Here is a 46,366-nt window from a genome sequence, read left to right as displayed (position 1 = left end):
CTGACGCGAAGGGGCCCCTCCGCGCGAGGGGCCCCTTCGCGTCAGCCGGACAGGGCGTCCAGCAGACGGTCCACGTCGGCGGCCGTGTTGTACAGGTGGAAGGAGGCGCGCAGGTTGCCCGCCCGGTCGGAGACCTCGATGCCCGCCTCGCTCAACTCCGGCTGCCGGGAGCCGAGTCCGGGCACCGAGACGATCGCCGAGCCGGGGGCGGGCACCGGCTCGTGGCCCAGGGCGGCGAGCCCGGTGCGAAACCGTTCGGCCAGCGCCAGGTCGTGGGCGTGCACGGCGGCCACGCCGAGCTCCTCGACCAGTTCGAGCGAGCGGCGCAGCCCGGCGTACGTGAACAGGGCGTGGGTGAGGTCGAACCGCCGCGCGGAGTGCGCGAGTTCGGCGACCGGGCCGTAGCAGCTGCGCCAGGGTTCCTCGGCCGCGACCCAGCCCGCGAGCACCGGGGTGAGCCCGCCGAAGTCCTCGGGGACCGTGAGGAAGACCGCCCCGTTCGGGCCGAGCAGCCACTTGTAGCAGGCCGCGGCGGTGAAGTCGTACGCGTCCGCGTCCACCGGCAGCCAGCCGGCGGCCTGGGAGAAGTCGACGTAGGTGCGCGCGCCGTGCTCGCGGGCCGCCTCGCGCAGGGCGGGCAGGTCGGCGATCCGTCCGTCGGCGGACTGGACGGCGCTGACCGCGACGAGCGCGGTGCCCGGGCGGACGGACTCGGGGATCCGCTCCAGCTCAACGGCCCGGACCTTGAGGTCGCCGCGGACGTGGAACGGGTTGAGCACGGAGGTGAAGTCGTCCTCGGCGGTGAGGATCTCGGCCCCGGCGGGCAGCGAGGCGGCGATCACGCCGGTGTGCGCGGCGACCGAGGCGCCCGCCGCCACCCGGGTGGGCGGGACGCCGACGAGCCGGGCATAGAGGGCCCGGCAGACCTCCACGTCCTCGTACAGCGGGGTCAGTGGCCGGCCCTCGGCCCGCAGCCGCGCCGCCTCGTGCAGGGCGGCGACGGTGCGGGCCGGCAGCAGGCCGTTGCTGGCGGTGTTGAGGTAGGTGCTCTTCGGGGTGAACTCGGCGCGGACGAGGCTGTCGAACGTCTCCCTGGTCTCCATGGGTCCACTCTGCGGCCCGGGAAGGTCGCAGTCCATCGCGGATTTCTGCGCGGTTCCCCTCAGGAATCCTTATACATCCACGCCGGCCTGCGGTTTCCCAGTGCCGCGGCACCATACCCGTTCTCAGCGCCGCGGCACCGCGCACCCGCCCGGGCCGCAGGTCTCGGCGTCCCCCCGGCCGGCCGGCTCCAGCGGCGGCCGCTCGCCCCAGGCCCGGGCCAGCGCCCGGCTGAAGACCTCGGTGGGCTGGGCGCCGGAGACGCCGAACTTCCGGTCGAGGACGAAGAACGGCACCCCGGTGACGCCGAGCCGGGCGGCCTCGCGCTCGTCGGCGCGCACCGCGTCGGCGTACGCGCCGGGGTCGGCGAGCACCTTCCGGGCGGCGCCGGCGTCGAGGCCGGCGGCGACGGCGAGTTCCACCAGCCGCTCGTCGTCGCCGAACACGCTGCGTTCCTCGGCGAAGTTGGCCCGGTACAGCACGTCCAGCAGCGCCTCCCGCCGGCCCTGCTCCCCGGCGAGGTGCAGCAGGCGGTGCATGTCGAAGGTGCTGCCGTGGTCCCGGCCGCGGGTGCGGTAGGGAAGTCCCTCGGCGGCGGCCAGCCGGCCCAGGTGGTCCTCACCGGCCTCCGCCTGCGCCTCGCTCATGCCGTACTTCCTGGTGAGCATGGCGATCACGGGCTCGACGTCGCCCTTGGCCCGGCCGGGGTCCAGCTCGAAGGACCGGTGCACCACCTCGACCCCGTCACGGTGCGGAAAGGCCGCGAGCGCCTTGTCGAAGCGGGCTTTGCCCACGTAGCACCAGGGACATGCGAGGTCGCTCCAGATCTCGACGCGCATGGTGTCGGCTGTCTCCCGTCGTACGGCCGCGGAGGCTCTCTCCGCCGACCTGCGTGAACGTTCAAGCAGCCGGTCGCATTCCCGGCTCCGCGGCCGGCCGGTCCGCGAGGCGGCTGAACTGGGCGCGGTAGGCGCTGGGGGTGAGGCCGGTGCGGCGCACCAGGTGGGCGCGCAGGGAGTCGGCGGTGCCCAGGCCGCAGGCACGGGCGACCCGGTCCATGGGGAGGGTGGTGGTCTCCAAAAGTTCCTTGGCGCGCTCGATGCGCTGGTGGAGCAGCCACTGCAGGGGGCTGACGCCGCTCTCGGTGTGGAAGCGGCGGGTGAGGGTGCGCACGCTGACGCCCGCCCGCCGGGCCAGGTCGGCGAGGGTGATCGGCTGGTCCAGGTGGCGCATGGCCCAGCCGCGCACGTCGGCGCAGGCGGTGCCGCGCTCGGGCGGCAGCGGGGTCTGGGTGAACTGGGTCTGCCCGCCCGGCCGGACGGGCGCGACGAGTGCGAGCCGGGCCACCCGGTTGGCGACGGCGGCGCCGTAGTCGGTGCGGATGATGTGCAGGCACAGGTCGATGCCGGCCGCGTATCCGGAGGAGGTGACGACCCGGCCGTCCTGGACGTACAGCACGTCGCCCTCCAGCAGCACGTCCGGGCAGCGCCGGCGTAGCTCCCCGGCGTGCGCCCAGTACGTCGTCGCGCGGCGGCCGTGCAGCAGTCCGGCCTCGGCGAGCGTGAAGACGCCGGTGCACAGGGACGCGACGCGCGCGCCCGCGCCGGCCGCCTCGCGGACGGCGGCCACGATCCGCGGGTCGGGCGTGTACGGCGCTCCGGCTCCGGCGACGAGCACGGTGTCCGCGCTCCGCAGCACCTCCAGACCGTGCCGTACGTGCAGGTCGAGGCCGCCGGTGGTGGGCAGCGGGCCCGGTTCGGCGGCGCACACCACGACCTCGTACCCCGGCCGCCCGTCCGTTTCGACCTTGGAGAACAGCATGTCGGGGATGGCGAGGTTGAACATCGACACGGGCGTCGGCGCGATCACGGCGACCCGGTGGACGCGCTGCGCAGCACTCATGGCCAGAACCTCCGGATGCATGGCATTCGGGCCACTACTGTAGGCCACCGGAGCCCGACAGCATGGGGGCATGTCGACCCAACAGACGCCATCCACTGCTCAACTCACCCAGGAGAAAGGAGAGTTGTCCTGGAACCGGGACCGCGGCGGTGCGGTTCCCACCCTCGCCGCCGCCCTGCTGGGCTTCGCCCTCATCACCCTCGACGCGTCCGTCGTGAACGTCGCCCTGCCGTCCATCGGCTCCGCGCTGGGCGGCGGGATGTCCGGCCTGCAGTGGGTGGTGGACGCCTACACCCTGGCCTTCGCCGCGCTGATGCTGTCCACCGGCGCCTTCGCCGACCGGGCGGGGGCGAGCCGGGCGTACGGCGTCGGCGTCGCGGTGTTCACGCTGGCGTCCGCGGGGTGCGGGCTGGCGCCGACCTTGGCGGTGCTGGTCGCGGCGCGCGCGGTGCAGGGCGTGGCGGCGGCCGTCGTCCTGCCCGCCTCACTGGCGCTGGTGCGGCAGGCGTACGGCGATCCGGCGCGCCGGGCGCGAGCGGTGGCGGCGTGGGCGGCCGGGGGCTCGGTGGCGGTGGCGCTGGGCCCGGTCGCGGGCGGCGCGCTGACCACGGCCTGGGACTGGCGCGGGATCTTCTTCGTCAACCTGCCGCTGGGCGCCGTCGCCCTGGCGCTGCTGGTGCGGGCGCCCCGGTCGCGGCGCCGGCCGGCGCCGCTGGACCTGCCGGGTCAGGTCACGGCCGTCCTGGCGCTGACCGCGCTGACGTTCGCCGTGATCGAGGGCGGGGCGGCCGGGATCGCGGCACTGGCGGTGGCCGCGGCCGCGGCGGCGGCGTTCGTCCGGATCGAGACCCGGCGGCCGCATCCCCTCGTTCCGCTCGGCCTGTTCCGCGACCGGGCGGTGTCCGTGGCGGTGGCGGCGGGCGCCGCGTGCAGCGTCGCCTTCTACGGCGTGGTCTTCGTCTTCTCCCTCTTCTTCCAGCAGGAGCAGGGCCGTTCGGCGCTGTACGCCGGGCTGATGTTCCTGCCGATGACCGGGCTGATCCCGGTGACGAACGTGGTGGCCGGCAAGCTGGCGGGCCGCCACGGGCCGCGGCTGCTGATGCTGCTGGGGCAGGGCCTGGCCGCGGCCGGTCTGCTCGTCCTGCTGGTGGTGGACACCGCGACGCCCCCGGCGCTGGTGGCCGCGCTCCTCGTCCCGCCGGCCCTGGGCTGCGCGCTGACCGTGCCCCCGTTGACCGCCGTGATGATGGACGCGGTGCCCGCCGAACGGGCGGGCCTGGCCGCGGGTGTCCTGAACGCCGCGCGCCAGGTCGCCGGCGGCCTGGGCATCGCCGTCTTCGGCGCGCTCGTCTCCGGCGGCTTCGTCACCGGCCTGCGGGCGAGCCTGGCGGTGGGCGCGGTGCTGTTCGGGCTGACGTTCCTGGCGACCCTGCGGCTCGGAACGCGCCGGTAGGGGCGGGGCGCGGGCCCGCGGCCACAGGGCCCGCGCCCCGCCCCCGTCCTCCGGGTGCTACCTCTCCAGCCGGCCGTCCACCCGGCGGGGCAGGCCCAGGGGGTTGTCGTCCCGCAGTTCCGGCGGCAGCAGGGCCTCCGGGGCGTTCTGGTACGTCACCGGCCGCAGCCACCGCTCGATCGCGGTGCCGCCCACCGAGGTGTGCGGGGAGGTGGTCGCCGGGTAGGGGCCGCCGTGGTGCTGGGCGTGGCAGACGGCCACCCCGGTCGGCCAGCCGTTGACGAGGATGCGCCCGGCCAGCGGGGTGAGCGCGGCGAGCAGTTCGGCGCCGCCGTCCTCGCCGGCGGCCTCCTCGGCGGACAGGTGCACGGTGGCGGTGAGGTTGCCGGGGAGGCGGGACAGCACCGCCTCGGCCTCCGCGCGGTCCTCGTAGCGGGCGAGGACGGTGACCGGGCCGAAGCACTCCTCGATCAGCAGGTCGTGCTCGCCGCCGGCCAGCAGCCGGCGCGCGGACACGGTGAGGAAGCCGGCGCTGACGGTGTGCTCGCCGCCCGCGCCCGGGGTGACCGGGGACTCCACGCCGTCCAGGGCGGTGCGCTCGGTGACGCCCTTGAGGAAGTTGTCGCGCATGCGGTGGTCGAGCATGACGCCGGGGTCGGTGTTGCTGACCGCGTCGGTCAGGGACTTGACCAGCCGGTCGCCGGCCGCGCCCGCGGGTACCAGGACGAGGCCGGGCTTGGTGCAGAACTGGCCGACGCCCAGCGTCATCGAGCCGGCCAGCCCGGCGCCGATGGCCTCCGCGCGCTCGGCGGCCGCGGCCCGGGTGACGAGGACGGGGTTGAGCGAGCCCAGCTCGCCGTGGAACGGGATGGGCACGGGCCGGGCCGCGGCCGCGTCGAACAGGGCCCGGCCGCCCCGCACCGACCCGGTGAAGCCGGCGGCCGCGACGAGCGGGTGCGTGACCAGTTCGACGCCGGCCTCGAAGCCGTGCACGAGGCCGAGGACGCCGGCCGGGATGCCGTGCGCGGCGGCGGCGCGGCGCAGCACCTTGGCGACCAGCTCGGACAGGGCCGGGTGGCCGGGGTGGGACTTGACGACGACGGGGCAGCCGGCCGCGAGGGCGCTGGCGGTGTCGCCGCCGGCGACGGAGAAGGCGAAGGGGAAGTTGGAGGCGGCGTAGACGGCGACGACGCCCAGCGGCACCTTGAGGCGGCGCAGGTCGGGGATGGGCGGGGTGGCGGTCGCGTCCGGGTGGTTGATGACGACGTCGAGGAAGGCGCCCTCCTCGACGATGTCCGCGAAGGCGCGCAGCTGGAAGCAGGTGCGGGCGAGTTCGCCGGTCAGCCGGACCGGGCCGAGCGCGGTCTCGGCGTCGGCGGTCTCGACGAGGCCGTCCCGGGCCGCCTCGAGCTGTTCGGCGGCGGTGCGCAGGAAGGCGGCGCGGACGGTGCGGTCGGCCAGGCTCGCGCGGGCGGCGTGTGCGGCGCGGACGACCTCGTCCACCTCCTGGGCTGTGGCCTCCACCGCAACCTGTTCCCGCTGCTTCCCGGTACGGGGATCGACGCTCCAGACTGGTGCTGCTGCCACCGCGGGTTCCCTCCCGTCAGCAATCGGGTCGCCCACCAGGGACGTTCGATATACTGAACGCTGTCTCTGATACTGAATGCGCTCGTCGGAGACTATATATCGGGGTTCCCGTGTCACGAAGGGGTCTGGGGCGATGTCGGCTGGCGAGGCAGGCGGGGCACAGGTCAAGTCCGCGGTACGGACGGTGGAACTGCTGGAGTTCTTCGCCGGCCGGCCCGGCATGCACTCCCTGGCGGCGGTCCAGGAGGCCGTCGGCTACCCCAAGTCCAGCCTGTACATGCTGCTGCGCACGCTCGTCGACCTCGGCTGGGTGGAGACGGACGCCACCGGCACGCGCTACGGCATCGGGGTGCGCGCGCTGCTCGTCGGCACGTCCTACATCGACGGCGACGAGGTGGTCGCGGCCGCCCGCCCGACGCTGGACCGCCTCTCGGACGACACCACGGAGACCATCCACCTCGCCCGCCTGGACGGCACGAACGTCGTCTACCTCGCCACCCGCCAGTCCCAGCACTACCTGCGCCCCTTCACCCGGGTCGGCCGCCGGCTGCCCGCCCACTCCACCTCCCTGGGCAAGGCGATCCTGGCCACCTACACCGACGAGCAGGTCCGCAAGATGCTGCCGGAGACGCTGCCGGCGCTGACCGAGCACACGATCACGGACCGCGAGCGGCTCATCGAGGAGCTGCACCAGGTGCGCGAGCGGGGCTTCGCCGTGGACCGCGAGGAGAACACGCTGGGCCTGCGCTGCTTCGGCGTGGCGATCCCGTACCGCACCCCGGCGCGGGACGCGATCAGCTGCTCGGTGCCGGTGGCCCGGCTCACCCCCGCCCACGAGCAGACCATCAAGGACGCGCTGTTCGACGCCCGCGAGCGGCTCACCCTCGCCACGCGCCGGCTGTGACGGTGACGGCGCGGGAAACCGGTACCGCCGGGGACTCAACCTTCCACGTCCGCAGGCCGTCTGTCAGGTGGGGCCGCCCCTCCTCCCCCCCAGGGGCGGCCCCTCACTCCCCCGGCCCGGCTACTTCACGCCGAGGAGCTGCTCGATCGGATCGATCGCGAAGTACACGACGAACAGCGCCGACACGCCCCACAGCAGCCAGTGCACCTCCCTCGCCCGGCCCAGGACCGTCTTGATCAGGACGTAGGAGAGGAAGCCGACGCCGATGCCGTTGGTGATCGAGTACGTGAACGGCATGGCGGTGATGGTGAGGAAGGCCGGGATCGCGATGTCGTAGCGGTCCCAGTCGATGTGCCGGACGTGGGTCATCATCAGGAAGCCGACCGCGATCAGCGCGGGGGCGGCCGCCTGCAGCGGGACGATGGTCAGCAGCGGGGAGAGGAAGAGGGCGAGGGCGAACAGGCCGCCGGTGACCAGGTTGGCGAAGCCGGTGCGGGCGCCCTCGCCGACACCGGCCGCGGACTCGATGTAGGCGGTGTTGGAGGAGGCGGAGGCCGCTCCGCCGGCGATGGCGGCGGCGCCGTCGATGAACAGCACCCGCCCGATGCCGGGCACCCGGCCCTGCTCGTCGAGCAGTCCGGCCTCGGCGCTGATGCCGACGATGGTGCCCATCGCGTCGAAGAAGTCCGACAGGATCAGCGTGAACACCAGCAGCACGACGGTGAGCGCGCCCGTCTCGCCGAACGCCCCGAACAGGCTGAAGTGGCCGACCAGTCCGAAGTCGGGGGCGGCGACCAGCTCGTCCGGCACCTTGGGGGTGGTCAGGCCCCAGCTTTCGACGTCGGCGACGGCGTCGACGACGATCGCGACGGCCGTCATCACCACGATGCTGATCAGGATCGCGCCCTTGACCCGCCGTGCCAGCAGGCCGATCGTCAGCAGCACGCCGAGGCAGAACACGAGCACCGGCCACCCGCTCAGCGTGCCGGAGGCGCCCAGTTGCACCGGCACCGTGGTGTGCGCCGCGTCCGGGATGCGGCTGACGAACCCGGCGTCGACGAAGCCGATGAACGCGATGAACAGGCCGATGCCCACGCCGATGGCCTGCTTCAGCGCCTGCGGGATGGCGTTCATGACGGCCTCGCGCAGACCGGTGACCACCAGCACGCAGATCACCACGCCCTCGATCACCACCAGGCCCATGGCGTCGGCCCAGCTCATCAGCGGCGCCAGCTGGAAGGCGACGACGGCGTTGAGGCCGAGGCCGGCGGCGATGGCCAGCGGCAGGTTGCCGCCCACGCCCATCGCGACCGTCATCACACACGCCACCAAAGCGGTGGCGGTGACGAGTTGGCCGGTGTCGAGCTGATGGCCGAACTTGTCCTTCGCGCCGCCGAGGATGATGGGGTTCAGGACGAGGATGTAGGCCATGGTGAAGAAGGTGGCGAATCCGCCGCGTATCTCCCGGCCGAAGGTGGATCCCCGCGCGGAGATGCGGAAGAAGCGGTCGACGCCGTTCACCGCCGGCGTCGTGGCACCTGGCCGGTCGGTCGGTCTTTTCAGGTCGGACATGGCGGGTGCTCCTCGAGTGCCTGGTGCTCGGGTGTCTGGTGCTCGGGTGCGGATGTTGGCTGGATTGTTCCCCCGCCGGACCCGCTTCAGGGTTTTCCGCGTGTTACGGAATCGGATACGCGGCATTCGGCATGCCATACGGTGTTCGACGACCCGTACGAACGACTGCCGCGGTTCCGGACCTCGTCCCGGCGCACGGCTGTGGGGCGCCGGCCGAGCCGCCGCGAGGAGAGACCGCCCGTGGGGACAGTCGTCGACGCCGCCGCCTCCGGTGAGTTCCACGCCTTCTTCGAGCGCCACTACGCCGAACCGGCCCGCCTCGCCCGCCTGTTGACCGGTGAGGTTGACCGGTGAGGTTGACCGGTGAGCCGGACGTCGCGGACGACCCGGCGGCCCCCGCCACGGCACGGTGCTGCCGGTGACGGGGGCCGAGCACCGGCGGTTGCCCGCCGCCTGCCCGGACGGGAGAGAGGTCAGCTGACGAAGTACGTCGGGTTGGGCAGCTTGTACGTCCGGTCGGCGTAACCGCCGTCGAGGTCGGAGTACTGGTCGCCGAAGTTGGCGATGATCTCGTACCCCAAGTCGTCCTCGATGTGCTTGCGGGTGCCGGACTTGTACTGCACCGTCGTGCAGGTCCAGGTGCCCGGCGTGGCGCAGCCGCTCAGGTAGGACGGCGGGTGGTCCTTGTCCTTGAGGAACATGTGGGCGGGGTCGAGGTTCACGTCGGCGCCGACCTTCTTCAGGTTCTCCACGGCCGCCGCGCGCTGCGCCTCGCTCAGCCCGGAGTTGTAGAAGACCTCGACGCCCTTCTTCTCCGCGTACCGCACGAGCTCCGGGCTACCGAAGACCGCCGGCCGGTCGGCCTTGTTGACGTAGGCGGCCCAAGTGGCGCTGTTGTAGCTGTAGTTGTTCTTCTTCTCGTAGTCGAGGCTGAGCAGCAGCGTGTCGTCGATGTCGAAGACGACGGCCGGCTTCTCGCCCTTGTGGCGCGCCTTGCGGGCCGCCCTGTCGAGGTAACGCTCGGCGGCCGCGTCGATGGCGGCGAGGTCGTGGGCGTAGGGGCTGTCCGGCGAGGCCTGGTAGACGCCGTCGGCGTCCAGGGTGGTGCCGTAGTAGGTGTCGATGTCCTTGGTGAGCAGCCCGATGTTGTAGGGCTCGTGCGTGGAGTTCGCCGTCTTCTGGTCGGCGGTCGCGGCGCCGGCGCCGTAGAGGGCGGCGCCGGCGAGGGCACACGTGGCGGCGAGGGCCGCGAGACGCAATGGCTTATGCATGACAGGTTTCTACGCGCGTCGCGCCCGGGGTGCGAGACCCGTTGCCCGATCGATACCAAGTCCGCCCGGACGGCGGGTCCCACGCCCTCCCCTTCAAGTCCGGTCCATGGCCGCTCCGGTGGCGGTGGTGGCGGTTTCGCCTCACAGGGGGAGGTGCCGTCCCGGGGCGGGGCAGGGGCAGGGTCACCCGGCGTAGGACTCGGGACCCGCGCTCACGGTGTCCAGCGCGGGTCCCGTCCGCTCAGTCCGAGCGCGCGGTCCAGCAGCGGGGCGTCGGCGGGCACCGGCACGACCGGGCCGAAGATCCCGCTCCCCTCGCCCCGCGCCGGGTCGGCGGCCGCGGCGGCGAGGAAGTCGTACGACGCCCGCAGCGCGGCCGGGTCGGGGTCGTAGGCCTGCCCGGTCGCCCGCGCCAGGTCCCAGCCGTGGATCACCAGTTCGTCGACGGCGACGCTCCCGGTCACGGCTCCCGGCATGTCGATGCCGCCCGCCCGGGTCGCGCCGGTCCAGGCGGCCGGATCGCGCCAGGCGTCCGCGAGCTCGTCGAGCACCTCGGGCAGCTCCTTTCGCCACCCGGGCCCGACGTCGGGCACGGCTGCGTCCGGCGCGGTGTCGGTCGTGGGCCCGAACGCCCTGCGGCCCGCGTCCCGGAAGGCGGTGGAGAGGTGCAGCAGGTGCCCCAGCAGGTTCCGCACGGCGTAGCCCGGGCAGGGGGTGGCGCCGGCGAGCTGCTCGTCCCGGACGCCCTCCGCGAGCCGCGCGACGACCCGGGCCTGCGGGCCGAGGTCGACAGGGGTGGGGTGGTGGGTCATCGGTCCTCCTCGGGGTGGCGCTGTCAGAAGGTGGACCGATGCCGGCGCCCGGACTCATCGCCCGCGCGCGCGTCTTCCCAGGGTTACCTGGATTCCTAGGGCATCCGCCCGATCCGCACCCGGCCGCCTTAGCCCCACCCTCACCCGTCATGACGACCATGACGACCATGACGAGGGGGAACCGGCCCCTGACCCGTGTCCTGCGGGACCGCAACGCGCGCCTGTGCCTGACGGCGACGGTGGTGTCCGGGTTCGGGACGTCGGCGCTGTGGCTGGCGTCCGGGGTGTGGGTGCGGGAGCTGACCGGGTCGGACGGGCGGGCCGCGCTGTGCCTGGTGGCGATGTGGGCGCCGGTCCTCGCCGGTCCGGCGCTGGGCACGGTGGCCGACCGGGTGCGGCGCAGGCCGCTGCTGGTGGGCGTCAACCTGGGGCTGGCCGTGCTGCTGTGCGCGCTGCTCGCCGTCGACGCGCCGGGGCGGGTGTGGGTGGTGTACGGGGTGCTGCTCGTGTACGGCGCCGCGGGCGTCGTGCATGACGCGGCCCAGTCGGCGCTGGTCGCCGCGGCCGTCGATCCGGCGCTGCTGGGCGACCTCAACGGGCTGCGCACCACCGCCACCGAGGGCATGAAGCTGCTGGCGCCGCTGGCGGGAGCGGGCCTGTACACGGCGTACGGCGGGGCGGGTGTGGCGCTGCTGGACGCGGGGACGTTCGTCGCGGCGGCGGGGCTGTACGCGCTGCTGCGCGTGCGCGAGCCCGCCGTGCGGGCGGCCGGGGACCGGCCCCGCGCGGCCGAGGGCGTCCGGTACCTGTGGGGGCACGCGCGGCTGCGGCCGCTGGTGCTGGCCGGCGGCGCGACGATGCTGTGGGCCGGGGTGAACGGCGCGCTGGTCTACGCGGTGGTGGACGGCCTGGGGCACGCGCCCGCGTACGCCGGTGTGCTGTACGCGGTGCAGGGCGCCGGGTCGGTGGCGGCCGGGGTGGCGGCGGGGCCGGCCCTGCGCCGGCTGGGCGAGCGGCGGTTCGCGGCCTGCGGGATCGCGCTGACCGGGGTGGCGGTGGCCGCGCGGGCGGTGCCGTCGGACGCGGTGGCCCTGGCGGGCAGCGCGCTGATCGGCGCCGGGCTGCCCTGCGTGCTGGTCGCCGCGTTCACCGCCGTCCAGCACGCGGCCCCCGACCGGTTGCGGGGGCGGGCCGCCGCCACCGCGACCACGCTCGTCTTCGTGCCGAACGTGGTCGGGCTGGCGGCGGGTGCCGGGCTGGTGGAACTCCTCGGCCCGCGGTGGCTGCTGCCCGCCCTGGGGGCCGCGCTGCTGCTGACGCCGCTGCTGCTGCGTCAGCGCCCGGCCGGCGCCTCCCGTACCGCCTCCAGGTCCGCGTCTGACGCCAACCCGGCGTGATACAGCCGCAGTTCGGTGGCCCCGAGGTCGCGGGCCCGGGCGGCGTCGGCGGCGAGGGCGGCCGGGCGGCCGCCCAGGCCGGCGACGACGGTGAGGTGGGCGGCGAGCACGGCGCCCGCGCGCCGCTGCTGTGCGAAGGGGGTGAGCAGGCCCGCGCCGCCCGTGCAGGGGACGACCACGCCGTCGGCGACGGAGAGGATGTGCGCCGGGTCGACGCCGGCGTTGGCGCCGCAGTGGTACGACACCGGGTCGGCGTGCAGCAGGACCTGGAAGCCGTCGGGGGCGGCGGCGCGGACGGCGGCGACCGCCTCCTGCTGCAGGGAGCGGGCCACCCGGTCGCGCCAGGCGCGCGTGGCGTTCGCCCGCGTCTCGCCGAGCAGCTTCTCCACGCCGCTCCAGCCGCCGTCGCGGGCGGCGCCCCGCCAGAGCGGTTCCAGGATGGCGCCCCGCCAGAGCGGTTCCAGGGCGGCGCGGACGGCGGACGCCGGCTCGTCGGCGTCCAGGCCCTCCTCGCCGTAGCCCGCCCGGCAGGCGGGGCAGAAGCACAGGGACATCAGGTACTGGCCCACGTCGCCCAGGCCGACCCCGGCCGTCTTGTCGTGCGCGTGCAGCTGGGCGAGGCCGTACCAGCCGAGGGACTCCAGCTCCGTGCCGCGCGCCCCGGGCCGTACCGCGGCCTCCGCCGCCAGGCCGGTCAGGTAGGCGCGCGTGGCGGGCTGAGCGATGCACGGCGCCCACGGGTAGCGGTCCCCGTAGGCGTTGACCACAGAGGTGTCCGGGTGCTCGGCGCCCAGGCGGGAGTTGTGGGCGAGGACCACCCACGTGTGCACCTCCAGGCCGGCCCCGGCCGGCGCGGCGGCGGCCTCGCCCCAGGCGTCGCCGGGCGCCCAGTCGCCGGCCGGGTGGGGGCGCAGCGGGCGGCCGGCCCAGCGGCCGTCCGGCGGGTAGAGCACGGCGGCGTGCTCGGCGGTGACAATCCGGTGGCGGGGGTGGCGCGGGGTGAGGGCGCGAGTGGAGTGGTAGGCGGCGGCGAGCGTGACCTGCTCGACACCGAGGCGCGCGATCCACCCGGGCGCGTCCGGGTCGCCGTTGACGTCCCAGGGGTAGACGAACGCGGACGCCTTCACCGGCCCTCCTCCAGCAGCGCGTGCCCCCGCTCGATGAGCCGCGCGAGCTGCTTGACGTGGTCCTCGTCCGGCTCGTGCAGCGGCGGCCGCACCTCCCCCACGTCCAGGCCGCGCAGCCGTACGCCCGCCTTGACCAGGGAGACGGCGTAGCCGCGGCCCCGGGAGCGCAGTTCGGCGAACGGCCGGTAGAAGCCGTCCAGGAGCCGGCGCACGGTCGCGTCGTCGCCGTGTTCGAGGGCTTGGTGGAAGGCGAGGGCGAGTTCGGGGACGAAGCAGAAGACGGCGGAGGAGTACAGGGGGACGCCGACGGCGCGGTAGGCGAGCTGGGTCTGCTCGGCGGTGGGCAGGCCGTTGAAGTAGAGGAAGTCGCCGGGGGCCTCGGTGCGCACGGCGCTGACGATGCGCTGCATCAGGTCCAGGTCGCCGAGGCCGTCCTTGAGGCCGACGACGCCGTCGGTGCGGGCCAGCTCGACCGCCGTCCGCGGGGTGAGGACGGCGTTGTCGCGCTGGTAGACGATCACCGGCAGAGGGGTCGCGGCGGCGAGGTCGCGGTAGTGCCGCAGCAGGCCCTCCTGCGGGGCGACGACGAGGTAGGGCGGCATGACGAGCAGCCCGTCGGCGCCGGCCGCCTCGGCCAGCCGCGCGTAGCGCACGGCGAGAGCGGTGCCGTATCCGGCGCCCGCCACCACCGGCACGCGCCCCCCGGCCGCCTCGACGGCGGCGCGCACGCACGCCTGGTACTCCTCGGGCGTGAGCGCGTGGAACTCCCCGGTGCCGCAGCACGCGAACACCGCGGCCGCGCCCGCCTCGACGCCCTGCCGCACGTGGGTGCGGTAGGTGTCGAGAGCGACGGAGCCGTCGGGGCCGTAGGCGGTGACCGGGAAGAACAGCGGCCCGCTCGGGACGCGGAGGCGGGCGGCGAGAGGGGCTGGCGTCACGGGCGCTCCCGGTTCCCTATGATGATCTGTGTCTATGTTTCTGAACGATCCCACGCTAAGGCGCCGCCGCGCGGCCGGTCAAGCGCACCAACCCCCGCCGTACCAGCGGATTCACGCCGGATCACGACTCTTGACGCGTGACGCCACGACTCCGTAGCGTGTCCACGCTTGTGAATGCCGTCCGCGTATGCGGCCCTCGGTCTCGGCGGTTCCGACGGTCCCGAGGCTCCGACGACTCCGAGGCCCCGACGGCCCCGAGGCCCTGGCGGCCCCCGACGACCAAGGAGAGCCACCGATGCCCGCTCCCCGCACCGTTCTGCTCACCGGAGCCGCCGGCGGGCTCGGCACCCTGATGCGCGGCCTGCTGCCCGAGTACGGCTACACGCTGCGCCTGCTCGACGTGCGGCCCGTCGAGGGCGAGCCGGACGCGATCACCGCGGACCTCGCCGACCTCGACGCGCTGCGCGAGGCGGTGCGCGGCGTCGACGCGATCATCCACCTCGCGGGCATCTCCCTGGAAGCCCCGTTCGAGAAGATCCTCAAGGCCAACATCGAGGGGACGTACCACCTGTACGAGGCGGCCCGCGAGAAGGGCGTGCGGCGGATCGTGTTCGCCTCCTCCAACCACGCCGTCGGCTGCACCCCGCGCCCGCGGGACGGCGACCCGCTGATCCCGGTCGACACCCCGCGCCGCCCGGACACCTTCTACGGCCTGTCGAAGTCCTTCGGCGAGGACCTGGCGCAGCTGTACTGGGACAAGCACGGCATCGAGACCGTCTCGGTGCGCATCGGCTCCTGCTTCCCGGAGCCGACCAGCGTGCGGATGCTGTCGCTGTGGCTGAGCCCCGCCGACGGCGCCCGCCTCTTCCACGCCGCCCTGACCGCGCCGGACGTCGGCCACACGGTGGTCTACGGCTCCTCCGCCAACACCCGCCTGTGGTGGGACCTGTCCACCGCGCGGGCGCTGGGCTACGAGCCGCGGGACGACTCCGAGCCGTACGCCGCGCAGCTGATCGCCGAGCAGGGCGAGCTCGACCCGGACGACCCGGCGCACGCCTGCCTGGGCGGCCACTTCGTCACCGACCCGCCGATCTGGCCGCACTGACCGGCACCGGCACAGAACCGACACGGCACGGCACGGCCCCGGCACGACACCGGCACGGCACGGCGCCGACACCGGCGCGAAACCAGTACAAAACCGGCGCGGCCGGAGGGGACCGGCGGACCGCCGCGACGCGGCCGGAAACCGACGTCCAGGGGGCGGGCGGGCGCCAAACGGGCCCGCCCGCCCCCCTTTTCGGGCATCCGCCGTGCCCGCTCCCACCGGCCCACCTGCAGCGGCGCAGGTCCGCCACGGGCACCGGCCGGTCGAAGCGGGCAGGAACGGGCAGGAACGGATCGGCAACAAGCCTGGTCAGCGCCGCGTGCCCGCTGTAGAACTTCCTCCACGGGCCCCACCGGGCCCGAACGGGCAACGCAGCACGGGCACGGGAGGCGGTGTCGGCCAATGGCGGCCAGGACAGCGGAGGAACGGCAGCGGGAGATCGTGCGGGTGGCGCGCCGCGCCGGCTCGGTCGACGTCGCCGAGCTCGCCGCACTCCTCGGTGTGGCCAAGGAGACCGTGCGGCGCGACCTGCGCACGCTGGAGGACCACGGGCTGGTGCGCCGCACGCACGGCGGCGCCTACCCCGTGGAGAGCGCCGGCTTCGAGACGACGCTCGCCTTCCGCTCCACCAGCCACGTCCCCGAGAAGCGCCGGATCGCGGCCGCCGCGGCCGAGCTGGTCTCGGACGCCGAAACCGTGTTCATCGACGAGGGTTTCACCCCGCAGCTCATCGCCGAGGCACTGCCCAAGGACCGGCCGCTGACCGTGGTCACCGCTTCCCTGCCGGTCGCCGGCGCGCTCGCCGAGGCGGAGAACACCACCGTCCTGCTGCTCGGCGGCCGGGTCCGCTCCGGCACACTGGCCACCGTCGACCACTGGACGTCGAAGATGCTCTCCGGGTTCGTGATCGACCTCGCCTACATCGGCGCCAACGGCATCTCCCGCGAGTACGGCCTGACCACGCCCGACCCCGCGGTCAGCGAGGTCAAGGCGCAGGCCGTGCGCGCCGCGCGGCGCACCGTCTTCGTGGGCGTGCACACCAAGTTCGGAGCGGTCAGCTTCTGCCGGTTCGCCGAGGTCGGCGCGCTGGAGGCGATCGTGACGAGCACGCTGCTGCCCGCCGCCGAGGCCCACCGCTACACCCTGCTGGGACCGCAGGTCATCCGCGTCTGACGCAAGCACACAAACGCACAAGCACACAGGCATCCGGAGCATCCGGATCACCAGCGCCCGGACGACGCATTCGCGGCGCCCCGGAGGACACCGCCCCTCCCCCCTCCCTTGTCACCACGCATGTACGGATATATGCCAAGGAGTACCCCATGCGAACCCAGAGCCGACGGGCGCCACGGACCCTGATCGCCGTGGCCGCCGCAGGGACGCTGCTCACTCCCTTCCTCGCCGCCTGTTCGGGTGCCGGCGGGTCCGGATCGTCCGGCGGCCACTCCATCAACGTCCTGATGGTGAACAACCCGCAGATGGTGGAGCTGCAGAAGCTGACCGCCGCCCACTTCACCAAGGACACCGGGATCAAGGTGAACTTCACCGTCCTGCCGGAGAACGACGTCCGGGACAAGATCAGCCAGGACTTCGCCAACCAGGCCGGGCAGTACGACGTCGCCACCCTCAGCAACTACGAGATCCCGATCTACGCCAAGAACGGCTGGCTGCACCCCCTGGACTCCTACGTCAAGAAGGACACCGCCTTCGACCAGGCCGACGTCCTGCGCCCGATGACGCAGGCCCTCACCGCCGGCGACGGCAAGCTCTACGGCGAGCCCTTCTACGGCGAGTCGTCCTTCCTGATGTACCGCAAGGACGTCTTCGCCAAGGCGGGCGTGACCATGCCGGCCAAGCCCACCTGGAAGCAGGTCGCCGCCCTGGCCGCCAAGGTGGACGGCGCCCAGCCCGGCATGAAGGGCATCTGCCTGCGCGGCCTGCCCGGCTGGGGCGAGGTGATGGCGCCGCTGACCACGGTCGTCAACACCTTCGGCGGCACCTGGTTCGACAAGGGCTGGAACGCGCGGCTCACCTCCAAGGAGTTCAAGGAGGCCACGAAGTTCTACGTCGACCTGGTCCGTAAGCACGGCGAGTCCGGCGCCGCCCAGTCCGGCTACGCCGAGTGCCTGAACAACATGACGCAGGGCAAGACGGCCATGTGGTACGACGCCACGGCCGGCGCCGGCTCCCTGGAGGCCCCCGGCTCCCCGGTCAAGGGCAAGATCGGCTACGTCCCGGCCCCGGTCGAGAAGACCCAGAGCTCCGGCTGGCTCTACACCTGGGCCTGGGGCGTCCAGAAGGCGTCCAAGCACCCCGACGACGCCTGGAAGTTCATCTCCTGGGCCTCCGGCAAGGGCTACGAGAAGCTCGTCGGCAAGACCGCGGGCTGGGCCAACGTGCCGGCCGGCAAGCGCTCCTCCACCTACGACATCCCGGAGTACCGCAAGGAGGCCGGCGCCTTCGCCGACGTCACCCGGGCCGCCATCGCCGGCGCCAAGCCCGAGGACCCCGGTGTGCAGCCGCGGCCCGCGCCCGGCATCCAGTTCGTCGGCATCCCCGAGTTCACCGACCTGGGCACCAAGGTCTCCCAGGAGATCAGCTCCGCCATCGCCGGCCGGCAGTCCGTGGACAGCGCGCTGCAGAAGTCGCAGAAGCTCGCCGAGGCCGTCGGAAAGAAGTACCAGGGATCATGACCGTCACCGCTCCCCCCACCCGGGTCGCCGCCGCCTCCGCGCGGTCGGCGGCCCGGCGGCCGAACCGTATGCGCGCGTGGGCCACCCGGGCCCCGCTGCTGCCCGCGCTGGTCTTCATGATCGCCGTGACGCAGCTTCCGTTCGTGGCGACCCTGGCGATCTCGTTCTTCGACTGGAACGCGCTGTACCCGGACGACCGCCACTTCGCGGGCTTCGCCAACTACTCCGAGGTCCTCAGCACGCCCGAGCTGCGCAAGTCGGTGTGGACGACCGTCCTGCTCACCGTCACCGTGGTGCTCGTCAGCCTGCTGCTCGGGCTGCTGCTGGCCCTCCTGCTGGACCGCCGCTTCCGGGGCCGGGCCGCCGTGCGCACCCTGCTCATCGCCCCCTTCCTGCTGGTGCCCATCGCCTCCGCCCTGCTGTGGAAGCACGTGCTGTACAACCCCGAGTACGGCCTGTTCAACGGCGTCCTGCACTGGCTCGGCGGAAACGGGGCGCCCCAGCCGGACTGGATCTCCGACATGCCCCTCGCGGCGGTCGAGGCCTCGCTGATCTGGCAGTGGACCCCGTTCATGATGCTGATCCTGCTGGCCGGACTGCAGAGCCGCGACCCCGAACTGGTCGAGGCGGCCCGGATGGACGGCGCGAGCGACTGGCAGGTGTTCGTCCACCTCACCCTGCCGCACCTGCGCCGCTACCTCGAACTGGGCGTGCTGCTCGGCTCGATCTACATCGTGCAGAACTTCGACGCGGTGTACACGATCACCTCCGGCGGCCTGGGCACCGCGAACCTGCCGTACACCATCTACCAGACCTTCTACCAGGCGCACGAGAACGGGCTCGCCTCCGCGGCCGGCGTCCTCGTCGTCATCGGTTCGATCATCCTCGCGACCTTCGCGCTGCGCGTCGTGTCGTCCCTGTTCCGGGAGGAGGTGTCCCGCGCATGAGCGGCGTCGCCGTACGCACCCGCCCCCGTCCCCGTCTGCGGGGAGCCGGTCTGGGCCTGGTGGCCTGGCTGGCGGGGATCCTCTTCGTACTGCCCCTGGCCTGGATGGCCCTGACCTCCTTCCACTCCGAGGCGGACGCGGCCACCAACCCGCCCTCCCTGGCCGCCCCGCTCACCCTGGACAGCTACCGCGAGTTCTTCGGCGCGGGCGGCGGCGCGAGCCCCTGGCCCGCACTGATCAACTCGGTGACCGCCTCGCTGGCCTCCACGCTGCTGACGCTGCTGCTGGCGCTGCCCGCCGCGTACGCGCTGTCCATCCGGCCGGTGAAGAAGTGGACGGACGTGCTGTTCTTCTTCCTGTCCACCAAGATGCTGCCGATGGTGGCCGGCCTGCTGCCGATCTACCTCTTCGCCAAGAACGCCGGCCTGCTCGACAACGTCTGGACGCTGGTCGTCCTCTACACCGCCATGAACCTGCCGATCGCGGTGTGGATGATGCAGTCCTTCCTCTCCGAGGTCCCGGTCGCGATCATCGAGGCCGCGCAGATCGACGGCGCCCGCCTGCCGACGATCCTGGCCCGGGTGGTCGCCCCGATCGCCCTGCCCGGCATCGCCGCCACCTCGCTGATCTGCTTCATCTTCAGCTGGAACGAACTGCTCTTCGCCCGGGTCCTCACCGGGGTCGTCGCCGAGACCGCCCCGGTCTTCCTGACCGGCTTCATCACCAGTCAGGGCCTGTTCCTGGCCAAGGTGAGCGCCGCGTCGCTCGTCATCTCCCTGCCGGTGCTCGCCGCGGGGTTCGCCGCCCAGGACAAACTCGTCCAGGGCCTGTCGTTGGGAGCCGTGAAATGAAGGCCGCCGTCATCGAGTCCGTGGGACGTGCCGTCGTCACCGAGGTCCCGGACCCGACGCCAGGGCCGCGCGAGGTCGTCGTCGAAGTCGCCGCCTGCGGGCTGTGCGGCACCGACCTGCACATCCTCCAGGGCGAGTTCGCGCCCAAGCTGCCGCTCGTGCCCGGGCACGAGTTCGCGGGCGAGGTCGTCGCCGTCGGCACCCAGGTCACCGAGGTCGCGGTCGGCGACCAGGTGGCCGTCGACCCCTCCCTGCACTGCCACGAGTGCCGCTACTGCCGCACCGGCCACGGCAACCTGTGCGAGCGCTGGGGCGGCATCGGCGTGACGACGGCGGGCGGCGCGGCCCGCTACGCCCTCGCCCCGGTCGCCAACTGCGTCAAGCTGCCCGAGCATGTCCGCACCCAGGACGCGGCCCTGATCGAGCCGCTGTCGTGCGCGGTGCGCGGCTACGACGTCCTGCAGTCCCGGCTCGGCGCGCACGTCCTGATCTACGGCTCCGGGACGATGGGCCTGATGATGCTGGAGCTGGCCAAGCGGACCGGCGCGGCGAGCGTCGACGTCGTGGACATCAACCCCGCCCGCCTGGAGACCGCCGAGCAGCTCGGCGTGTCGCGGACCGCGGGCAATGCGGACGAGCTGGACCGGCCCGAGGGCTGGGACGTCGTCATCGACGCCACGGGCAACGCCGCCGCCATCCAGGACGGCCTGGAGCGGGTGGCCAAGGCCGGCACGTTCCTCCAGTTCGGCGTGGCCGACTACGCGACCCGGGTCACCATCGACCCGTACCGCATCTACAACCAGGAGATCACCATCACCGGCTCCATGGCCGTCCTGCACAGCTACGAGCGCGCCGCCGAGCTCTTCGCCAACGGCGTGCTCGACCCGGACGTGTTCATCAGCCACCGCCTGCCGCTGGAGCAGTACCCCGACGCGCTGGCCCAGTTCGCGGCGGGGGTGGGACGGAAGATCGTCGTGGTGCCGTGACCCGGTCCCCCGGCCGGCGGTGGGTAAGGGAACGGTAAAGGGGAGTCGTTCGTTCTCGGGGCATGACCGCTATGACCCCTGGCTCGAACATCCCTCTTACCGCCGTGCGCGTGACGGTGGACGTCGCCGCCCCGGTGCGGCTCGACGTGTCGGGCCTGCTGCTCACCGCCGACGGCAAGGTGCGTTCCGACGACGACTTCGTCTTCTACAACCAGCCCGCGGCCCCGGGTGTGACCTACCGCCCGGGCGGCGGCGCCGCCCCGGACGCGATCACGGTCGACACCGCGGCCGTCCCGTCCGGCATCGAGAAGATCGTCGTCACCGCCAGCCCGGACGCCGCGGGGCAGACCTTCCGGGGCATCGAACCGACGGCCACCCTGCGCGACGCCGACGACGGTTCGGTGCTGGCCACCTTCACGCCCCCGCAGCTCGGCAGCGAGACGGCCCTGGTGGTCATGGAGATCTACCGGCGGGGCGGCCAGTGGAAGGCCCGCGCGGTCGGCCAGGGGTACGCCAACGGACTGGCCGGCATCGCGACCGACTTCGGCGTGACCGTGGAGGAGCCCGCCCCGGCCGCCCCGCAGCCGGTCACTCCTCCGCAGCCGGTCACTCCTCCGCAGCCCGCCGCTTCCCCGCAGCCGACCGCTCCCCCGCAGCCGGCCGTCCCGCCCACCCCGGCGGTGTCCGCGCCGCCGGCTCCCGCCCGGCCCGCGGACACCGGGAAGATCAACCTCGACAAGGGCCGCGTCAGTCTGCGGAAGAACCAGACCGTCTCCCTCGTCAAGGGCGGCCGCCCACTGCTCTCCCAGGTGCAGATGGGCCTCGGCTGGGAGCCGGCGTACCGCGGCCGGGACATCGACCTGGACGCCTCCGTCATCGCCTTCGGCCCGCGGCGCGACCACATCGACAGCTGCTACTTCGGCAAGCTGACCATCCTGGGCGGCGCGATCCGCCACTCCGGCGACAACCTCACCGGCGAGGGCAGCGGCGACGACGAGGTGATCACCGTGGACCTGGGCCGGCTGCCGCAGGAGGTCACCGGCCTGGTCTTCACGGTGAACTCCTTCTCCGGCCAGAAGTTCACCGAGGTCGCCAAGGCCTACTGCCGCCTGCTGGACGCCGCCACCGGCGAGGAGCTGGTCCGCTTCGACCTCACCCACGCCGAGGCGGAGACCGGCGTGATGATGGCCAAGCTGATCCGGCAGTACTCCGGGGAGTGGGAGATGACGGCCATGGGCGACTTCGTCCACGCCCGCACGGTACGGAACATGGTCAAGCCCGCGGCCCAGGCGCTCTAAGAGCTCCGAACAAAAAGGGAGTCCGATCAGCTCGCGGCGTCTGGTGCGTGCGATCGCAAGGCGCCGGAGCGCCCTCGTGGCGGAGCCACGTGGGCGTTTCGGCAACGCGGCTGGGGGTCCCCCCTGGTCGAAGACCTTGGGGGAGTGCGTGCCAGGCGTCGCGAGCCGGGCGCCCTTTTTGTTCGGAGCTCTAAGCGCCCCGCGCGTCCCGCGGGGCGGGCGCGCCGGCAGCGGCTCCCCTGCGGGAGGGGGCGTCGCTGCCGGCGGGGCCGGCTATCCCTTCTGCCGCTTCCAGGGCCCGGTGATCGCCAGCATGATGCCCGGCTCCTGGATGTTGGCGAACAGGACACGGCCGTCGGGCGAGAAGGTGACGCCGGTGAACTCGCTGTACTCCGGCTTCTCCGTGGTGCCGATGTTCAGCTCGTTGCGGGCGATGGGGTAGGTGCGGCCGCTCTCGGTGGCGCCGAAGAGGTGCTGCACGCCCTCCCCGTCCTCGGCGATGACGAGACCGCCGTAGGGAGAGACGGTGATGTTGTCGGGGCCGTCGAAGGCACCGTCCTTCGCCGGGTCGGGGTTGACGCCGAGCAGGACCTTCAGCGTGAGGGTGCGGCGCCGGGGGTCGTAGAACCAGACCTGGCCGTCGTGCTGGACGGGGCTCTCCTCGCGGGCGTAGGAGGACACGATGTAGGCGCCGCCGTCGCCCCACCACATACCCTCCAGCTTGCGGGCGCGGGTGACCTGCCCGTCGGTGAACTGCTTGCGCACCGAGACCGTCTTCGCGTCGCGGTCGGGGACGTCGACCCAGTCGACGCCGTACACCGTGCCGATCCTCGTGGCGCGGGAGAGGTCGTCGACGAACCTGCCGCCGGAGTCGAAGCACTTGAAGGCCTGCAGGACACCCGCGTCGTCGGCGAGGGTGCGCAGCCTGCCGCGGCCGTGACGGAAGCCGGCCGGCGGGGTCCAGCGGTAGAGCAGGCCGTTGGGACCGGAGGCGTCCTCGGTGAGGTAGAGGTGCCCGCGCTTGGGGTCGACGACGACGGCCTCGTGGGCGTACCGGCCCAGCGCCTTGACGGGCTTGGGGTCGCGGTTGGCGCGGCGGTCGGCGGGGTCGACCTCGAAGACGTAGCCGTGGTCCTTGGTCATGCCGTTGACGCCGGCCTTGTCCTCGGTCTCCTCGCAGGTGAGCCACGTGCCCCACGGGGTGCGGCCGCCGGCGCAGTTGGTGGAGGTGCCGGCGATGCCGACCCACTCGGCGACCCGGCCGCCGGGGCGGACCTCGACCACGGTGCAGCCGCCGGAGGCCGCGGGGTCGTAGACCAGGCCCTCGGTGAGCGGCACGGGGTACGTCCAGTTGGCGCGCGGGCCCTTCAGTTCGTGGTTGTTGACGAGCAGGGTGGTGCCGCGGGGGCCGTCGAAGGTGGCGGTGCCGTCGTGGTGGGACGGCGTGTACTCGCCGGACTCCAGCCTGGTCCTGCCGCTGTAGGTGATGATCTCGTAGGAGAAACCGGCCGGGAGGGCGAGGATGCCGTCCGGGTCGGGCAGGAGGGGGCCGTAGCCGACGCCGTGGCCGTGCGCCGCAGCGTCCCCGCCGGCGTCGGTGTCCGCGGCCGCCAGGGCGTTGGGTGCGGTGGCGAGGGCGCCGACGCTGCCCGCCAGGGCGACCCCGGCGCCGGTGAGCACGGAGGTTCTGGCGAAGTCCCTGCGAGTGAGCGACATGGTGTCTCCTGTGACGGTGGGAGTGCCGTGGAGGGTGGCGACCTCGGGTCGGCGACACCGTCGCGCCCACGTGTGAACAAGGGCTGAACGGCGGGCGACGCCATCGGACCCGCTTCCATGAACCCGCCCATTGTTCCCCAGGAAAGCCCCAAGCAGACCCCACGACCGGGCAAAGTCGGCCGGTCGGGCGCCTCGCGGGTCCCGTGGGGACGGGTGGCGGTCCCGCGCCGGGCGCACCCCTCGGGCGCACCCCTCGGACGCCGTCCCCGACGGCTGCCCTGACCTGCTGTGCTCGCCTGCCGTCCTGGCCTGCTGTCTTCGCCCGCCGTCCTGACCTGCCGCGCTCGCGCGGCCCCGGACGTCGCGCCCCCTGCCGCGACCGCGCCGCCCCGGGCGCCGTGACCGTCTGCCGCGGCCGCACCGCCTGAAAGCCCGTAGACCTGCAGGCCGTAGACCCGTAAGTCCTTGGACCCGTAGGTCCGTAGACCCGTAAGCCCGTCAACCCCCTTGCTGCGAGCGCGCCTTGAACGCCGCCCTGCGGGCCTCCTTGGCGACCTTCCGGTCCGGGTGCAGGCGTCCCATCGCCTCCAGCACCTCGGCGGTGGCGGGGTGGTCCACCCGCCAGGCGCCGGTGAAGAAGTCGTCGTGCCGTTCGGCCAACGCCTCGACGAGGAAGCGCAGTTCGCCGGAGTCGTCCTCGGCGGCGAGCTGCGCGGCCACGGTGTCGACGGTGAGCCAGAACACCAGGTCCTGCGACGGGGGCGGCACGTCGGCCGCGCCGCGCTCGGCCAGCCAGACCCGGGCCAGTCCGCCGAGTTCGGCGTCGTCGAGGACCTCGCGCAGCGCGGGTTCGGCCGCCTCCCCGAGGAGGGCGAGGGCCTGCTGGCAGCGCAGCCGGCGCAGCGGTGCGCCGGGGTCGGCGCCGCGCGAGGCGGCGAGCAACTCGCGGGCTGCATCAAGGGGTTGACGGAGGGCCAGCCACTGCTCGGTCTCGGCCCGGGCGGCCGCGGGCGGGAAGCCGGCGATGCCGTCCAGCAGCGCGTCGGCGCCCTTGCCGGCGAGGTCGCCGACGGCGGGGGCGTTCCGGCCGGCCGCCAGCAGCCGCGCCCGCAGGCCGTACCGGCCGAGCGGGGTGAGGCGCACCATGCCGTAGCGGGCGACGTCCGCCGCGTCGATCGGGCCGGGCGGTTCCTCGGGGGCGTCCCCGGCCAGCAGCGCCTCGTCGACCGGCCGGTACTCCACGAGGCCGGTCGGCGCCAGGGCGCGGAACTGCCCGTCGAGCCGGACCAGGGCCTCGGAGACCCGCTCCAGCATGTCGTTGGTGGGCCGGCCGGCGCCGTCGGGCACGATCACGGACGCGGCGAGCGCGGGCAGCGGCACGGGGCCGTCCTCCGCGTCGGCGGTGAGCAGGTAGAGGCTGCCGAGCACGTCGTCGAGGAACCTCGCCCCGGCGGTGTTCCGCCCGGCTCCGCCCGGGCCGTCGCCGGGGGCGGCGGCGCCGGCGAGGGCGGTCTCCAGCACGCCGCGCCACACGCGGAGGACGTCCCGCGGGGAGCCGCCGGTCAGCAGCGCCACGTCCGGGCCCGCCGTGACGGTGCCCGCTTCGCCGTCGGCGATCTCCACGAGTCCGGCGGCGAGCGCGATCCGCCAGGCTTCGCCCGCCGGTTCCGTGTCGTCCGCGCCCAGCCCGAGCGCCTCGGCGGCGGCCGGCAGCTGCTCGGCCACCAGCGCCCCGTCGGCGTCCACCCGCGTCCGCGGCCCGGCCCAGCGGGCCAGCCGGGCGGCGCGCGAGAGCAGCGGGGCGGTGAGCGCGTCCCGCGCCAGCTCGGCCTCGGAGGGCAGCCGGACCGGCGGCAGGGAGGAGCTGTCTGGCATCGGCGAAGTTCTCCTGGACGGGGTGACGGCCGTACGACGGCGGACACGCCGGGGGTGCTGTGTATCCGGGTATCCGGGTGTCCGCGTATCCGGCGTTCAGCCTAGACGGGTTTCCCCCGATGCCGCCCGGTTCATCTCCCCGTCGGGCGATGTCCATGGCCGAAACCTTGACAACAGGCGCGGCCAGGCTGGAAATTGACGCGCGTAGAAATCGTGCACGACCGTTCACCGACTTCTCCGCGCGCCGCCACCCCCCCCACCGGTCGCGCCCGCGCCCGTCCGACGCTCCACCCTCGTCCCGACGCACTGCCACGTCCCCGGAGGGAATCCCTTGCCGAGCACGTCCTCCACGCGGCTCGCCGCGCTCACCGTCGCCGCGGTCTGCTCCGCGGCCTCCACGATCGTCCTGACCTCGCCCGCGCACGCGGCGGCCGTACGCATCCACGACATCCAGGGCACGACCCGCATATCGCCGTACGCCGGGAAGGCGGTCACGGACGTGGCCGGCGTCGTCACCGGCGTGCGCACCTACGGCTCCTCCAGAGGGTTCTGGATGCAGGACCCGAGCCCGGACGCCGATCCGGCCACCAGCGAGGGCGTGTTCGTCTTCACCGGCTCCACCCCGAAGGTGGCCGTCGGCGACGCGGTCACCGTCTCCGGCACCGTCTCGGAGTACGTGCCGGGCGGCACCTCCAGTGGCAACCAGTCCCTGACGGAGATCACCAGGCCGACGGTGACCGTCGTCTCCGGCGGCAACGCGGTGCCGGCGCCCGTCGTCGTCGACGCCGACTCCGTACCGGACGCCTACGCCCCGGCCGGCGACCCCGCGGCGAACGGCTCGGTCAACGGCCTGACGCTGCGGCCGCGGACCTACGCCCTGGACTACTACGAGTCCCTGGAGGGCATGAACGTCCAGGTCGCCGACGCCCGCGTGGTCGGCGCCACCGACGCGTACGCCGAGCTGTGGGTCACGGTGAAGCCGCACGAGCACCCGACCCGCCGCGGCGGCACCCTCTACGGCTCCTACGCCTGGCAGAACACCGGCCGGCTGCAGATCCAGTCCCTCGGCCCCGCCGCCGGCTTCCCCGTCGCGAACGTCGGCGACACCCTGGCCGGCACCACCACCGGCCCGCTCGACTACAACCAGTACGGCGGCTACACCCTGGTCGCCGGCAAGCTCGGCACCCTGGAGAGCGGCGGCCTGCAGCGGGAGTCGACGCGCCGGCAGCACCACGGCGAGCTGGCCGTGGCGACGTACAACGTCGAGAACCTCGACCCGTCCGACGGCACCTTCGCCGCACACGCCTCCGCGATCGTGAACAACCTGAAGTCGCCCGACATCGTCTCCCTGGAGGAGATCCAGGACAACAGCGGCGCCACCGACGACGGCACGGTCGACGCGAGCCGGACCGTGACCGAGCTGATCGACGCGATCGTCGCGGCCGGCGGCCCGAGGTACGACTGGCGCTCCATCGACCCGGTCGACGACCAGGACGGCGGCGAGCCCGGCGGCAACATCCGCCAGGTGTTCCTCTTCAACCCCGAGCGGGTCTCCTTCACCGACCGGCCCGGCGGCGACGCCACCACCGCCGTCGGCGTCACCGAGGAGCACGGCAGGGCGGCGCTGACCGTCTCCCCCGGCCGCATCGACCCCGCCAGTGACGCGTGGAAGTCCAGCCGCAAGCCGCTGGTGGGCGAGTTCGTCTTCCGCGGCCGCACGGTCTTCGTGATCGCCAACCACTTCGCCTCCAAGGGCGGCGACCAGGGCCTGACCTCGCAGTACCAGCCGCCCACGCGCAGCTCGGAGACGCAGCGGCACCTGCAGGCCGCCGAGGTGAACACGTTCGTCAAGAGCATCCTCGACGTGCAGAAGAACGCCGACATCGTCGCGCTCGGCGACTTCAACGACTTCGAGTTCTCCGGCACCGCGCAGATCCTCGAGGGCGACGGCGAGCTGTGGTCGGCGATCAAGTCGCTGCCCAGGAGCGAGCGGTACACCTACGACTACCAGGGCAACAGCCAGGTCCTGGACCAGATCCTGGTCAGCCCGGCGATCCGGCGCGGCTGCGACCTCGACTACGACAGCGTGCACATCAACGCCGAGTTCCACGACCAGATCAGCGACCACGACCCGCAGGTGCTGCGGTTCCACCCGTAGCGCGGCGGGACCGAGGGCGGGGCCGGCCGGCACCGGAACCGGCCGGCCCCGCCTCACGTTCACCCGGGCCGCCCGGACCTCGGATCCCCCGGGTCGGCCCAGGCCCAGGATCACCCGGGCCGCCGGGCTGCCCGAACCGGGCATCGGGTCGCCGGGCCGCCCGGATCACCCGGGCAGGAGACCCGGATCACCCGGGCAGGAGGCCCACCGCGTGGTCGTAGCGGCTGACCGTGGTGCTCCGCAGCCCGGGCCAGGTCTGCACCCGCTCCCACAGCGCGCCGGGCGACCCGATGCCCGGTCCGGGCCCGGCCATCGCCTCGATGTGCGCCTGGGCGCTCTCCCACTCGGCGTAGTTGAGGACCCGGGTGCCGTCGGTGCTGAGGTGGAAGTGGGCGCCGATGCCGCCCGGATGCGGGTGCGGGTCGTGCTCCAGCGCCTCGAGGACCGCGTCGACCCAGGCGCGCTGCCGCCGCGGGTCGGGCCCCTCGAACTCGATGTCGACGATCACGACGCAGCCCGGGACGCGCCCGTCCCGGCGGCCGCCGCGGTAGCGGCGGTACCGGCCGAGCCCGAGCCGCTCGATCCCCGGCACCGCGGTGTCGATCTCGTCGATGCGCTCCTGCCGCCGCGTCTTCACGAAGGCCTCGTAGGCCTCCTCGTCCGTCCACTGCGAGTAGTGCAGCAGGGTGGTGGCGTCATGGCCGGTGTAGAGGTGGTACGACAGCAGGCCGTCGGCCGGCCACGGCCGCCGCTCCCAGGCGGCGGCCACGGCCTCCACCGTCTGCCGCTGGCGCAGCGGCGTGCCCACGCGCCAGGTGCTGAAGAAGGGAGCCCCCACCCGGGGGTCGGCGAGGTCCGGGTGGGCGTCGGTACGACGGGTCATGCCGTCCTCCAGGGATCGTGGTGGGCGACCGGTGCGACGACCGGTACCGCAACCGGTGCGGCGCAGAATGGCGACCGGTGCGGCGCCGGGTGGCGACCGGTGCGTGCACTCACCACCCTTCAACTTCAACCAAGATTGAAGTCAAGTCCGTACCGGCCCCCCGGTCACCGGTTCCCGGCCGCGGGCACGGCGAGGGGGTGCGGGGAGAAGATCCCCGCACCCCCTGACCTGTTCGCGCCGACCTGTTCGCGCCGACCCGTTCGCGCCGATCCGCCCTCGGCGCCGTCCTACCGTCCCTCGTGCCGGCGCATCCACATCTCCGCCGCCACCACGGCCGCCGCTCCGGCCGCACCGGCGGCCAGCATCGGGCGGGAGGAGGGACGGCGCAGCTCGGACTGGACGGCCTGCCCGGCGTGGACGGCGCTGCTGCGCAGTTGCACCGTCATGGCGCCGGCCTTGTCCCGCAGATCCGCGGCCCGGGCCCGGGCCCGGCCCTTCACATCGGCCTTGGCCGCCAGTTGCTCGACGGTGTCGCCGAGCTGGTGCCTGGTCTGCTCGATCTGGCGGCGCAGTTCGTCGGGGCCCTTGGCCCCGCCGGCCTTGGCCCCGCCGGCCTCGGGGGGCGTGCCCCCGCTCGTCGCGTCCGTCATCGGTGGTGAGCCCTTTCCCTGATCTCTTCGACATCGGCCTTGACGCTGCCGAGCGTCCGCTCGGGCTTGGGTGGCGTCGCGCGGCGCAGCTGAGCCCGGCCGGCGGCGGCCAGAATGGCCGCGATCACGAACAGCACGGCCGTCACGATCAGCACCGCGGCCCACACGGGCAGCGCCAGCGAGAGGGCGGCGGCCGCCGCGGCGGACAGGCCGAAGAGACCGATGTAGGCGATCGCGCCGGCCGCGCCGAGCAGCCCGCCGCCGCGTCCCGCGCGCCGTCCCTTCTCGGTCAGCTCCTCCTTGGCCAGGGCCACTTCCTGCCGCACCAGCCGGGAGAGCTGTTCGGTGGCCCGTCCGACGAGCTCACCCACCGAGCGGTGCTCGTCGTGCACCGGTTTCGCATCCAGGGTCCCGGTCACGGTGTCCCGCCTCCTCTCGTCCACGGAAACACCCGGGTACCCCGCACCGGCCGCCCGCTATCCCTGCTCTCCGGGCTCCTCCCGCTCCGCGCGCCGCCCCTGCTCCCCGGCCGCCGCGCCGGGCCCCTGGCCGCGTCGGCCGAGCCGGGCCAACTGACTCTGCAACCAGTCGAGGCGGGCCTGCAGCAGCGCGGCCTCCGCGACGAGTTCGGGCACCCCGAGCCCCTCGGGCAGACCCGGACCCGCGGCGGCTCCCGGTGCCGTGCCCTCGCGGGCCACCACCCGCAGCCCCTCACCGGCCAGCCGGGCGAAACCGGCGAGCGTGACGGACCTGCGGCCGCGCACGCAGCCCGCGCACGCGGCGGACAGGGCGAGCCAGCCGGGTCGGCCCCAGCCCGCGTCGGCGAGGGCCGCGGCGGGGGCACCGCAGGCGCAGGGGCCGACGACGGCGGTGCGCACCCGCTGACGGGCGGAGCGGAAGCCGCGTTCGAAGCGCAGGTAGGCGCCGAGGACGGACACCTCCAGCAGGACGGCGTACCGGTGCTCGGCCGTGGTGAGCAGCGCCTCGGCCGCCGCCCGGTCGTGCACGCTGTGGAAGCCGCAGTCGCACAGGCGGGCGGGCGGCCGGTGGCGCCGGCCGTAGACGCAGGACGCCTCGGCGAGCACGCCGTACGGCAGCGTGCCGCCCAGCGACACGCCGACGAACCCGGCCCGGGTGCCGTCCTGGGACAGCACCGGGTGGGCGATCTTGTAACCGGTCGGCGGCTGCGCCGGGCGTTCCGCCGGCAGCCGCAGCCTCATCGTGCGGCCGGGACCTCTTCGGGCACGGCCACCTCGGGCTCGCGCGCCTCGACGGGCTGGTCGCCCTCCTCCTCGTACGCCCGCGGCTGCTCCTCAGCGACTCCGGTGGCCAGTGCCTTGCCGAGCTTCATGGCGCCTCCCTCGGGGCGGTTCGGTGACCGTTCTGCCATGGTGACCCACCGAGGGGGGATTTGGCATCAGCGCCTCGACCGCCTTGCCGCCGCCCCTCCACGAAACCATCAGCAACGCTGAACAGTAATCCGCAGAATATTTAAGTAGACCTTCCATCTCATCACATCCGAAACTGCCCTCCATGACGACGACACCCGCCGCCTCCCCGCCCTTCGGCCGCGTGCTGTGCGCGATGGTCACCCCGTTCACCGCCTCCGGCGCGCTGGACCTGGACGGCGCCCGGCGGCTCGCCGCCCACCTGGTCGCCGAGGGCTGCGAGGGCCTGGTCCTGTCCGGCACCACGGGCGAGGCGCCCACCACGTCGGACGCGGAGAAGTCCGCGCTCGTCGAGGCCGTCCGCGAGGCGGTCGGCGACCGGGCCGCGCTGCTGGCGGGCGTCGGCACCTTCGACACCCCGCACACCGTGCAACTGGCCCGCGCGGCCGAGAAGGCGGGCGCGGACGGCCTGCTGGTGGTCGCGCCGTACTACAGCAGGCCCCCGCAGGACGCGATCGAGGCGCACTTCCGTCAGGTCGCCGACGGCTGCGGACTGCCCCTGCTCCTCTACGACATCCCCGCCCGCACCGGCGTCCGCATCGAGCCGGAGACCGTGCTCCGCCTCGCCGGGCACCCGCGGATCGTCGGCGTCAAGGACTGCTCCCACGACTTCCTCGGCGCACAGCAGGTCCTCGCCCGCACCGGCCTCGCGTACTACGCGGGCTGCGACGAGCACAACCTCGCCCTGTACGCGGTCGGCGGCGCCGGCTGCGTCAGCACGGTCGCGAACGCCGCGCCCCGCCACGTCCGCGCCGTCCTGGACGCCTTCGACGCGGGCGACACCGCGGGGGCCGCCCGCGCCCAGCAGCGCCTGACCCCGCTCATCGAGGCGATGATGGCCTCCGGCCTGCCCGGCACGGTCACCGCCAAGGCCCTCCTGACCGCCCTCGCCCTGCCCGCCGGCCCGGTCCGCCCGCCCCTGCGCCCGGCCGGCCCCGGGACCGTCCGCACCTTGCTGACGGAGTACGAACGCCTCTTGGCGCACTCCTGAGCGGCCCCGCGCGTCCTCCCACCCACCGGCGGCAGGTACGACGACGTGCCGCTGCGACTCGGTCCTGTACGGGAGTTATACGGGTCCGGGTCCGTATCCCGTCCGCGCGCCGCGGTGTTGGTCATGGTCCCGGCGGCGTGCGGGGTGGCCGCGGCCGCCGTGGGCGCAGGCGGGTTCATGGCGTCGGGACGGGAGGGCGTGAGGACATGAGTGAGGTGCGGGACAAGCGGATCGCTCGTACGGCGAAAGACAGGAAGGACAGGGAGGAGGTCGACCTGCCCGGCGCCTGGACGGCCTACGGCAGGCTGCTGCAGCACCTGCGCAAGCGGGCCGGGCTCAACCAGCAGCAGCTCGGCGACGCCATCGGCTACTCGATGGAACAGGTCGCCTCGGTGGAACAGGGCCGACGGCCGGCGAAGGCGGCGTTCACGACGGCGGCGGACCGGGTGCTGGAGGCGCGAGGCGTCCTCGAAGTCCTCCAGGACGAGGTGGACCGGGCCAAACTCCCACGCTTCTTCCGCAACTTCGCGCTCATCGAGTCCGAGGTGGTGAGCCGCTTCTCCTACGACCCGCTGCTGGTGCCGGGCCTGTTGCAGACCGAGGCGTACGCACGGGCCGTGTTCGCCGGGCACTGCCCACCGCTGAGCGAGGAGATCGCCGACCAGCACACGGAGGCCCGGCTGAACCGGCAGAAGCTGCTGACGCGGGTGCCGATGGCGGAGCTGTCGTTCATCATCGGGGAGGAGGCGCTGCGCGATCCGATGGGCGGCCCGGAGGTGATGCGCGAGCAGTGGCAACGGCTGCTTGAAGTCAGCGCGTTGCGGAACGTCGAAGTTCAGATCATGCCTGCCGGGCGTGGATTTCACCCCGGCAAGAACGGTCCGTTCGTGGTGGTGGAGTCGAAGGAGCATCGGCTCCTCGGATACTTCGAGTCCCAAGGCGTCGGGTGCGTCGTCCAGGATCCCGCCGATGTCAGCGCGTTCGCCCTGCGCTATGGCAAGCTGCGATCGCAGGCACTGAACGTCGAGGAGTCCGCGCGGCTCATCGAACGGCTGGTGGGAGGGGCATGAACGTGGAGCAGGTGACCGGGAACGGGGACGGACTGCACTGGTTCAAGAGCAGCTACAGCGGTTCGGACGGCGGCGACTGCCTGGAGGTGGCCGTCGGCCGAGACACCGTGTACGTCCGGGACTCCAAGGCAGCCGGCGACGGACCGGTACTACGGATCCGCCGGGACGGGTGGACAGCGCTCGTGGCACTCGCGGCGAAGAGCACAGACCAGGACTTCTGAAGAGGCCAGGACTTCTGAGCGGAACAACGGGCTTGCGCACGTCGCTTGAGGTGACGCGCGTAAGCCCGTTGTCATGTGGGAGGGGCGTGAGCATGGAGCAGGCGACCGGGAACGGGGACGGACTGCACTGGTTCAAGAGCAGCTACAGCGGGTCGGACGGCGGCGACTGCCTGGAGGTGGCCGCCGGCCGGGACACCGTGTACGTCCGGGACTCCAAGGCAGCCGGCGACGGACCGGTACTACGGATCCGCCGGAACGAGTGGGCGGCACTCGTGGCACTCGCGGCGAAGAGCACAGGCCAGGACTTCTGAGCGGAACAACGGGCTTGCCCACGTCACTTGGAGTGACGCGAGTAAGCCCGTTGTCATGCCGTCGAGGAGGCGGCCGCACGTCGCGGCTGCCGGCGGTCAGTTGTGGCTGTGCAGGATGTCGTTCAGGCCGCCCCACTCCGCGTTGTTCGGGCGGGCCTCGACCGTGCCGGTGACCGAGTTGCGGCGGAAGAGGATGTGGGAGGCGCCGGAGAGTTCGCGGGCCTTGACGACCTGGCCGTCGGGCATGGTGACGCGGGTGCCGGCGGTGAGGTAGAGGCCGGCCTCGACCACGCAGTCGTCGCCGAGGGCGATGCCGATGCCGGCCTCCGCGCCGACCAGGGAGCGCCTGCCGATGGAGACGCGCTCCTTGCCGCCGCCGGACAGCGTGCCCATGGTGGAGGCGCCGCCGCCGATGTCGGAGCCGTCGCCGACGACGACGCCCTGGGAGATGCGGCCCTCGACCATGGACGTGCCGAGCGTGCCGGCGTTGAAGTTGACGAAGCCCTCGTGCATCACGGTGGTGCCCGCGGCGAGGTGGGCGCCCAGGCGCACCCGGTCGGCGTCGGCGATGCGCACGCCCGCCGGGGCGACGTAGTCGGTCATGCGCGGGAACTTGTCCACGCCGAAGACGGACAGGTGCAGCCCGCGGGCGCGGGCGCGCAGCCGTACCGCCTCCAGGGTGTCGACGGCGACCGGGCCCAGGGAGGTCCAGGCGACGTTGGCGAGCAGGCCGAAGATGCCGTCCAGGTTCTGCTCGTTCGGCTTCACCAGGCGGTGCGAGAGCAGGTGCAGGCGCAGGTAGGCGTCGTGCGTGTCGAGCGGCTTGTCGTCCAGCGAGCCGATGACCGTGCGGACGGCGACGACCTCCACGTCGCGCACCTCGTCCCGGCGCAGCGCCCCGGCGGCGTCCTCACCCAGCAACTCCACGGCACGTTCGGCGGACAGCCGCTCGGTGCCGGCGGGGCCGGGCTCGTCGCTGAGCGCGGGCGCGGGGAACCAGGTGTCGAGAACGGTGCCGTCGGCGGCGATCGTGGCGAGACCGGCGGCCACGGCGCCGGTGGTGCGGGGTGCAGTCGTGTCGCTCATGAGGGAAACCTAACGTGGCCGGGCCCGCGCGGGCGAACCGGTCCCGGGGCGTCTCAGGTACCGGGCGCGGCCGCGGCGACGACCGGTCCGCGGGCGGCTCCGAGTCCGCGGGCGGCGCGGCGGGGTCCCCGCGCCGGATCCGGCGCCGGCAGCGGTGGGTGCGTCAGTGTGCGCCGCCGAGGTTCAGCACCACCACCCCGAGGATGATCAGCGCGATGCCGAGGGCCTTCAGGGTGGTCATGCCCTCACCCAGGAACAGGATGCCGATGGTGGCGATCGCGGCGGTGCCGACGCCGGACCAGATGGCGTACGCCGTACCGACCGGCACCGTCTTCAGGGTCTGCGCGAGCAGCGCGAAGGACACCAGGTATCCGAGGGCGGTCACCAGCGCCGGCACCGGCCTGCTGAACCCGTCGCTGTACTTCATCGCGGTCGTCGCGGTCACCTCGGCGGCGATGGCCCCGGTCAGCAGCAGGTATCCCATGCGTACGAGCGTACGCATCGTGCCCAACGGGCCGGTCGGGCCGGGCGGGCCGGGCGGGCCGGGCGGGCCGGGCGGGCCGGGCGGGCACGGTCTTCCAGCCGGAGGGCGGGCCGGTGGCGGGCGCAGAAAGGGGAAGCGGCCCCGGCAGTCGGCCGGGGCCGCCCCTCGGTCGTACGCGGTCGTCCCGCGGACCCTCAGACGTTGAACTCCGACGTTGAACTCAGACGTTGAACCCGAGCGCCCGCAGCTGCTCGCGCCCCTCGTCGGTGATCTTGTCGGGGCCCCACGGCGGCATCCAGACCCAGTTGATGCGCAGCTCCTTGACGAGGCCGTCGGTGGCGGCGCGGGCCTGGTCCTCGATGACGTCGGTGAGGGGGCAGGCCGCCGACGTGAGGGTCATGTCGACGGTGGCGATGTTCGCCTCCTCGTCGATGTGGATGCCGTAGATCAGGCCGAGGTTGACGACGTCGATGCCCAGCTCGGGGTCGACCACGTCCATCAGGGCCTCGCGGAGTTCGTCCTCCGAGACCGGCTTCGTCTCAGTCGTTTCGGTCATGCCGTCTTCCTTTCGGCGTCGGCTCCGCCCAGCGCCTGGGCCGTCGCGTCCTTCCAGGCCATCCAGCTCAGCAGGGCGCACTTCACCCGGGCCGGGTACTTGGACACCCCGGCGAACGCGACCGCGTCCTGCAGGATGTCCTCCATCGCGTCGTCGGGCTCGACCTGTCCCTTGGACTGCATCAGCTCCAGGAAGGTCTCCTGGATCTTCTGCGCCTCGGCGAGGTCCTTGCCGACCAGCAGCTCGTTGAGGACGGAGGCGCTGGCCTGGCTGATGGAGCAGCCCTGGCCCTCGTAGGAGACGTCCCTGATGGTCGTGCCGTCGTACTTCACGCGCAGCGTGATCTCGTCGCCGCACGTGGGGTTCACGTGGTGGACCTCGGCGTCGCCGTCCCGCAAGCCCCGCCCGTGCGGGTTCTTGTAGTGGTCCAGGATGACTTCCTGGTACATGGAGTCCAGCTTCATGCGGTCGCTCGTCCCATCAGCCGAAGAAGTTCCGTACGTGCTCCAGGCCGTCCACCAGGGCGTCGATATCGGCCGGCGTGGAATACAGATAGAACGACGCTCGCGTGGTCGCAGGAATTCCGTACCGCAGGCAGACGGGTCGGGCGCAGTGGTGGCCGACGCGGACCGCGATGCCCTGCTCGTCGAGGACCTGGCCCACGTCGTGCGGGTGGATGTCGCCGAGGGTGAAGGAGATCGCCGCACCCCGGTCCTCGGCCGTGGCGGGGCCGATGATCCGCAGGTCGGGTACCTCGCTGAGCCTCTTGACCGCGTACTCGGTGAGCGCGTGCTCGTGGGCCTGGACGCGGTCCATGCCGATCGCGCTGAGGTAGTCGATCGCCGCGCCGAGGCCGACCGCCTGGGCGATCGGCGGGGTGCCCGCCTCGAACTTGTGCGGGGCGGGGGCGTACGTCGAGGAGTGCATCGACACCGTCTCGATCATCTCGCCGCCGCCGAGGAACGGGGGCAGGTCCTCCAGCAGTTCCTGGCGGCCCCACAGCACGCCGATGCCGGTCGGGCCGCACATCTTGTGGCCGGTGAAGGCCACGAAGTCGGCCTGCAGGGCCTGCACGTCCAGCGGCATGTGCGGCGCGGCCTGGGAGGCGTCGACGCAGACGAGGGCGCCGACCTCCTGGGCGCGGCGGACGATCGCCTCGACCGGGTTGACCGTGCCGAGGATGTTGGAGACCAGCACGAAGGAGACGATCTTCGTCTTCTCGGTGATGACCTCGTCGATAGTGGACAGGTCGAGGCGGCCGTCGTCGGTGAGGCCGAACCACTTCAGCTTCGCGCCCGTGCGCTGCGCGAGCAGCTGCCACGGCACGATGTTGGAGTGGTGCTCCATCTCCGTGATGACGATCTCGGTCTCGGCGTCCACCCGGTAGGGCTCGTCGGCCCAGCCGAGCATGTTGGCCACGAGGTTGAGCGACTCGGAGGCGTTCTTGGTGAAGATCACCTCGTCGCGGCTGGGCGCGTTGATGAACGCGGCGACCTTGTCGCGTGCGCCCTCGTACAGCGCCGTGGCCTCCTCGGCGAGCACGTGCACACCGCGGTGGACATTGGCGTTGTGCTGCTCGTAGTACTCGTCCAGGACGTCGATCACCTGGCGCGGAGTCTGCGAGGTCGCCGCGTTGTCGAGGTAGACGAGTCGCTTCCCGTCGTGGACCAGGCGGTCCAGGATCGGGAAGTCCTTGCGGATCGCCTCGGTGTCGAGGAGGCCCGGCAGCTGTGTCACGCGGATGCGCCACCCTTCACATATGCCTCGTAGCCCTCGTTCTCCAGCTTGTCCGCGAGTTCCGGGCCGCCGGACTCGACGATGCGGCCGCCGGCGAAGACGTGGACGTGGTCGGGCTTGATGTAACGGAGGATGCGGGTGTAGTGGGTGATCAGCAGGGTGCCGACCTCACCGGTCTCGCGGACCCGGTTGACGCCCTCGGACACGACCCGCAGCGCGTCGACGTCGAGGCCGGAGTCGGTCTCGTCGAGGATCGCGATCCTCGGCTTGAGCAGCTCGAGCTGGAGGATCTCGTGCCGCTTCTTCTCACCGCCGGAGAAGCCCTCGTTGACGTTGCGCTCGGCGAAGGAGGGGTCCATGTGGAGGCGCTCCATGGCCTCGCGGACCTCCTTGACCCAGGTGCGCAGTTTGGGGGCCTCGCCGCGCACGGCGGTGGCGGCGGTGCGCAGGAAGTTGGAGACGGAGACGCCGGGGACCTCGACCGGGTACTGCATCGCCAGGAACAGGCCCGCGCGGGCGCGCTCGTCGACGGACATCGCCAGGACGTCCTCGCCGTCCAGGGTGACGGTGCCCCCGGTGACCGTGTACTTCGGGTGGCCCGCGAGGGAGTAGGCGAGGGTCGACTTGCCCGAGCCGTTGGGGCCCATGATGGCGTGCGTCTCGCCCTGCTTCACGGTGAGGTCGACGCCCTTGAGGATCTCCTTCGTGGCGTTGTCGGCCTCGACGGTGACGTGCAGGTCTCGGATTTCAAGCGTTGCCATGGGTGCCTCAGGACTCCTGGGTGAGGGAGACGAGCACGTCGTCCCCTTCGATCTTTACGGGGTACACGGGGACGGGGCGCGTCGCCGGAAGGGCGTCGGGCTTCCCGGAACGGAGGTCGAAGCGCGAGCCGTGCAGCCAGCACTCGATGTGGCAGTCGTCGACCTCGCCCTCCGACAGCGAGACGTTCGCGTGCGAGCAGATGTCGTGGATCGCGAACACCTCGCCCTCGGTCTGCACGATCGAGACGGGCGTGCCGTCGAGCTCCACCCGCTTCGGGGTGTCCTCCTCCAGCTCGCTCAGCCGACAGGCGCGTACGTAGGTCATGCGACCGACGCCTCCAGCTCCTGCTCGATCTTGGCGATCAGGCGCTCCTCGATGTCCTCGACGCCGATCTGCTGGACCAGCTCGGCGAAGAAGCCGCGCACGACCAGGCGGCGCGCCTCGTGCTCCGGGATGCCGCGGGCCATCAGGTAGAAGAGCTGCTCGTCGTCGAAGCGGCCGGTGGCGGAGGCGTGCCCGGCGCCGACGATCTCGCCGGTCTCGATCTCCAGGTTGGGGACCGAGTCGACGCGGGCGCCGTCGGTGAGCACCAGGTTGCGGTTCATCTCGTAGGTGTCGGTGCCCTCGGCCCTGGCCTCGATGAGCACGTCGCCGATCCACACCGCGTGCGCCTCGTCGCCCTGCAGGGCGCCCTTGTAGACGACGTTGGACTTGCAGTGCGGGACGTTGTGGTCGACGAAGAGGCGGTGCTCCTGGTGCTGGCCGGCGTCGGTGAAGTACAGGCCGATCAGTTCGGCCTCGCCGCCGGGGCCGGTGTAGGTCACGCGCGGGTGGAGGCGGACCAGGTCGCCGCCGAAGGTGACGACGACGGACTTGAAGGAGGCGTCGCGGCCGACGAGCGCGTTGTGCTGGGCGGCGTGGACGGCCTGGTCGTCCCAGTCCTGCACGGAGACGACGGTCAGCTTGGCGCCGTCGCCCAGAATGTAGTCGACGTTGGCGGCGAGCACCGCGTCACCGGTGTGGTCGATGACGACGACGGCCTCGGCGAAGTCGCCCAGCTCGATCACCTGGTGGCCGAAGGCGACCCCGCCCTGGCCGTGCACGGCGATGCGGATCGGCTCGCTCAGCACCGTCTCCTTCGGGACGGTGACGACCGAGGCCTTCTCGAAGGACGAGTACGCCTGGGCGGCGACCCGGTCCACCGGGGTGCCGGCCCGGCCGAGCCGCGCGTCGTCGCGGCCGACGGTCTCGACGACGGCGCCCTCGGGGGCCTCGACGGTGACCTTGACGCCCTCACCGGTGGCGACCGCGGTGCCGTCGTGCAGGCCGCGCAGGCGCTCCAGCGGGGTGAACCGCCACTCCTCCTCCCGGCCGTGCGGAACGGGGAAGTCCGCCACGTCGAAGGAGGGCGGCGCGCTCATGCGCGTGGCGACGGTGGACTTGGCCTCCGCCGCCACCGCGATCGCGCCGGAGGTCGTCGACCCCACGGGGATGTTCTCAGCCATGGCTGTCGTGATGCTCGCTTTCTGACGTATGCGATCGTCGCATGGTGCGATCGTCGGCCCGCCGGGGTGGCGGGCCGTTGCTGCTGCGGCGGCGGGTCAGCCGACCGCGCCCTCCATCTGCAGCTCGATCAGCCGGTTGAGCTCGAGGGCGTACTCCATGGGCAGCTCCTTGGCGATCGGCTCGACGAAGCCGCGCACGATCATCGCCATCGCCTCGTCCTCCGCCAGGCCCCGGCTCATCAGGTAGAAGAGCTGGTCCTCGGAGACCTTGGAGACGGTCGCCTCGTGGCCCATGGACACGTCGTCCTCGCGGACGTCGACGTACGGGTAGGTGTCCGACCGGGAGACGGTGTCGACCAGCAGCGCGTCGCACAGCACGTTGGACTTCGAGCCGTGGGCGCCCTCGCCGATCTCGATCAGACCGCGGTAGGAGGTCCGGCCGCCGCCGCGCGCCACCGACTTGGAGACGATGTTGGACGACGTGTTCGGCGCCATGTGGACCATCTTGGCGCCCGCGTCCTGGTGCTGGCCCTCGCCGGCGAAGGCGATGGACAGGGTCTCGCCCTTGGCGTGCTCGCCCATCAGGTAGACGGCCGGGTACTTCATCGTCACCTTGGAGCCGATGTTGCCGTCGATCCACTCCATGGTGGCGCCCTCGTAGGCGACGGCGCGCTTGGTGACCAGGTTGTAGACGTTGTTCGACCAGTTCTGGATGGTCGTGTAGCGGCAGCGGGCGTTCTTCTTGACGATGATCTCGACGACCGCGGAGTGCAGCGAGTCCGACTTGTAGATCGGCGCGGTGCAGCCCTCGACGTAGTGCACGTAGGCGCCCTCGTCGACGATGATCAGGGTCCGCTCGAACTGGCCCATGTTCTCCGTGTTGATGCGGAAGTAGGCCTGGAGCGGAATCTCCACGTGCACGCCCGGCGGGACGTAGATGAAGGAGCCGCCGGACCACACCGCGGTGTTCAGCGCGGCGAACTTGTTGTCACCGGCGGGGATGACGGTGCCGAAGTACTCCTTGAAGAGGTCCGGGTGCTCCTTCAGCGCCGTGTCGGTGTCCAGGAAGATGACGCCCTGCTGCTCCAGGTCCTCGCGGATCTGGTGGTAGACGACCTCCGACTCGTACTGCGCGGCGACACCGGCGACCAGGCGCTTCTTCTCCGCCTCCGGGATGCCGAGCTTGTCGTAGGTGTTCCTGATGTCCTCGGGCAGGTCCTCCCAGGACTCCGCCTGCTTCTCCGTGGAGCGCACGAAGTACTTGATGTTGTCGAAGTCGATGCCCGAGAGGTCCGAGCCCCAGTTGGGCAGCGGCTTCTTCTCGAACAGCCGCAGGCCCTTCAGGCGCAGCTTGGTCATCCACTCCGGCTCGTTCTTCTTCGCGGAGATGTCCCGGACGACGTCCTCGTCCAGGCCGCGCCGCGCCGACGCACCGGCCACATCCCGGTCGGCCCAGCCGTACTCGTACTTGCCCAGGCCCTCGAGTTCGGGGTGGGCAGTCTCCGTGGGGAGCGTCATGCGGGGTTCCTCCCGGCCGTGCTTGCAGATGCGTTCTGAGTGTTCTGGGAAGTCGTGTTCTTGGAAATCCCGAGCCCGGCCGCCTTCGGGATGAAGGTGGTGCAGACACCGTCGCCGTGGGCGATGGTGGCCAGGCGCTGCACATGCGTACCGAGCAGCTCGGCGAAAAATTCCGTCTCCGCCTCGCACAGCTGCGGGAACTGCTCGGCGACATGGGCGACCGGGCAGTGGTGCTGGCACAACTGCTCGCCGACCGGCGCGCTGCGCGCGGTGGCAGCGTACCCGTCCGCGCTCAGGGCCTTGGCCAGCGCTTCGGTCCGCTCTTCGGGGGCGGCGGCCTCGACCGCCTTGCGGTACGTCCGGGCCTGCGCGGCGATGCGGGCGCGCGCGAAGGCGGCGACGGCCTCGCTGCCGCCCTCCCGCTGCGCGATCCAGCGCAGCGCGTCCACGGCGAGCTGGTCGTACGACTGGTAGAAGGCGTCGCGTCCGCAGTCCGTCAGGGCGAAGACCTTGGCGGGGCGCCCGCGCGTACGCGCGCCATAGACACGGCGCTCGCGGGCCTCCACCACGCCGTCGGCGACCAGGGCATCCAGGTGGCGCCGCACGGCCGCCTGGGTCAGGCCCAGCCGGCCGGCGAGTTCGGCGACGGTTGAGGGGCCGTGGTCCAGGATGGACCGCGCGACCCGGTTGCGCGTGGAGCGCTCCCCGGTCGCGAGTTCCTCCTGCGGGGCCCCCGCGGGGGTCTCCCGAGCCTCGCCGACGTTTTTCACAACGCCATTGTTGCGTAATTCCCGAGAGCAAGACAAGCGCCGTCCGGACGGCCCACCGGTGCCCTGCGTCACTTAGGCATGCCTAAGGCGACCTGCGGGAACGATCTCCGGCCGGTTCCGGCCGCCCAATCCGGTGGCGCGTCCCCGGCCTCCATCCGGTGGCGCGTCCCCGCCCGGCTCCGCGACACTCCGCCCATGCCCGCACCGCCCGCTCCCCTCCCGACCGGCCCGCTCGTCACCCGCGACTCGCTCGCCGCCGAGCTGGGCGCCCTCGGCGTCGAGTCCGGCGAGACCCTCCTCGTCCACTCCTCGCTCAGCTCCCTCGGCTGGGTCTGCGGCGGCGCCGTCGCCGTCGTCCAGGGCCTGCTCGACGCCCTCGGCCCCGGCGGCACCCTCGTCGTCCCCACCCAGACCGGCGACCTGTCCGACCCGGCGCTGTGGAACAACCCGCCGGTGCCCGAGGAGTGGTGGCCGGCGATCCGGGCCGCCATGCCCGCCTACGACCCGCGCATCACCCCCAGCCACGGCGTCGGCGTGATCCCCGAGACCGTCCGCACCTGGCCCGGCGCCCTGCGCAGCGCCCACCCTCCCCCAAGCTCTCGGCTTCGCTCGAGCAGGGGGGACCCCCACCCTCTTTCGCCGCCCTCGGCCCGCGCGCCGCGGAGATCACCGACGGGCACGCCCACAACTGCCGCCTCGGCGAGCGCAGTCCGCTGGCCCGACTGGAGCGGCTCGGCGCCCGCGTGCTGCTGCTCGGCGTCGGCTACGCCTCCTGCACGAGCTTCCACCTCGCCGAGTACCGCATACCCGCCCCGCTGGTCCGGGTGGGCCGCCCCGGACCCGACGGCTGGGAGGTGGTGACCGAGGTGTCCATCACCGCCGACCGGTTCGACGAACTGGGCCACGACTTCGAACGGGACCGTCCCGTCGTACGCGGCACGGTGGGCGCGGCCGAGGCGCGGCTGTTCCCCGTCGCGGACGCGGTGGCCTACGCCGAGCGGTGGCTCGCGGTGCACCGGCCCCGCGAGGAGGAGTTCCCGCACCCGCCCGCCTGACCGCACGGGCGCGCACCTAGACTCGGGAGTCATGCGAAGTGAGCCCGTGGTCCAGGTCCAGGCCCTGGTGAAGCGGTACGGCGCGAAGACCGCGGTGAACGGCCTCGACCTGGTGGCCCGCCCGGGCGTGACCGCCGTCCTCGGCCCCAACGGCGCGGGCAAGACCACCACGGTCGAGACCTGCGAGGGATACCGCACCCCCGACTCCGGCACGGTGCGCGTGCTCGGCCTCGACCCGGTCCGCCAGTCCGCCGAACTGCGGCCCCGCATCGGCGTCATGCTCCAGTCCGGCGGCGTCTACTCCGGCGCCCGCGCCGAGGAGATGCTGCGCCACGTGGCCGGACTCCACGCGCACCCGCTCGACGTCGACGCGCTGATCGAACGCCTCGGCCTGGGCAGCTGCGGCCGCACCCCCTACCGGCGCCTGTCCGGCGGCCAGCAGCAGCGGCTCGCGCTCGCCATGGCCGTCGTCGGCCGGCCCGAACTGGTCTTCCTCGACGAGCCGACCGCCGGCCTCGACCCGCAGGCCCGCCGCGCCACCTGGGACCTCGTGCGGGACCTGCGCGCGGACGGCGTCTCCGTGATCCTCACCACCCACTACATGGACGAGGCCGAGGAACTCGCCGACGACGTCGCCGTCATCGACGAGGGCCGCGTCATCGCCCAGGGCTCCCCCGAGGAGCTGTGCCGCGGCGGCGCCGAGAACACGCTGCGCTTCACCGGGCGCCCCGGCCTCGACGTGGGCTCCCTGCTCAAGGCTCTGCCCGCCGACTGCACGGCCGCCGAGCTCACCCCGGGCGCCTACCGCGTCGTCGCCGCCAAGGTCGACCCCCAGCTGCTCGCCACCGTGACGTCCTGGTGCGCCCAGCACGGCGTGATGCCGGACAGGATCTCCGTCGAGCGGCACACCCTCGAAGACGTCTTCTTGGAGTTGACGGGTAAGGAGCTGCGTTCGTGACCGCCACCGGCCTGTACACCCCCCGCCCCGGTGCGGCCCCGCTCCCCCGCATGATCGCGGCGCAGGCGGTGCTGGAGACGAAGATGCTGCTGCGCAACGGCGAGCAGCTGCTGCTGACGGTGGTCATCCCCACGCTGCTGCTGGTGCTGTTCAGCTCGGTCGACATCGTCGACACCGGTGCCGGCCGGGCCGTCGACTTCCTCGCCCCCGGCGTCCTCGCCCTCGCGGTGATGTCGACGGCGTTCACCGGGCAGGCCATCGCCACCGGCTTCGAGCGTCGCTACGGCGTGCTCAAGCGGCTGGCGTCCTCGCCGCTGCCCCGCTGGGGCCTGATGACCGCCAAGACGGCGTCCGTGCTGGTCACCGAGGTGCTCCAGGTGATCCTGCTCACCGTCGTCGCCCTCGCGCTGGGCTGGTCGCCGCACGGCAACCCGCTCGCCGTGCTGCTCCTGCTGCTCCTGGGCACGGCCGCCTTCTCCGGGCTCGGCCTGCTCATGGCCGGCACGCTCAAGGCGGAGGCGACGCTGGCCGCCGCCAACCTGGTCTTCCTGCTGCTGCTCGTGGGCGGCGGGGTGATCGTGCCGCTGGAGAAGTTCCCCGGCGCCGCGCAGACCGTGCTGGGGCTGCTGCCCCTCTCCGCGCTGTCGGACGGCCTGCGGGACGTGCTGCGGCACGGGGCCGGGGTGCCGTGGGGCGACCTGGGGATCCTGGCGGTGTGGGCGGTCGTGGGCCTGGCGGCCGCGGGCCGGTTCTTCCGCTGGGAGTGAGCCGGGAGCGGCCCCCAGGCCGCTGGGCGGACCCTCGTGAACGCGTGCACAAGCCCCCTGCCTACCATGGGGGCGTGCCAAAGCTGACCCGCGCCGACGTCGTCTCCGCGTTGCGCAACCCGCTCGCCCTCGTCGCCGCGCGCTGGACCCCGGCCCCCCGGACGGTTCAGCGGGCGGCCCTCTCCGCGCTCGTCATGTCGGTGATCATCGTGGTCACCGGCGGCGCCGTACGGCTCACCGGTTCGGGCCTGGGCTGCCCGACCTGGCCCACCTGCACCGGCGACTCCCTCACCACCACCCGCGCGATGGGCGTCCACGGCGTCATCGAGTTCGGCAACCGCCTGCTGACGTACGTGCTGTGCGCCGCCGTGGGCTGGGCGATCGTCGCGGCGCGGGCGCGCAAGCCGTGGCGGCGCGACCTCACCCGGCTCGGCTGGGCGCAGTTCTGGATCGTGATGGGCAACGCGATCATCGGCGGCATCGTCGTCCTGGTCGGCCTCAACCCCTACACGGTCGCCGCGCACTTCCTGCTCTCCTCCGCCCTCATCGCCGTCGCCACGGTGATGTGGCAGCGCACCCGCGAGGGCGCCGGGGCGCCCCGGCCGCTGGTCGGCAAGGCGGTCCAGCAGCTGGTGTGGTGCCTGGTCGCGGCCGGTGGTCTGCTGCAGGTGGTGGGCACCGTCGTCACCGGCGCGGGCCCGCACGCGGGCGACTCCCGCGAGGTGGAGCGCATGCCGGTGGACTGGGAGACGGTCAGCAAGCTGCACGCCGTGCTCGCGTGGATCGTGGTGACGCTGACGTTCGCGCTGTGGTTCGTGCTGAGGGCGGTGGACGCGCCGAAGGGACCGCTGGACCGGACCCGGGAGCTGTTCCTGGTGCTGCTGGCCCAGGGCGTCCTGGGCTACGTCCAGTACTTCACGCACCTGCCCGAGACCCTGGTCGGCCTCCACATGCTCGGCGCCGCCGTGACGTGGATCTGGGTGCTCCGGGTCCTGTTGTCCCTGCGCGAGCGCCCCGACGGCGCCCCGGCCGTTCCCGCCCCGGCTGCCGCGGAGCGACTCGAGTCGGCTACCGGCTGACACCGGGGCGCGCCCCGCCGCGCGCCCGCGAGGGACCACGCGGAACCACGCGGCCCTCGACGGCACGGGTGCCCGGCCCCCGGGCTTTTCGGAAGAGAAGAAACAGGCCGCGCCCACGTGCGGCTCCGGCCGGACCGTGCGCGCCGCCGGTCACCTCCCGGCGGCGCCGCGCACCTCTGCGGGTTCCGGGCTCCGGCGGCTCGGCCGGCGCGGTGAGGCCGCCGGGCAGGCCCGTGCGGCAGGCCCGTGCCCTCCCGCGGCCTCGGCCGGCCCCTCACGGTCCTGACGGGCGGCCCGGACGCCGGGGTGTCGCCGCGGCGCATCCCGTACGACGATCCGACGGACGGCGGCCGAAGAACGGCACGGACGGCACGGACGGCACGAAGGGCGCCGTCAGCGGTCGCCGGCCCCGCCCAGCTGGATGCCGGCCATGCGCTTCCACTCGTACGGGCCGGTCTTCACCTTCGCCGCGAACTCGCCGTCGAAGCTCTCGTGCACGGTGATGCCCGCCTTCGCGACCGCCCGCTCGGCGACGCTGTACGAGGGCGCCACCACGTCGCCCCAACCGCCGTCCTCACCGACGAGCACGATGCGCGCGCCGCGCCGGCCGAGGTAGGACACCTGGCCCTCGGCGCCGCCGTGCGCCCGGGCGAAGGCGCTGATCCGCTTGGCGAGGCGGGCCGCCGTGCGCTCGGCCCTGGCGGTCTGCCCGGCGTCGGCGGCGGTCTCGTCAACCTGCTTGGTTTCTGCCATGACCTGGATGCTACCGGCGGGTAGATCAAACGGCGACGGGCGGGCCGCGTGGCTTTGACCACGCGGCCC

General features: G+C 73.0%; 45 protein-coding genes and 2 pseudogenes. 20 read left to right on the top strand and 27 right to left on the bottom strand.

Features of this window, described 5'->3' with window-relative positions; all coding sequences use genetic code 11:
- Positions 1–41: 41 nt before the first annotated feature.
- The 3 genes from IE225_RS30430 to IE225_RS30420 all read right to left on the bottom strand — a co-directional run bounded on the left by IE225_RS30430 (position 42) and on the right by IE225_RS30420 (position 3,003).
- On the bottom strand, positions 42–1,103 hold the full coding sequence (locus tag IE225_RS30430) for an aminotransferase class V-fold PLP-dependent enzyme (RefSeq protein WP_190060876.1): 1,062 nt from the start codon (positions 1,101–1,103) through the stop codon (positions 42–44).
- 123 nt (positions 1,104–1,226) lie between these two features.
- Complete coding sequence (locus IE225_RS30425; RefSeq protein WP_190060875.1) at positions 1,227–1,940, bottom strand: DsbA family oxidoreductase; 714 nt, start codon at positions 1,938–1,940, stop codon at positions 1,227–1,229.
- A gap of 61 nt (positions 1,941–2,001) precedes the next feature.
- Positions 2,002–3,003, bottom strand: a complete 1,002-nt coding sequence (locus tag IE225_RS30420; RefSeq protein WP_229880172.1) for a GlxA family transcriptional regulator — start codon at positions 3,001–3,003, stop codon at positions 2,002–2,004.
- A gap of 70 nt (positions 3,004–3,073) precedes the next feature.
- Here IE225_RS30420 and IE225_RS30415 point away from each other — a divergent pair, with 70 nt between their 5' ends.
- Positions 3,074–4,456, top strand: a complete 1,383-nt coding sequence (locus IE225_RS30415; RefSeq protein WP_190060873.1) for an MFS transporter — start codon at positions 3,074–3,076, stop codon at positions 4,454–4,456.
- 57 nt (positions 4,457–4,513) lie between these two features.
- On the opposite strand, the gene IE225_RS30410 is transcribed toward IE225_RS30415, so the two are convergent.
- A complete protein-coding gene (locus tag IE225_RS30410) occupies positions 4,514–6,043 on the bottom strand; it encodes an aldehyde dehydrogenase (NADP(+)) (protein WP_190060872.1) in 1,530 nt (509 codons plus the stop codon).
- Positions 6,044–6,176: 133 nt separating this feature from the next.
- On the opposite strand from IE225_RS30410, the gene IE225_RS30405 reads away from it, so the two are divergent.
- Positions 6,177–6,947, top strand: a complete 771-nt coding sequence (locus IE225_RS30405) for an IclR family transcriptional regulator (protein WP_190060871.1) — start codon at positions 6,177–6,179, stop codon at positions 6,945–6,947.
- 120 nt (positions 6,948–7,067) lie between these two features.
- Here the strand turns inward: IE225_RS30405 and IE225_RS30400 are convergent, their stop codons facing one another.
- Positions 7,068–8,519, bottom strand: coding sequence for an NCS2 family permease (locus IE225_RS30400; RefSeq protein WP_190060870.1), 1,452 nt, complete (start codon positions 8,517–8,519; stop codon positions 7,068–7,070).
- Between the two features lie 240 nt (positions 8,520–8,759).
- Here IE225_RS30400 and IE225_RS30395 point away from each other — a divergent pair.
- Positions 8,760–8,867, top strand: a pseudogene (locus IE225_RS30395) (SigE family RNA polymerase sigma factor); the annotation flags it as partial.
- A 125-nt stretch (positions 8,868–8,992) separates the two neighbouring features.
- On the opposite strand, the gene IE225_RS30390 reads toward IE225_RS30395, so the two are convergent.
- Positions 8,993–9,790, bottom strand: a complete 798-nt coding sequence (locus IE225_RS30390) for an HAD family acid phosphatase (RefSeq protein WP_190060869.1) — start codon at positions 9,788–9,790, stop codon at positions 8,993–8,995.
- A 212-nt stretch (positions 9,791–10,002) separates the two neighbouring features.
- Positions 10,003–10,602 (bottom strand): TIGR03086 family metal-binding protein, encoded by a 600-nt coding sequence (locus IE225_RS30385; protein WP_190060868.1) that lies wholly within the window; start codon positions 10,600–10,602, stop codon positions 10,003–10,005.
- 149 nt (positions 10,603–10,751) lie between these two features.
- Here IE225_RS30385 and IE225_RS30380 point away from each other — a divergent pair, with 149 nt between their 5' ends.
- Positions 10,752–11,999 carry an MFS transporter gene (locus IE225_RS30380; protein ID WP_190060867.1) on the top strand — a complete coding sequence of 416 codons (1,248 nt, stop codon included), beginning with the start codon at positions 10,752–10,754 and terminating at the stop codon, positions 11,997–11,999.
- Here IE225_RS30380 and IE225_RS30375 read toward each other — a convergent pair.
- Positions 11,936–13,126 (bottom strand): hypothetical protein, encoded by a 1,191-nt coding sequence (locus IE225_RS30375; RefSeq protein ID WP_190060866.1) that lies wholly within the window; start codon positions 13,124–13,126, stop codon positions 11,936–11,938. The genes IE225_RS30380 and IE225_RS30375 overlap by 64 nt on opposite strands.
- Entirely contained in the window at positions 13,123–14,064 is a 942-nt protein-coding gene (locus tag IE225_RS30370; RefSeq protein ID WP_190060865.1) for a 5-dehydro-4-deoxyglucarate dehydratase, read from the bottom strand. Before IE225_RS30370 ends, IE225_RS30375 begins: the two co-directional genes overlap by 4 nt.
- Positions 14,065–14,359: 295 nt before the next feature.
- On the opposite strand from IE225_RS30370, the gene IE225_RS30365 reads away from it, so the two are divergent.
- From IE225_RS30365 to IE225_RS30335, 7 genes are all read left to right on the top strand, one after another.
- A complete protein-coding gene (locus IE225_RS30365; RefSeq protein ID WP_190060864.1) occupies positions 14,360–15,169 on the top strand; it encodes an NAD-dependent epimerase/dehydratase family protein in 810 nt (269 codons plus the stop codon).
- A gap of 402 nt (positions 15,170–15,571) precedes the next feature.
- Positions 15,572–16,342, top strand: a complete 771-nt coding sequence (locus IE225_RS30360) for a DeoR/GlpR family DNA-binding transcription regulator (RefSeq protein WP_190060863.1) — start codon at positions 15,572–15,574, stop codon at positions 16,340–16,342.
- A gap of 149 nt (positions 16,343–16,491) precedes the next feature.
- Positions 16,492–17,862, top strand: a complete 1,371-nt coding sequence (locus IE225_RS30355; RefSeq protein ID WP_190060862.1) for an ABC transporter substrate-binding protein — start codon at positions 16,492–16,494, stop codon at positions 17,860–17,862.
- Positions 17,859–18,809 carry a carbohydrate ABC transporter permease gene (locus IE225_RS30350; protein ID WP_190060861.1) on the top strand — a complete coding sequence of 317 codons (951 nt, stop codon included), beginning with the start codon at positions 17,859–17,861 and terminating at the stop codon, positions 18,807–18,809. The genes IE225_RS30355 and IE225_RS30350 overlap by 4 nt, the downstream gene beginning before the upstream one ends.
- Complete coding sequence (locus IE225_RS30345; RefSeq protein WP_190060860.1) at positions 18,806–19,660, top strand: carbohydrate ABC transporter permease; 855 nt, start codon at positions 18,806–18,808, stop codon at positions 19,658–19,660. The genes IE225_RS30350 and IE225_RS30345 overlap by 4 nt, the downstream gene beginning before the upstream one ends.
- Positions 19,657–20,646 carry a zinc-dependent alcohol dehydrogenase family protein gene (locus IE225_RS30340; RefSeq protein ID WP_190060859.1) on the top strand — a complete coding sequence of 330 codons (990 nt, stop codon included), beginning with the start codon at positions 19,657–19,659 and terminating at the stop codon, positions 20,644–20,646. Before IE225_RS30345 ends, IE225_RS30340 begins: the two co-directional genes overlap by 4 nt.
- A gap of 71 nt (positions 20,647–20,717) precedes the next feature.
- Entirely contained in the window at positions 20,718–21,944 is a 1,227-nt protein-coding gene (locus tag IE225_RS30335) for a TerD family protein (protein WP_190060879.1), read from the top strand.
- A 273-nt stretch (positions 21,945–22,217) separates the two neighbouring features.
- Here the strand turns inward: IE225_RS30335 and IE225_RS30330 are convergent, their stop codons facing one another.
- Together IE225_RS30330 and IE225_RS30325 are read right to left on the bottom strand one after the other, a co-directional pair.
- Positions 22,218–23,660, bottom strand: coding sequence for an alkaline phosphatase PhoX (locus tag IE225_RS30330; RefSeq protein WP_190060858.1), 1,443 nt, complete (start codon positions 23,658–23,660; stop codon positions 22,218–22,220).
- Between the two features lie 498 nt (positions 23,661–24,158).
- Positions 24,159–25,535, bottom strand: coding sequence for a hypothetical protein (locus IE225_RS30325; protein ID WP_190060857.1), 1,377 nt, complete (start codon positions 25,533–25,535; stop codon positions 24,159–24,161).
- A gap of 331 nt (positions 25,536–25,866) precedes the next feature.
- Here IE225_RS30325 and IE225_RS30320 point away from each other — a divergent pair, with 331 nt between their 5' ends.
- Entirely contained in the window at positions 25,867–27,693 is a 1,827-nt protein-coding gene (locus tag IE225_RS30320) for a DUF8508 domain-containing protein (protein ID WP_190060856.1), read from the top strand.
- Positions 27,694–27,880: 187 nt separating this feature from the next.
- Here IE225_RS30320 and IE225_RS30315 read toward each other — a convergent pair whose 3' ends face one another.
- The 5 genes from IE225_RS30315 to IE225_RS33840 all read right to left on the bottom strand — a co-directional run bounded on the left by IE225_RS30315 (position 27,881) and on the right by IE225_RS33840 (position 30,577).
- Positions 27,881–28,576 (bottom strand): antibiotic biosynthesis monooxygenase, encoded by a 696-nt coding sequence (locus tag IE225_RS30315; RefSeq protein ID WP_190060855.1) that lies wholly within the window; start codon positions 28,574–28,576, stop codon positions 27,881–27,883.
- Positions 28,577–28,863: 287 nt separating this feature from the next.
- Positions 28,864–29,226, bottom strand: coding sequence for a DUF3618 domain-containing protein (locus IE225_RS30310; RefSeq protein WP_190060854.1), 363 nt, complete (start codon positions 29,224–29,226; stop codon positions 28,864–28,866).
- Positions 29,223–29,645, bottom strand: coding sequence for a phage holin family protein (locus tag IE225_RS30305; RefSeq protein ID WP_190060853.1), 423 nt, complete (start codon positions 29,643–29,645; stop codon positions 29,223–29,225). Before IE225_RS30305 ends, IE225_RS30310 begins: the two co-directional genes overlap by 4 nt.
- A gap of 57 nt (positions 29,646–29,702) precedes the next feature.
- A complete protein-coding gene (locus IE225_RS30300; protein WP_229880171.1) occupies positions 29,703–30,446 on the bottom strand; it encodes a hypothetical protein in 744 nt (247 codons plus the stop codon).
- On the bottom strand, positions 30,443–30,577 hold the full coding sequence (locus IE225_RS33840; RefSeq protein ID WP_268250023.1) for a hypothetical protein: 135 nt from the start codon (positions 30,575–30,577) through the stop codon (positions 30,443–30,445). The genes IE225_RS30300 and IE225_RS33840 overlap by 4 nt, the downstream gene beginning before the upstream one ends.
- Positions 30,578–30,759: 182 nt before the next feature.
- On the opposite strand from IE225_RS33840, the gene dapA reads away from it, so the two are divergent.
- From dapA to IE225_RS30280, 4 genes are all read left to right on the top strand, one after another.
- Entirely contained in the window at positions 30,760–31,665 is a 906-nt protein-coding gene (dapA, locus tag IE225_RS30295; RefSeq protein WP_190060852.1) for a 4-hydroxy-tetrahydrodipicolinate synthase, read from the top strand.
- A 206-nt stretch (positions 31,666–31,871) separates the two neighbouring features.
- Positions 31,872–32,735 carry a helix-turn-helix domain-containing protein gene (locus IE225_RS30290; protein ID WP_190060851.1) on the top strand — a complete coding sequence of 288 codons (864 nt, stop codon included), beginning with the start codon at positions 31,872–31,874 and terminating at the stop codon, positions 32,733–32,735.
- Complete coding sequence (locus tag IE225_RS30285; protein WP_190060850.1) at positions 32,732–32,956, top strand: DUF397 domain-containing protein; 225 nt, start codon at positions 32,732–32,734, stop codon at positions 32,954–32,956. Before IE225_RS30290 ends, IE225_RS30285 begins: the two co-directional genes overlap by 4 nt.
- Positions 32,957–33,048: 92 nt before the next feature.
- Positions 33,049–33,267 carry a DUF397 domain-containing protein gene (locus tag IE225_RS30280; RefSeq protein WP_190060849.1) on the top strand — a complete coding sequence of 73 codons (219 nt, stop codon included), beginning with the start codon at positions 33,049–33,051 and terminating at the stop codon, positions 33,265–33,267.
- A gap of 96 nt (positions 33,268–33,363) precedes the next feature.
- Here the strand turns inward: IE225_RS30280 and dapD are convergent, their stop codons facing one another.
- The 10 genes from dapD to IE225_RS30230 form a co-directional block, all read right to left on the bottom strand.
- On the bottom strand, positions 33,364–34,353 hold the full coding sequence (gene dapD, locus IE225_RS30275) for a 2,3,4,5-tetrahydropyridine-2,6-dicarboxylate N-succinyltransferase (protein WP_190060848.1): 990 nt from the start codon (positions 34,351–34,353) through the stop codon (positions 33,364–33,366).
- A gap of 163 nt (positions 34,354–34,516) precedes the next feature.
- The gene (locus IE225_RS30270; RefSeq protein ID WP_190060847.1) at positions 34,517–34,837 is read right to left on the bottom strand and encodes a DMT family transporter; all 321 of its coding nucleotides are present in this window, start codon (positions 34,835–34,837) and stop codon (positions 34,517–34,519) included.
- Between the two features lie 220 nt (positions 34,838–35,057).
- On the bottom strand, positions 35,058–35,393 hold the full coding sequence (locus tag IE225_RS30265) for a metal-sulfur cluster assembly factor (protein ID WP_190060846.1): 336 nt from the start codon (positions 35,391–35,393) through the stop codon (positions 35,058–35,060).
- A complete protein-coding gene (sufU, locus tag IE225_RS30260; RefSeq protein WP_190060845.1) occupies positions 35,390–35,857 on the bottom strand; it encodes a Fe-S cluster assembly sulfur transfer protein SufU in 468 nt (155 codons plus the stop codon). The genes IE225_RS30265 and sufU overlap by 4 nt, the downstream gene beginning before the upstream one ends.
- Before the next feature lie 16 nt (positions 35,858–35,873).
- A complete protein-coding gene (locus IE225_RS30255; protein ID WP_190060844.1) occupies positions 35,874–37,130 on the bottom strand; it encodes a cysteine desulfurase in 1,257 nt (418 codons plus the stop codon).
- Positions 37,127–37,891 carry a Fe-S cluster assembly ATPase SufC gene (gene sufC, locus IE225_RS30250; RefSeq protein ID WP_190060843.1) on the bottom strand — a complete coding sequence of 255 codons (765 nt, stop codon included), beginning with the start codon at positions 37,889–37,891 and terminating at the stop codon, positions 37,127–37,129. The genes IE225_RS30255 and sufC overlap by 4 nt, the downstream gene beginning before the upstream one ends.
- 7 nt (positions 37,892–37,898) lie before the next feature.
- Entirely contained in the window at positions 37,899–38,216 is a 318-nt protein-coding gene (locus IE225_RS30245; protein WP_190060842.1) for a non-heme iron oxygenase ferredoxin subunit, read from the bottom strand.
- A complete protein-coding gene (sufD, locus tag IE225_RS30240; protein ID WP_190060841.1) occupies positions 38,213–39,397 on the bottom strand; it encodes a Fe-S cluster assembly protein SufD in 1,185 nt (394 codons plus the stop codon). The genes IE225_RS30245 and sufD overlap by 4 nt, the downstream gene beginning before the upstream one ends.
- A 96-nt stretch (positions 39,398–39,493) precedes the next feature.
- Entirely contained in the window at positions 39,494–40,915 is a 1,422-nt protein-coding gene (gene sufB / locus IE225_RS30235) for a Fe-S cluster assembly protein SufB (RefSeq protein WP_190060840.1), read from the bottom strand.
- Positions 40,912–41,685 carry a helix-turn-helix transcriptional regulator gene (locus IE225_RS30230; protein WP_190060839.1) on the bottom strand — a complete coding sequence of 258 codons (774 nt, stop codon included), beginning with the start codon at positions 41,683–41,685 and terminating at the stop codon, positions 40,912–40,914. The genes sufB and IE225_RS30230 overlap by 4 nt, the downstream gene beginning before the upstream one ends.
- Before the next feature lie 195 nt (positions 41,686–41,880).
- Between IE225_RS30230 and IE225_RS30225 the strand changes: the two are divergent.
- From IE225_RS30225 to IE225_RS30210, 4 genes and pseudogenes are all read left to right on the top strand, one after another.
- Positions 41,881–42,740, top strand: a pseudogene (locus IE225_RS30225) (AAC(3) family N-acetyltransferase).
- Between the two features lie 31 nt (positions 42,741–42,771).
- Positions 42,772–43,698 carry an ABC transporter ATP-binding protein gene (locus IE225_RS30220; RefSeq protein WP_190060838.1) on the top strand — a complete coding sequence of 309 codons (927 nt, stop codon included), beginning with the start codon at positions 42,772–42,774 and terminating at the stop codon, positions 43,696–43,698.
- A 50-nt stretch (positions 43,699–43,748) separates the two neighbouring features.
- Entirely contained in the window at positions 43,749–44,465 is a 717-nt protein-coding gene (locus tag IE225_RS30215; RefSeq protein ID WP_190060878.1) for an ABC transporter permease, read from the top strand.
- 83 nt (positions 44,466–44,548) lie between these two features.
- Positions 44,549–45,544, top strand: a complete 996-nt coding sequence (locus IE225_RS30210) for a COX15/CtaA family protein (protein WP_190060877.1) — start codon at positions 44,549–44,551, stop codon at positions 45,542–45,544.
- Between the two features lie 393 nt (positions 45,545–45,937).
- On the opposite strand, the gene IE225_RS30205 is transcribed toward IE225_RS30210, so the two are convergent.
- Complete coding sequence (locus IE225_RS30205) at positions 45,938–46,297, bottom strand: hypothetical protein (RefSeq protein ID WP_190060837.1); 360 nt, start codon at positions 46,295–46,297, stop codon at positions 45,938–45,940.
- Between the last annotated feature and the right edge of the window lie 69 nt (positions 46,298–46,366).

Source organism: Streptomyces echinoruber, from assembly GCF_014651135.1.
GTDB lineage: Bacteria > Actinomycetota > Actinomycetes > Streptomycetales > Streptomycetaceae > Streptomyces > Streptomyces echinoruber.
This window is presented reverse-complemented; position numbering and strand designations above follow the sequence as displayed.

Excerpts from the sequence above, each read along its gene's own strand:
- IE225_RS30430 (WP_190060876.1), bottom strand. The coding sequence starts at position 1,103 with ATGGAGACCAGGGAGACGTTCGACAGCCTCGTCCGCGCCGAGTTCACC.
- IE225_RS30425 (WP_190060875.1), bottom strand. The coding sequence starts at position 1,940 with ATGCGCGTCGAGATCTGGAGCGACCTCGCATGTCCCTGGTGCTACGTG.
- IE225_RS30420 (WP_229880172.1), bottom strand. The coding sequence starts at position 3,003 with ATGAGTGCTGCGCAGCGCGTCCACCGGGTCGCCGTGATCGCGCCGACG.
- IE225_RS30415 (WP_190060873.1), top strand. The coding sequence starts at position 3,074 with ATGTCGACCCAACAGACGCCATCCACTGCTCAACTCACCCAGGAGAAA.
- IE225_RS30405 (WP_190060871.1), top strand. The coding sequence starts at position 6,177 with ATGTCGGCTGGCGAGGCAGGCGGGGCACAGGTCAAGTCCGCGGTACGG.
- IE225_RS30400 (WP_190060870.1), bottom strand. The coding sequence starts at position 8,519 with ATGTCCGACCTGAAAAGACCGACCGACCGGCCAGGTGCCACGACGCCG.
- IE225_RS30390 (WP_190060869.1), bottom strand. The coding sequence starts at position 9,790 with ATGCATAAGCCATTGCGTCTCGCGGCCCTCGCCGCCACGTGTGCCCTC.
- IE225_RS30385 (WP_190060868.1), bottom strand. The coding sequence starts at position 10,602 with ATGACCCACCACCCCACCCCTGTCGACCTCGGCCCGCAGGCCCGGGTC.
- IE225_RS30380 (WP_190060867.1), top strand. The coding sequence starts at position 10,752 with ATGACGACCATGACGACCATGACGAGGGGGAACCGGCCCCTGACCCGT.
- IE225_RS30365 (WP_190060864.1), top strand. The coding sequence starts at position 14,360 with ATGCCCGCTCCCCGCACCGTTCTGCTCACCGGAGCCGCCGGCGGGCTC.
- IE225_RS30360 (WP_190060863.1), top strand. The coding sequence starts at position 15,572 with ATGGCGGCCAGGACAGCGGAGGAACGGCAGCGGGAGATCGTGCGGGTG.
- IE225_RS30355 (WP_190060862.1), top strand. The coding sequence starts at position 16,492 with ATGCGAACCCAGAGCCGACGGGCGCCACGGACCCTGATCGCCGTGGCC.
- IE225_RS30350 (WP_190060861.1), top strand. The coding sequence starts at position 17,859 with ATGACCGTCACCGCTCCCCCCACCCGGGTCGCCGCCGCCTCCGCGCGG.
- IE225_RS30345 (WP_190060860.1), top strand. The coding sequence starts at position 18,806 with ATGAGCGGCGTCGCCGTACGCACCCGCCCCCGTCCCCGTCTGCGGGGA.
- IE225_RS30340 (WP_190060859.1), top strand. The coding sequence starts at position 19,657 with ATGAAGGCCGCCGTCATCGAGTCCGTGGGACGTGCCGTCGTCACCGAG.
- IE225_RS30335 (WP_190060879.1), top strand. The coding sequence starts at position 20,718 with ATGACCCCTGGCTCGAACATCCCTCTTACCGCCGTGCGCGTGACGGTG.
- IE225_RS30330 (WP_190060858.1), bottom strand. The coding sequence starts at position 23,660 with ATGTCGCTCACTCGCAGGGACTTCGCCAGAACCTCCGTGCTCACCGGC.
- IE225_RS30325 (WP_190060857.1), bottom strand. The coding sequence starts at position 25,535 with ATGCCAGACAGCTCCTCCCTGCCGCCGGTCCGGCTGCCCTCCGAGGCC.
- IE225_RS30315 (WP_190060855.1), bottom strand. The coding sequence starts at position 28,576 with ATGACCCGTCGTACCGACGCCCACCCGGACCTCGCCGACCCCCGGGTG.
- IE225_RS30310 (WP_190060854.1), bottom strand. The coding sequence starts at position 29,226 with ATGACGGACGCGACGAGCGGGGGCACGCCCCCCGAGGCCGGCGGGGCC.
- IE225_RS30300 (WP_229880171.1), bottom strand. The coding sequence starts at position 30,446 with ATGAGGCTGCGGCTGCCGGCGGAACGCCCGGCGCAGCCGCCGACCGGT.
- IE225_RS33840 (WP_268250023.1), bottom strand. The coding sequence starts at position 30,577 with ATGAAGCTCGGCAAGGCACTGGCCACCGGAGTCGCTGAGGAGCAGCCG.
- dapA (WP_190060852.1), top strand. The coding sequence starts at position 30,760 with ATGACGACGACACCCGCCGCCTCCCCGCCCTTCGGCCGCGTGCTGTGC.
- IE225_RS30290 (WP_190060851.1), top strand. The coding sequence starts at position 31,872 with ATGAGTGAGGTGCGGGACAAGCGGATCGCTCGTACGGCGAAAGACAGG.
- IE225_RS30285 (WP_190060850.1), top strand. The coding sequence starts at position 32,732 with ATGAACGTGGAGCAGGTGACCGGGAACGGGGACGGACTGCACTGGTTC.
- IE225_RS30280 (WP_190060849.1), top strand. The coding sequence starts at position 33,049 with ATGGAGCAGGCGACCGGGAACGGGGACGGACTGCACTGGTTCAAGAGC.
- dapD (WP_190060848.1), bottom strand. The coding sequence starts at position 34,353 with ATGAGCGACACGACTGCACCCCGCACCACCGGCGCCGTGGCCGCCGGT.
- IE225_RS30270 (WP_190060847.1), bottom strand. The coding sequence starts at position 34,837 with ATGGGATACCTGCTGCTGACCGGGGCCATCGCCGCCGAGGTGACCGCG.
- IE225_RS30265 (WP_190060846.1), bottom strand. The coding sequence starts at position 35,393 with ATGACCGAAACGACTGAGACGAAGCCGGTCTCGGAGGACGAACTCCGC.
- sufU (WP_190060845.1), bottom strand. The coding sequence starts at position 35,857 with ATGAAGCTGGACTCCATGTACCAGGAAGTCATCCTGGACCACTACAAG.
- sufC (WP_190060843.1), bottom strand. The coding sequence starts at position 37,891 with ATGGCAACGCTTGAAATCCGAGACCTGCACGTCACCGTCGAGGCCGAC.
- IE225_RS30245 (WP_190060842.1), bottom strand. The coding sequence starts at position 38,216 with ATGACCTACGTACGCGCCTGTCGGCTGAGCGAGCTGGAGGAGGACACC.
- sufD (WP_190060841.1), bottom strand. The coding sequence starts at position 39,397 with ATGGCTGAGAACATCCCCGTGGGGTCGACGACCTCCGGCGCGATCGCG.
- sufB (WP_190060840.1), bottom strand. The coding sequence starts at position 40,915 with ATGACGCTCCCCACGGAGACTGCCCACCCCGAACTCGAGGGCCTGGGC.
- IE225_RS30220 (WP_190060838.1), top strand. The coding sequence starts at position 42,772 with ATGCGAAGTGAGCCCGTGGTCCAGGTCCAGGCCCTGGTGAAGCGGTAC.
- IE225_RS30215 (WP_190060878.1), top strand. The coding sequence starts at position 43,749 with ATGATCGCGGCGCAGGCGGTGCTGGAGACGAAGATGCTGCTGCGCAAC.
- IE225_RS30205 (WP_190060837.1), bottom strand. The coding sequence starts at position 46,297 with ATGGCAGAAACCAAGCAGGTTGACGAGACCGCCGCCGACGCCGGGCAG.